Raw genomic sequence first — 55237 nt, forward strand, 5'->3', positions numbered from 1 at the left:
CTTGAGCAATTTGAGGGCTCCGCGCCCGGCGCGCTTGCCCAAAACGAAACCAACGAATATGAAAACCAGACCCGCAGACTCTCGTTATGAATGAGGGAGCCTCGGGGGGCAGGTCAGATCCGATGCCAGATGAAATCCGCAGTCAAATCAGATGGTCATATGCCGACTCACCCTATTGTGGCTTTGGGCAAGACTGCTTTGCCGCAGTTTCGGCTCTATTTGACCAGCGCGGATCGCTTTATGATCACTCAGCCCGAGATGCTGATGATGAGTACCGGTTTCGACTTAACGCCATGGAGAAAGCCATGATGCAATTGGATCGGGAGGGTCTTTTCGGAGAAGGGAAAGCTCGTGAAAGATGCACCATTCACGTGGAGGTGATGCCGCCAGACGAAACCAACACGGATCGCGCAATCAGACTGAACTCTAAAAGCGCCCTATCGACCTGGCTTAGAGAAATGAGCGAATAACCCGGCTGAAAGCGGATATTTTGGTGCATTGCCCATAAGCAGGGCCATTGATAGTGCTGTATTCCTTGCGTCGTAAGATCAACGCGATCCGCCTTTATAAACCCTGCAAAACAGACAATCAGCGCGGCTTGCCAGATAGCAAAGAAACCCACAGGGGCGCCTCAAAATCATAGTCGATTGCGTCGGGGCAGGTATATCTGAAGCCCTGCCAGATACTTTGAAGCCGGCCAAAAAGGTAGAGGTTCACGATGTTCCAGACTTATTCGCCTCGCCACACCTTCGGGATCGTGCGGGCGGTCGTCAGCGCCAGATCGTGGCCCAGTCACCGCGTTTCGCGTCGACCTGTCGTTGGCAAAGGCAAATCCTGAGTGACCTGCAGAACCAGACCTGAACAGGCGGGTATCAGAAATCCAGGTTTTCCACGTTCAGCGCGTTATCCTGAATGAAGGCCCGGCGGGGCTCTACCACATCGCCCATCAGCTTGGTAAAGATCTCGTCCGCTTCGCCGACCTGATCCACCTTGACCTGCAGCAAGGTCCGCGCCTCGGGGTCCAGTGTGGTTTCCCACAGCTGGCCGGGGTTCATCTCCCCCAGACCCTTGTAGCGCTGCAGCGACAGGCCGCGTTCGCCCTCGTCCATGATGGCCTTCAACAGATCCAGCGGACCGGTGATCGGAATCTCGCGATCCTTGCGGACCAGAATGGCGGGCGGGGCATAGATTTCCTGCAGGGTGCCGGTCATTGCGCCCAGACGGCGGGCTTCGGGGCCGCGCAGGATCGGGCCGTCCAGCGTGCGGACCTCTTCGACGCCGCGCAGCACGCGGAACAGACGGATGCCGTGATCCTGTGTTGGACGACCCTGCCAGCCGCGTTCGTATTCCGTGGCGACAAGGTCCAGACGGGCCGCTGCCGCATCGGCTGAGGCTTGCAAATCATCCAGCGCACCGGGTGCCATGATGCCTGCAATCACAGCCTGTTCCAGAATGGGGCGCGGGTAATGCGTCGGAAAGGCGTTCAGGATTGTCCGGGCCTGCCGCGCCTCCGTCACGATACGGGCCAGATCCTGACCTACGATGACAGAGCCATCGCCCAGCTTTAGCGAGGCGTTGTCCAAACCCTGTTCGATCAGATAATCCTCCAAAGCGGTCTGATCTTTCAGATACACCTCGGACTTCCCGCGTGAGACCTTATAGAGCGGCGGTTGCGCGATATAGAGGTATCCGCCTTCGATCAGTTCGGGCATCTGACGGTAAAAGAACGTTAACAACAGGGTGCGAATATGCGCGCCGTCCACGTCAGCATCGGTCATGATCACGACCTTATGGTAGCGCAGCTTCGAGATATCGAACTCATCCCGGCCAATCCCAGTGCCAAGCGCGGTGATCAGCGTCCCGATTTCCTGGCTGCCCAGCATCCGATCAAACCGCGCCCGCTCCACGTTCAGGATTTTCCCGCGCAAGGGCAAAACCGCCTGATTATGGCGCGAACGGCCCTGCTTGGCCGAGCCACCGGCGCTGTCACCCTCCACCAGGAAAATCTCGGAATTTTCCGGGTTCTTTTCCTGACAATCCGCCAGCTTGCCGGGCAAAGAGGCCACCGATAGCGCAGATTTACGCGTCATCTCCCGCGCTTTGCGGGCGGCCTCTCGTGCCTGGGCCGCTTCGACGATCTTGGTGGCGATCGCGCGGGCCTGGCCAGGGTTTTCCTCAAACCATTCGGCCAGCTTTTCGTTCATCATGCTTTCGACCGCGGGCCGAACCTCGGACGACACCAGCTTGTCTTTGGTCTGAGAGCTGAATTTCGGATCAGGCACTTTGACCGACAGCACACAGGTCAGCCCCTCACGCGCGTCATCGCCGGACAGGGTGACCTTCTCCTTTTTGGCGATCCCGGAAGACGCCGCATAGTTGTTGATCGTCCGGGTCAGCGCCCCGCGAAAGCCTGCCAGATGGGTGCCGCCATCGCGCTGTGGGATGTTGTTGGTAAAGGGCAGCACGGTTTCGTGGTAGCTATCATTCCACCACATCGCGACCTCGATCCCGATCTCGTCACGCTCTCCGGTGACAAAGATCGGATCTTCGAACAGGGATGTCTTGGACCGGTCGAGATAGCGCACGAATTCCCGCACGCCGCCTTCATACAGCATCTCAACCTCTTGCGGCTCTGAACTGCGTTCATCGCGCAAGGTGATCCGCACGCCGGAGTTCAGAAAGGCCAGTTCCCGCAACCGGTGTTCCAGCGTCTTGAACGAATAATTCCGGTCAGAGAAGGTGTCGGTGGAGGCAAGAAATGTCACCATCGTTCCCTTCTTGCCCTCGGCATCGCCGGTGACTTTCAGGTGTTCGGTGGTGTGCCCTCCCTCAAACCGGGCTTTATGTTCCTTGCCGTCGCGCCAAATGGTCAGTTCCAGCCAGTTAGACAGGGCGTTGACCACGGATACACCGACGCCGTGCAAGCCGCCTGAAACCTTGTAGGAATTGCTGTCAAACTTCCCGCCAGCGTGCAGTTGGGTCATGATAACCTCGGCCGCGCTGACGCCCTCTTCCTCGTGGATGTCCACAGGAATGCCGCGCCCGTTATCGCTGACCGAGACGCTTTCATCGGCGTGGATGATAACGGTGACCGTATCGGCATGACCGGCCAAAGCCTCATCAATGCCGTTATCTACCACCTCATAAACCATGTGATGCAGGCCCGAGCCGTCATCGGTATCCCCGATATACATGCCAGGCCGTTTGCGCACGGCTTCAAGCCCTTTCAGGACCTTGATGGAACCTGCGCCGTAATCTTCGGAAGACTGCTCTTTGTCGGACATTCTCTGCCATCCTTAAAACCTGTGAGTAATATACTGGGTAAGGTGACGGATGTCACGCTTCCGAAGGGCGGATGCGCACTAAATTTAAAAACGAAAACAATGCTTTGCGTGTTTGTTTGAAGTTTCTTTTACAGCGCGGCGATTGTTGTGGAAAATTCGCGCCCCGACAGCCCCGATTTCAGGCGAAAACTGCGCCCAATCCGATGACAATGCCAACGCCGATCAGCAGGATCCCGGCCCCGATATTCAACCGGGCCAACCCCTGCGGTGACCGGATCAGCGCCCGTGCCCGACCGACGAAAACCCCCAGGATCAGGTTGCCGATCAGGGGCACAATCGCTGAGATGAGGCAGATGACAGTGATGTCCAACGCCGTGACCGCCGACAGATCGAAAAAGCCCGGCAGCACCCCCATATAGAACAGGACCGCCTTTGGATTTCCCAGAATGGCCAGCAGTCCCGCCAGAAACCCCGGCCAGATGCCGGGACGGGTCAGGGCGGAATCCTCGGCCGCCAGTGCCCCGGCTTTGCGTATCAGACCCCAGCCCATGACCAGAAAGATAACAGCAGCAGCCCATCGCAGGACCTGCAGAAAATCGCCATAGACCGTGGCAATCGCCGTGACGCCAAAGATCGCAAGCAGCGGCCACAGGACATCACCAACCACCACACCCATTGCCAAAGGCCACGCCCCGCGAAACCCGTTTGCCAGGGACCGCGCCACCACTGCGACCCAAACCGGCCCTGGCGTCAGGAACAGGATAAAAAGCGCAAGCGCATATAGCGAAAGGCCCGAAGCCGAAAGTGTCATTGATCAGGCCTCATGCTCGCCAGCGTGCCGCGTATAAAGGCGGTGCAGCCGATTGGCTGCCTCAAACCCGTGTTTCTCCGGCTTTGGTGTGGATTTCAGCCATGTCTCGGCTGCGGCCAGCTCACTCGCGATCAGGGCGTCGGTTTCGCTGTGGCTCGCTGTGGCGGTGCCCATCTCTCTGGCCTGTCGTTTGGTGTCGATCAGGTTGCGGATGAAGGTCGTGACCGCCTCTGGCAAATCGCACCCCGCCATCAGATTGGTCATATCCATGGGCGGCACAGCCTGTGCATTCAGCCGCATCCAGCGCAACGCCAATGCGGGCCGCAGGCTGTAAAAGTAACGCTTCAGCTTTATCTTGCCCTCTGCGTCCAGAATCCGGGTTTGGCTTTGGTGTGTCATCGACAGGTAATGCCAGGTGACGTTCTTGCGGGTCAGCACATCGCGGCAAAACGCCAATGTATCGGCGCGAAAGCCAGGGGCCTCAGAATAGCTGATCGGGGATTGCAACCATTCGGCAACAACCGCGTTCGACCGCAGAGCCAGATTCAGGGCCTTCGACAACTCCCAGCCGGATAGGTCCAGCTCGTCCGAGATCGGACGCTCCACAACATCGCGCCGCTTTTCGATCCGCAGGTGCCAGTCGACGGGCCGAGCATATATGAAGCGCACGTCATAATCACTGTCTTCCGAATGGAATCCCCATGCGCGCGAGCCGCTTTCGATGGCCAGCAGAATGGTTATGTCCTCTTCCCGCGCGATCTCGTCCAAACGGGCACGGATCAAAGATTGCATCTGAGGCGATACGGCGGTCATACGAAATCCTTCTTGGGGCAGGGCCAGTGGCGTTTGTCAAAGCTTTGACACCACAAATCAAATCTTATCGTCACCAAATTGAATTATGGCACCCTGACCTTTGATGAAGCCTTTGCCGATCCGCTCCAACGTAAGCGCACGCAGTGCTTTGTATCGGTCCTGCCGGTACTCCCCCTCAATCAGGATCGCCTTGGCAACGATATCGCCTGCCTTGTCGAAGTAGCTGTAAAGCAGCGTATTTTCGTCCAGTCGCTCAACTTTCAATAGCCCGCCATCCAGGCAGCTATCCAGCCCGACAGTCAGCTTTTCAACGGCGACCAACTGGGCCTCGGTTACCCGGATATGGGTCCATGTGCCGCTACAGTTGCCGTCGTCGTAGGAAACCGTGGAGGATATCGGGTCAATGATCAGCCCCATGCTCCATTCCTGACCGTCAATCTGCACGCCAACCCCCTGCCATGTGCCGGCATAGGTTTCAGAGAACCTGTCAAAGGCAAACGCCGCAGGTGCAAGGATGATTGCTATCAGGCAAAGAATGTATCGCACTGGATGTGGCTCCGAATTCAGGGGGTGGTCCTGACAGCAGACTGGCTGTCATCCTCGTCAACTTGCCACATCGTTGATCGTCCTCCAAGCCCATCAAAAAGCTCTGCCCCGGTGCCGGTCAGCCAGGCCTGTGCGCCAAGGGCGCAGATCTCGTCATAAAGTGCTGCGCGGCGGTCAGTATCCAGATGGGCGGCGACCTCATCCAGCAGCAGAATGGGCGGCGCGCCAAAATCCTCAGCCAGGGCGCGGGCATTGGCCAGGATCAGCGAGATCAGCAGGGCCTTTTGTTCTCCAGTGGAACACAGGCGCGCCTCAGCCCCTTTATCGGCATAGATGGCGATCAGATCAGCGCGATGCGGGCCAACCAGCGACCGACCGGCGGCCATGTCACGCGGGCGGCTTTCGGCCAGTGCCGCCCGCAGGTCGTCAGCGGTTTCTGCAGGTGTGTCATCGGCGATATCCAGATCGGCCTGCGGAAATGCCGTTGCCGCACCCGTCTGCGCCGCGGTCAGACGCGAAAGTGCCAGCGCCCGATTGGCCATGATTGCGGCACCATGGGTGGCCATCTGCGTCTCTAGCCCGGCATACCAATGCGGATCGCGGGCTTGATCCTTCAGCAGCCGATTGCGTTCACGCATGGCTTTTTCGTAGGCGAGGGAGGCCTCTGCATGGGCCGGTTCAAAGCTCATTGCGATACGATCCAGAAACCGCCGTCGTTCGCTGGCACCGTCCATCCAAAGACGATCCTGCGCCGGGGTTAGCCACAAGATGCGGGCCAGACGGCCCAGCGCTGTCTGCGGTGCGGCCTTGTCGTCAATGCGGGTCTGGCGGCTGGCCCCCGGCTCCACCCAGGTTTCGATCTGGTGCTGCTGGCCCAGACTGTCCAAATCAGCCGCGATTTTCCAGCCAAGCGCTTCGGGTGCGTGCGCCATGTCGTCGGGGGCTGCCCGGCGCAGGCCGCGGCCCGGCGACAAAAGCGAAACCGCCTCAAGAATATTGGTTTTCCCCGCACCGTTCGGCCCGAAAAGAACAACGGGCCGGGCGTCGACCGTCAGTTGAGTTTGCTTGTGAGAGCGGAAATGGCTCAGCCGCAGGGAGGTCAGCGCAAGCGTGGCCACAGCCTCAGACGCGCATCGGCATCACGACATAGACCGCGCTTTCGTCATTGCCTTCGCGCATCAGGGTCGGATCCCCGGCAGAGTTGAACATGAAGACGGCATTCTCGCGATCCACCTGATCGGCGATTTCCTGCAGGTATTTGGCGTTAAAACCAATCTCCAACGCCTCGTCACCATAAGCCACGGCCAGTTCTTCCTCAGCCGCACCGCTGTCAGGGGCATTGACTGACAGCACTAGACGATCCTCTTCCAGCGCCAGTTTCACGGCGCGCGACCGCTCGGACGAGACGGTGGCCACACGATCCACCGCTTTGGCGAATTCGGCTGCGTCCACCTCAAGCCGCTTGGTGTTGCCTTGCGGGATGACACGCTGATAATCCGGGAATGTGCCGTCGATTACCTTGGAGGTCAGCGTCACCTCGGGCGTGGCAAAGCGGATCTTGGTTTCAGACACGGATACCGCAATCTGCGTGTCGTCTTTGTCCAGCAGTTTGCCCAGTTCCAGCACGGTTTTGCGCGGCACGATCACACCGGGCAGATTGTCTGCGCCCTGCGGCAGCACCGCGTCGATCCGGGCCAACCGGTGACCATCGGTGGCGACACAGCGCAGCACCTTTTCGTCGCCCCCATCAGCGGCGTGCATGTAGACACCGTTGAGGTAATAGCGAGTTTCCTCGGTCGAGATCGCGAATTTGGACTTGTCGAACAAGCGGCGCAGGACGGGCGTGTCGGCGGCGAAATTGCAGTCATATTCCGCGTTTGCCATCACCGGGAAATCCTCGCGCGGCAGGGTGGCCAGTTGGAAATGCGACCGGCCCGCCGTGATATCCAGCCGGCCCGAGGTTCCATCATCGGCCAGTTCCACCATCGCGCCATCTGGCAGTTTGCGCACAATGTCATGCAAGGTGTGCGCGCCAACGGTTGTCGCACCGGCCTGCAGCACCATGGCCGGGGTTTTATCGATCACCTCGATATCCAGGTCGGTGGCCCGGAAACTTATGCTGTCGCCCTCAGCCTCGATCAGAACGTTCGCCAGAATCGGAATGGTATTGCGCCGCTCCACCACGGATTGCGCCCGACCCATCGCCTTCAAAAGCGCGGAACGTTCGATGCTGACTTTCATTTTGAAACCCCCGGGTGGACGCATGTTCTTGGGACGTTGACCCTATCGAAATCAACATCTGGTTCAACAGAAAACTTGCGTTTGAGGGGCAATCAGATGGTGCTTAAAGCGTTTCGGGATAAACCTGAGACAAAAGATTATCCTGAAACGCAGTGATAAGCCTATATGGTGTACGCGTTTCGATTTTATGTGATGTCTCAAGGTAAACTCGAAACGCTTTAGGGCCGTGTATCGCGAAACCAGAGACGGGCTTCCGTGTTTATCAGGTTGTCATAGGGTGGAATATGACACGCTTGAACACTCTTTCTGTTTAGGCCAATGTCTGGTTCTATTCATTCCAAAATGCGGCCAATGTTGGCTTTCAAAAATTTGGTGTCGCCAAATGAACTTAAAGATTGTCAAAAGGAGCTTTTTCGTTAGCGGCGATGACACTGTCGGTGTGGGGCAACACGCTTTCGGCACAGGGTCTGCTTAAGGACTTTGAAAACCTTTTCGACCGTTGTCGCACTCATATCGAAACAAGTTCAGTTTTTGATATCCAAAGCCTTCAAATGCACGAAGTTCCCAAGCGTCATACACGTGATTTGGTCAACTCTTCAGCACAAGAGGCTTGGGCATTGCCTGGGTCAAAGCTCTACGTTCTACGTTCTACTAACGGAGAGGGCTCTTCGAGACGGCACTGTAAGGCACCAATGCTACATCAAACTAGCTGATGAAAAGTATGTATTGCGGCCAACTGAACAAGCACTACTACTGCGAAATTTTCTCGTAGAACAAACCGAGTTGATCGGTGCCCAAACCCATACGGTTGATAAATCTCTTTCGCCCATTCCACCCATCGTTAATGCTGCATACTTACTGTTAGCTAAGAACCCAAATGGGTGCACAGTAACCAACCACTTTGCTTTCTCCCCCGATGGAGAATTCTTCTCAGCAGGATCTGCCAAACAATCCGTAAGCCCCTGTGAGGCAAAATAAGTTAGCAAGTTACATATCTACTTGGAAACTAAAGCCGTCATTACAGAAGCAATAGAGTGGCGTTCGCGTCTACAAAACGGCAGTTTCCGCTTAAGCCTCCAGCATCCGCCTTAGCAGTTCCACATCTTCGCTGATCTGGCTGTCGATGGCCTTTAGCTCCTCGACCTTGCGGACGGCGTGGATCACGGTGGTGTGGTCGCGGCCGCCGAATTTGCGGCCGATCTCGGGAAGGGATTTGGTGGTCAGGGATTTGGACAGGAACATTGCCACCTGACGCGGGCGCGACACGGCGCGAGACCGGCGGGGGCCCAGAAGGTCGGCCATGCGGATGTTGTAGTGGTCCGAGACTTTGCGCATGATCTCGTCAATCGTGACCTTGCGCTCGGACGCGCGCAGCACATCGACCAGACATTCCTGGGCCATATCCAGATCAATACGCCGCCCGACCAGCGAGGCAAAGGCGAACAGGCGGGTCAGGGCACCCTCCAGCACACGGACGTTGGAGCTGATGCGATGGGCGAGGAATTCGAAGACGCCCTCGTCGATCTCAATGCCGGGATGCAGGCGCGACTGGCTTTCGGCCTTTGATTGCAGGATGCCGAGGCGCAACTCGTAATCGGTGGGGTGCAGATCGACGACCAGACCGCATTGCAGGCGGGACTTGATCCGATCCTCAAGCCCGTCAATCTCGCCCGGGGCGCGGTCAGCGGAGATGACGATCTGTTTGTTCTGGTCGATCAGGGCGTTGAAGGTGTGAAAGAACTCTTCCTGCGTCGAATCCTTGCCCGAGATGAACTGAACATCATCCACCATCAGCACATCGACAGAGCGGAACAGCGCCTTGAAACCGTGCATGTCCTTGAAGCGCAAGGCCTGCACGAAGCGATACATGAATTGTTCGGCAGATAGATACAGAACCCGCGCGCCCGGTTGCACCTCGGAAATCTGCCAGGCGATGGCGTGCATCAGGTGGGTTTTACCCAGGCCCACGCCACCATAAAGGAACAGCGGGTTGAAGGTGACCGGCCCACCCTCGGCCACGCGGCGCGCAGCGGCATGGGCCAGTTCGTTGGGCTTGCCGACAACGAAGCTTTCGAAAGTAAAGCGTTTGTCGAGCGGAGATCCCGGTAACTCTCTTGCGTCAGTGGTCTGCAGCTTTTCGGCAGGTATAGCGGCTGGCGTCTCGCGCTGTTTGGGCGCGGCACGGGCAACGCTGAAATCAAGACGCGATACAGTGGTGCCATTCTCAGCCAGCAGGCGGCGGATTCGCTCTCCGTAATGCTGCGATACCCAGTTGCCGATAAAGCTGGTTGGCGCTGACAACTGAGCGACACCGTCGTCACAGCCCAGATATTCCAAAGGCTCGATCCAATTTTGGAAGGCACTCTTTCCGAGTGATGATTGCAACTGCTCTCTTGTCCGCCCCCAACAGTCCATCATCCCCCCACTCGTTTCCGTTTTTCCATTCAACATAGAATACTCTTCACCCATCGGCTTTGACCTGAACAAAGCCCCGTCAGCCCTGTTGCCAGGGCAATCCCGCATGCTTCCAGCCGTTTACAGTCGCGCGATGCCGGTCGGCATCGAGGTCACCCTCAAAGCCCTGATCAACATTGCTGCAGGCTACATCCTCGCCACGTTCGGCCAAAGCGGCGGAGACGGTTTGCGCAGCATCCAGTGATCGCGCGCCCGAGCGGCAGATAAACAGGATCTGCGACGGAGCCTCGGACTGATCCGCAAACATCTGATCTACGAAACCCGCGTTCACCTGCATATCAGGAAACGCCCGCCATTCTGTCAGTACGACGGTTTTTCCCAGCGACGACAAATCAGGCACACCGACAAAGCTCCACTCAGGTCGCGAGCGGACATCAACCAGAATTGCCGATTTATCCTGTTTGAGAATTTCCCAAGCTTCGACGGGACTACAGCTTCCCACCTGGCTTATGACTGAACCCGACATCGAATCTCCACTGGCACCTTTGCCCGACCGCAGCAAACTAGACGTTTCGAATAGCAGGTTTCAACAACAAGAATAGCTTGACGCAAAGAACGGTAGATTTAGGAGATTCGCTGCCGATAAAAAATAAACCAGACACAGTTAAAGAAACGATGGCAAAATTTACTTTACCTACGTCTTTCGTGCGGCAGATTTTGAAAGTGAAACCCAATCGGCGGACTTCTGCTAAGTGCAGTGAACCTACGACCAGTCAGAGATTCGAACAAGCGGACCGAAAAGAGAACATGAAGGAAAAGTCAAACTTGCATGACAATCACAAAAAGAAAGCGCACGCCCCCGGTTCGGGACGCGCGACATCGTTCTCTACCGAACTGGTGATCAGGCGCCGAGCGCGCGAACCCGTGCGTTAAGGCGCGAGATTTTCCGGCCAGCCGTGTTCTTGTGCATGATTCCTTTGGTAACACCGCGCATGATCTCGGACTGCGCCATGCGCAGAGCGTCATTTGCCGCAGACAGATCGCCGGATGCGATTGCCTCTTCGACCTTACGGATGAAACCGCGCACACGGGTGCGGCGGGATTTGTTGATCACGGTCCGGCGTACCGTCTTGCGGGCGCGCTTTTTTGATCCAGGCGTGTTTGCCATCTTTGAGAATTCCGGTTCTTTACATGAGTCACGAAACGAAGCGCGTCTCTAGACTGTGCCAAGACACGAGTCAACGCCTCTGCGACGGTTATTTGCTTAACCGGTTATTTTCCGCGGAATTGTGGGGTGCGCTTTTCGGCAAAGGCTTCCATACCCTCGGTCCGATCTTCGGAGGCAAAAAGGGAATAGAACAGCCGCCGTTCAAACAGCAGACCTTCGTGCAGGCTGGTCTCATAGGACCGGTTCACAGCCTCTTTCGCCGCCATTGCGGTCAGCGTAGATTTCTCGGCGATCTTTTCGGCGGTCTTCATGACATCCGCCATCAGTTCCTTGGCCGGGACAACGCGGGATACCAGGCCAGAGCGTTCCGCCTCTGCCGCATCCATCATGCGGCCGGTCAGGTTCATCTCCATCGCTTTGGACTTACCGACAAAGCGGGTCAGCCGCTGGCTGCCGCCCAAACCAGCAATGACGCCCAGATTGATCTCGGGCTGGCCGAATTTCGCATTGTCGCCAGCAATGATGAAATCACACATCATCGCCAATTCGCAACCACCGCCCAGCGCATAGCCGGATACGGCGGCGATGATCGGCTTGCGGGCGCGCATGATCGATTCGGAATGGCGGGTGAAATAGTCGTCCTTGAACATAAAGACGAAATCTTTCTCGGCCATCTCCTTGATATCTGCCCCGGCGGCAAATGCCTTTTCCGAGCCGGTGATCACCATCACCCGAACCTTGTCATTGGTATCCATGCTGCCGATGGCCTCCGACAGATCCTGCAACATCTGCGAGTTGATCGCATTCAGCGCATCTGGCCGGTTAAGGCGGATAACGCCGATATGATCGGTGATCTCGACAAGAAGTGTCTCATAAGCCATGCGTCTCACCCCGAGTTACTGACACAGCGCCCAGACTTATCATGTCGGTGAAGCGGATCAAGGGCGGAGATGTATAGCGCCTGCGTTCTGACAACGCCCGCAGTGTAAGACATCCGTCTGTCCTTTGGCTACAGATATGCCATTAAGGGGGGCTTATGGCGCATATCATCTTTCTGCATGGGGCATCGAGCAGCGGTAAATCCACCATCGCCCGCGCCCTGCAAGCCCGGCTAAGCCTGCCGTTCTGGCACATTTCCATCGATCATCTTCGCGATGCCGGTGTGTTGCCGTCTGATCGCTTCAAAAGCGGCGAGTTTGACTGGAAGGCTGCGCGTACTGCCTTCTTTGATGGCTTTCACACATCACTGGCGGCGTATGCCCAGGCGGGCAACAACCTGATTCTTGAACATATCCTTGAGGATGAAACCTGGTTGGATCAACTGCGGGATCTTTTCGCACCGTTCGATGTTTACTTCGCCGGGGTCCATTGCCCTGTGGACATCCTTGAGGCCCGCGAAAAAGCCCGCAGCGATCGCCCGGTTGGCAGCGCCCGTAAGGATTTCGAAACCATCCATATCGGCAAGACCTACGATCTGGAGGTGCAGGCCCTTGATGGCGTCGATCACTCTGTCGAGGCGATCATGCGGGGTTGGAAAAGCGGCAAGCGCATTTCCGATTTTTCCCGCAAGACCTGAATGCCATCGGTTTCAGGCGACGCACCTCGCTTTGCGTCTGCGGCATCACCGTGCAAACCAGATTATTGATATCATGGGTGCGCAATCCAGGCTAACGTTGGCACTTCGGACAATAAAACGTCGACCGGCCAGACTGAACGATGCGTTTGATTGTGCCGCCGCATCCCTCGCGCAGGCAGGGTTCCCCCTCGCGTCCGTAGGCACGGAACGCATGCTGGAAGTAGCCCAGCTCTCCGTCTGCCTGACGGTAATCCCTCAGCGATGATCCGCCAGCGGTGATGGCATCGAGCAGCGTTTCGCGGATATGCGGCACAAGCTCTGCTATGCGGGCGGCCGAGATATCGCCAGCCAGCCGTTTGGGGGATATACCGGCGCGCCACAGCGCCTCGCACACATATATATTGCCCAGACCCGCGACATTGCGCTGATCCAGCAAGGCGGACTTGATCGGTGTCCGCCGCCCCTTCAGCCGTTCGGCGAGGGTGGTTTCGTTAAAATCATTGCCCAAAGGTTCCGGGCCAAGGCTGGCCAGCAGGCGGTGCGCCCCGGCCGTTTGTGTCGGCAAAAGGTCCATGGCACCGAAACGGCGCGGATCGTTGAAGACAACGCGCGCGCCGGTCTCGGTCTGCAATTCAACATGATCGTGACGGCCGGTTTCCACCACATCCCTCGGCGCATGCAAAAGCAGCCGACCTGACATGCCAAGATGCACAAGCAACGTCTCGTCACTCGACAGATCGGCGAGGATGTACTTTGACCGGCGCCGCAGACGTAAAACCGTCTGGCCGGTCAAACGTTTTGCCATATTTTCGGGGAACGGCCAGCGCAGGTCTGGCCGTCTTACGATTGCACGCGCAATCACCTTGCCTGTCAGAACAGGGTCAAGACCACGGCGAACGGTTTCTACTTCGGGAAGTTCAGGCAAGTGCCCCCGCGCTTATTCCTCGCGCTCCCGCACCTCTTGCGTGCGCATCTTGCGCGCAGACATAGACGACATAATCGCCCCGGTCAAAAGGGCCAAACCAAAAAATACACCGATTGCAATGCCAAACGCCATTACTCATCCCTCATTCGAACGCTGCCCCCATGACATGTATGCCTAGCGCCCGATTCGGGCAGAACAATGTCGAAGCCGCGACAAGGTATCCGAATTGTAGTTTTTGCATCGCGAACTATGATCACCGGCGAAATGTAAGGACAGGACGTATGAGCGACAGGGAAACCGATTTTGGCTTCCGCCGCGTGGCGGAAGAGGAAAAGGCCAGCATGGTGCGCGGCGTCTTTTCCTCGGTCGCGTCGAAATACGATCTGATGAACGACGCAATGAGCCTGGGCATCCACCGGGTTTGGAAAGACGCGATGATGGACTGGCTGGCCCCGCGCCCCGACACGCATCTGCTGGATGTGGCTGGCGGCACCGGGGACATCTCATTCCGGTATCTCAAACGTGTGTCCGGTCAGGCGAAAGCCACAGTTCTGGACATGACTGCCGACATGCTGGTCGAGGGCCGCCGCCGGGCCGAGGCTGCCAGCTATCCCAATGCGCTGGACTGGGTGGTCGGCGACGCGATGAAGCTGCCGTTTGAGGCGAACAGCTTTGATGTTTACACGATATCCTTCGGGATCAGGAATGTAACCCGCAAGGACGAGGCGCTGGCCGAAGCCTACCGCGTGCTGCGCCCCGGCGGGCGGCTGATGGTGCTGGAGTTCAGCCAGTTGCCCAATCAGGGGCTGCAAAAGCTGTATGACCTGTATTCGTTCAATGTCATCCCGCCCATGGGCAAGCTTTTGGCCAATGACAGCGACAGCTACCAGTATCTGGTGGAATCGATCCGCAACTTCCCCGATCAGGACACATTCGCTGACATGATCCGCTCGGCAGGCTTTGATCAGGTGGCCTATCGCAACCTGTCCATGGGCATCGCTGCCCTGCATTCGGGGTGGAAAATCTAGGTGCGCGGACCACACAACATCTGGCGGTTGATCCGCACCGGGGCAACGTTCGAACGAACCGGCGCGATGAAGATCGCGCTGGAGGCGATGGGCGCACCAAACAGCGTGCGCGTAGCGGCGCGCATTCTGGGCTGGCCGTTTTCCTGGCTGGGGCTGAAAGGCGACCCGAACCTGAAACCGATCAGCCGCGCGCTGACCGCGCTGGGCCCGGCCTACATCAAATTTGGTCAGGTCATGTCAACGCGTCCCGATGTTGTCGGGAACGAACTGGCCGATGAGCTGAAGATCCTGCAGGACAGCCTGCCTGCCTTTGATATGAAAGACGCCAAGGCAGAGGTAGAGCGGGAGTTGGGCGCACTGGTTGACCATTGGTTCTCAAGTTTTTCCGACCCCGTTGCCGCCGCGTCACTGGCGCAGGTTCATAAGGCAACGGTGCGCGATAGCGGGCGCACGGTCGCGGTCAAGGTCCTGCGACCGGGTGTTGAGCGGGCGTTTATGCGCGATGTGGATGCGTTCTACTTCGCCGCCCGAATGATCGAATTTCTGTCGCCATCCTCGCGCCGGTTGCGGCCCATTGCGGTGATCGAACATTTCGAAACCATCGTCGAGGGAGAACTTGACCTGAGGATGGAGGCCGCTGCCGCCGCCGAATTCCGCGCCAATACCGAAACGGACGAGCGGTTCCGCGTCCCCGAGGTTATCTGGCCCCTGTCCGGGCGCCGGGTCATGACGCTGGAATGGGCGGAAGGACACTCGTTCTCGGACACTGGCAGTCTGAAAGCGCGGGGCGTTGATCTGGTCGCGCTGTCCGAGCATGTGATCGAGATATTCCTGAAGGTCGCGCTGCGCGACGGATTTTTCCATGCCGACATGCATCAGGGCAACCTCAAGCTGGCCCCGAATGGCGATCTGATCGCGCTGGATTTCGGGATTATGGGCCGGATAGATGCCTATACCCGCCGCGTCTATGCCGAGATCCTGATCGGCTTTCTGCGGCGTGATTATACGCGCGTTGCCGCTGTGCATTTTGAGGCTGGCTATGTCCCGGCGGATCGCGACAGGGCGGCCTTTGCGCAGGCGCTGCGGTCGGTGGGAGAGCCGATCTTTGGTCAGGATGCGTCCAATATCTCTATGGCGAAACTTCTGGCACATCTCTTTGACGTGACCGAGCGCTTTGGCATGCAAACCCGGACCGAACTGATCCTGCTGCAGCGAACCATGGTGGTGGTCGAAGGCGTGGCGCGATCCTTGAATCCCGAAATAAACATGTGGGAAACCGCCAAACCAATCGTCGAGGCTTATATCCGCGACAACCTTGGCCCCAAGGCCATGCTGCGCGATCTGACCCGGACGGTTGCCGTGCTATCCCGCTTTGGCCCGTTGCTGCCCGAAATGGCCGAAACTGCTCTGGTCAAGGCCAATGCCCCGCAGGACGCAGATCGCAGTTTTGGCGCGCGTCTGCCATGGTGGGGGTGGCTGACCGCAGGTGCCGCGCTGGCGGCTGGGGCGCTGGCGTTATTGGGGTAGGGTCATGACGAAGGTTAAAATCTGCTGCATTCAATCTATGGCCGAGGCTCAACTTGCGCTTAGCGCGGGTGCTGATGCGCTGGGCCTTGTCGGGAACATGCCTTCTGGGCCAGGACCGATCCCCGATGCGAGGATTGCAGAGATTGCCGCTGGGGTTGATGCCCTGACGGTGCTGCTGACCTCCGAAGTTCAGGCCGATGACATCATCGCCCATATGACCCGCTGCCCGACCCGCGCTATACAATTGGTCGATCGTGTGCCTGATCGCGACATCGCGGCGATCCGGGCCGCCTTTCCTGACCGTCAGATCATCCAGGCCATCCATGTGAACGGCCCTTCGGCCCGCGAACAGGCGGCCGAGGCTGCCAGGGTTGTCGACATGTTGCTGCTGGACAGCGGCTCGCCCCATAAAGAGGTCAAGGAACTGGGTGGAACCGGCCAGACCCATGACTGGCGTATCAGCGCAGAGATCGTGCGCGAAAGTGCTGTGCCGGTCTGGCTTGCAGGTGGCTTGCGCCCCGACAATGTGGCCGAGGCGATCCGGCAGGTAAGGCCCCATGGCGTGGATGTCTGTTCGGGCTTGCATCCGGATCATGATCTGGATGCGGACCTTCTGGCGCTGTTCATGGCGGCAATACGCAGCGCATGACGCCGGACTTTTCCCTTGAAGCAGATTGTCCGACACCCGTTTGCGGAATAGATGAGGTCGGGCGCGGCCCGTGGGCCGGGCCGGTGACAGCGGCGGCTGTCATTCTTGACCCGGCGCAGGTGCCGGCGGGCCTAAACGATTCAAAAAAGCTAAGCGCGACCCGGCGCGAGGCGTTGTTTTCAGAGATCATGGCGGTGGCGCAGGTCGGACTTGGCGAAGCATCCGTGCAGGAAATCGACCAGATCAATATCCTGCAGGCTACCTATCTGGCGATGCGCCGGGCGATTGAGGCTTTGCCGCACCCGCCCGCATTTGCGCTGATCGACGGCAACCGCCTGCCATCTGGTCTGCCTTGCCCGGCGCAAACCGTGATCAAGGGCGACAGCAAATCAGTTTCCATTGCGGCGGCGTCTATCGTCGCAAAGGTCACACGTGATCGACAAATGGTTGCATTATCGCAACAATTCCCCGGCTATGGCTGGGAAACCAATGCCGGATATGGGGTGAAGGCGCATGCAGAGGCTCTGGAAAGCCTAGGGGTAACCCCACACCATAGACGTTCGTTCAAACCTATCCACAAGATATTGTGCGGCTAAAATTTCCTAAGCTCTTGATTCAAAAAGAATTTGACGGGGACTCCGCGATGACTCATTTTGGGGCCAACAAACAAGAATACCGTTGGCAGGCAAATGAGTGTGAAAGACAAAAACCGTTCGAAGCGGGTTCTCCCGCTCGACCAGATTCTCGCAGGCGACTGTGTGGAGGTGATGAACTCCCTTCCCGCAGAAAGCGTCGATCTGATCTTTGCGGACCCGCCCTACAACCTGCAGCTGAAGGGTGATCTGCATCGGCCCGACAGCTCCAAGGTTGATGCCGTGGATGATGCATGGGACCAGTTCGCATCTTTCAAGGCCTATGACGATTTCACCCGGGCCTGGCTGAAAGCCGCCCGCCGCATTCTGAAAAAGGACGGCGCGATCTGGGTAATTGGTTCATATCACAACATTTTCCGCGTTGGCGCATCCCTGCAAGATGCCGGGTTCTGGATCCTGAACGACGTGATCTGGCGCAAGACGAACCCAATGCCGAATTTCCGCGGCAAGCGTCTGACAAATGCGCATGAAACGATGATCTGGGCCGGAAAATCTGACGCGTCCAAATACACATTCAACTATGAGGCGCTGAAAGAGCTGAACGAAGGTGTTCAGATGCGCTCTGACTGGATGTTGCCTATTTGTAACGGTGGCGAGCGTCTGAAAGACAAGAACGGCGACAAAGCCCACCCGACGCAAAAGCCCGAGGCATTGCTGCACCGCGTGCTGGTCGGCAGCTCCAAGCCCGGCGATGTGATCCTTGACCCGTTCTTCGGCTCTGGCACCACCGGTGCGGTCGCCAAGCGTCTGGGCCGCCACTACATCGGCATCGAGCGCGAGGAAAAATACCGCGAGGTTGCCGAAAGCCGTATCGCCGATATCCGCACCCTGGATCGCGCCTCGCTTGAGGTGACGACCCCGAAACGCGCAGAGCCGCGTATTCCCTTCGGCCAGCTGGTCGAACGCGGGCTGCTCGCCCCGGGAGAGGTTTTGCATTCACAGCATGGCTGCACCGCCAAGGTTCGCGCCGATGGCACATTGGTTGCCGAAGGCACCAAAGGGTCCATCCATCAGGTCGGAGCTGCGTTGGAGGGCGCACCGTCCTGCAATGGGTGGACCTACTGGTGGTTCAAGCGCGACGGCAAGTCGATCCCGATCGACATACTGCGCCAGCAGCTGAGAGCCGAACTTAAAGAGTAATTCATCGTTTACCGCCGGTGCCTGTTGGCATCCACCTTACCCCCGCTTGGTTCCCCCAACCAGCGGGGTTTTTTTGTGTAGGAAGGTCAATTCTAAGCCCAAATTGACGAGCTATATTTGCCATTTTATTGTCGTTGGATATCTTGCGAGGTGTTGCCGTTGAACGACTTTGCGTCAGAAATTGATGCTGTAAACTGGTCAGAGTTTCGCACGGCCTATGGTGCAGCGGATAACGTCCCCTTCTTGCTTGAACATCTTGCTGGTGCAGACCCCAAGAAATCGGCCGACGCAACGCATGAGCTTTGGTGTGGATTATGCCATCAACATGCATACGTATCGTCCGCAGCGCTGCCGAGTTATCCTATTTTGGTGAAGATTTTGCGTTCGGCAAACCCAGAGCTCGGGACCGAAATCTTGGATATTTTGTGGGGGTTTGCAAAGTGTACCGCCCCACGATTTGGCAGCAATCCTGCTCAAAGATCCGATTGGATGGTGGAGCTACACAATAAAATGGTCGCAGACATAGAAGTTTACGTGGCATTGGCCGCCTCTAAGAACGAGGACAGCAGCGAATTCGCAGGTTTGATTGCCGAAGAACTCAACAAGTCCTGATAGCCTTCTCAGCCTGAACGGCCGCATATGCGACATTTGAGACTGCCGTCTTAACCACACCAATCAAATTGTATCGTCACCCTTTGATACCTTCCCAGAGCCACCTTACTCGGCAAAAGAAATCCTGGCTTTGCAGGCTGTTGTTCCTTGCTTCGGCCTCGAATTCCTGCGGCAATTCTTTCTGGCGGCTGGTCAGGTGACCCGGGTGCGCGGTCAGCGCGGCATTGGCGTGGTGCCCTTGTTATACGGGCCCCAATCATCGATCCCTGGGTAGTGCCGCGCGCGCCAGCGGTCGACGCGAGGGTTCATGCGTTTGCGCCAATAGGGCGGCATCAAGGCCCAAAGGGACATCAACGGGTAGCCGTGGGGCAGTTGGGGTGCATCGTTCTTGTGATAGGTTTGCAGAACGGGAAACCGGCGGCTTGGGCGATAATGGTGGTCAGAGTGGCGCTGCAGGTTGATCAGCAGGAAATTGGTGATCTTGTGGTCAGCATTCCAGGAATGGTGCGGCTTGACCAATTCGTACTTGCCATCGCCCAGATGCTTTCGCGTCAGGCCGTAATGCTCCACGTAGTTCACCAGTTCCAGATAGACGATGGCCACCGCCGCCTGCCCGATCCACAGCATCAGGCCCGGCCAGCCACCAAACAGCAATGCAGCGGTAACAAAGCCCAGCGCGCCAAACCCATAGCGCCAGAACGGGTTCGCACTATGCCAGATCGGGCGACCACGGGCGGCCAGGCGTTCCCGTTCAACCCGGAAGGCCGATGTCAGCTGCCCGGGCACACAGCGGGCGAGAAAGCGGTAAAATCCTTCGTTATACCGTGCGGTCACCGCATCTTTGGGCGTGCCGACATAGCGGTGGTGGATATAGACATGCTCGGACCGGAAATGGCCATAGGCGGTTGAAATCAGCAGGACCTCGCCCAGAAACCGCTCCAACCTGCCGCGTTGGTGGACCAGTTCATGCGCGTAGTTAATGCCGATAGGGCCTGTGATCATGCCGACAACAACGGCAAGGGCCGCAATCTCCCAGCCGGCCAGATGGCCATGCCCTGCTGCCCATATCGCGCCGATAAGCACGCCAACCTGAATTGGGGCCCAGATCAGGGTAATCAGACGGTACCAGAACAGCTGATCATCCTCGGTCGCGGGGTCCATCCCGTCTTCTTCATGGGGGACCACGGTGTCGATCAGGGTGATCAAGGGATACGCAACAATCGGCACCAGCAACAGGTACCATCCGCCATAAGCCGCAGCCAGCGCGACCAGTGGCACCAGCAGCAGCGAAATCCAGAAGGGCAGCGCGCGGCTGATGCTGGGGGTAAGTTTGTAGAGTGTGTTTTCGGGCATTTGAAGCTCCGCTCAATCGGCGGTTACAGAAGAGTGTAGACCCTTCATCCCGGCGAGGAAAGCCTTGCGCATCACCGTGGGCAGATCGGCGGGGTCCGGGTTCTGATAAAACGTGCCGCGGTCAGGTTGAACGGCGCTATCGCTCTGTGTCAGCCAAAGATCAAGGATCAGGTGAAAATGGGTGAAGGTATGGCGCACCGCCTGCGGCAGGATCTGCCAGTCTGCGCGTATCGGTGGCGCAGCCGCGGGATCGTCAGACCAGTCGGTTCCGGGCAGGCCGAGCATTCCGCCCAGCAGGCCGGTTTCGGGACGGGTTTCCAACAGCACAGCGCCATCCGAACGCTGCACGAAATAAGCAATACCCCGCCGCACCGGCTTGGCCTTTTTCGGCGCTTTGCGTGGCAGTTCGGCTGCGTTTCCGACAGCGCGTGCCTTGCATGGGTCGCGCAGGCAGCAGATGCCGCAGGCCGGATTGCGCGGCGTGCAGATCGTCGCGCCTAGGTCCATCAATGCCTGTGCATGATCACCGGGCCGCTGATCCGGGGTCAGCGAGGCCGCGTGGTCACGCAGGCAAGGTTTGGCGGCCGGAAGGGGTGTATCCAAAGCGAATAGTCGCGCCATGACCCGTTCGATATTGCCATCCATCACAACGGCCGGCCTGTCAAAAGCGATGGCCGCAATGGCAGCCGCCGTGTAGGGGCCGATGCCGGGTAGGGTCAAAAGTGCCTCTTCGGTATCGGGAAAGGCGCCGCCATACGCCTCTGTCACCACGCGGGCACATTTCAGAAGGTTGCGGGCGCGGGCGTAATAGCCCAGCCCAGCCCAGGCTGCCATGACGTCAGCATCCTCAGCTGCAGCCAGATCCCGGACGGTCGGCCAGCGTGTGGTGAAGGTCTCAAAGTAACTTTTGACCGCCGCAACTGTAGTTTGTTGTAACATCACCTCGGACAGCCAGATGAGATATGGGTCCGGTTTGATGTCAGTGCCCGGCGGCACACGCCAAGGCAGAACACGGGCATGCGCATCATACCAGGTCAGCAGATCATCGCCGATTTTTGCCGTCTCACACAAGATTTATACATCTACCTGCGTTTGGGGCTGGCAGCGCCCGTTTGTAAAGGTATGTTCAGGGACATGGCGCAGATGACCGAAAAATCCAAGCGGCATTCGACCGCATCCCGGCGCAAAGGTTTTACGCAAACCGGCGCACTGGTGGCGACAGGCATTCGTAGCGTGGCCGAAAAGCGGGGCTTTGCGCAGACCCGGATGCTGACCCATTGGGCTGAGGTTGCTGGTCCAGAGGTTGCGGCCATCGCCACCCCGGTCAAGGTCAGCTACCGACAGGAGGGGCTGGGCGCCACGCTGACCCTGGCCTGTGCCGGATCGCGCGCGCCAGAGCTAAGCCTGCAACTTGAGGTGATCCGCGAACGGGTCAATGCCTGCTATGGCTACAACGCAATTTCGCGCATCCGGCTGACCCATGATGCCGCGCTTGCACCCTCGCCGGGGCTGGCCGAAGCGCCCGCACCGTTTCGCCCTGCGCCCAAACCCGTGCCCGAAGTCGCCGGTATCCGCGATGGCGGCTTGCGCGATGCATTGGAACAGCTATCAACCAACCTGCAATCCCGGGCGAAGCCCGCGGCCAGTAAGGAATCCTGACATGACATACCGATCTTTCACACGCCGTCAGGCGCTTTGGACAGCTGCAGCCGCCGGTCTTGCTGCCAGCAGCGGCAGCGCGGTCTTTGCGCAGTCGCGCGAGGCTGTGGATATGGTCAAGGGGAACGCGGATGCGCCCGTGACGGTTGTGGAATACGCCTCTTTCACCTGTCCGCATTGCCGGACATTCCATACGCAAACCTTCCCAAAAATCCGGGAGAACTTTATCGAAACTGGTAAGGTGAAGTTTATCCTGCGCGAGGTTTATTTTGATCGGTTCGGTCTATGGGCCGGTATGATCGCCCGTTGCGCCGGGCCAGAGCGGTATTTCGGTGTCGTCGATATGATCTTCGACAAACAGGCAGAGTGGTTGTCTGGCGGCGACCCGTCTGTGATCGTCGAGAACCTTAAGAGCCTGGGCCGGCAGGCAGGTCTGACCAATGCCGAGATGGATGCCTGCCTGCAGGATGAAGATTTTGCCAAAGCGCTGGTGGAGGCCTACCAGAAGAACGCAACCGCAGATCAGATCGAGGCGACACCGACCTTGCTGATCAATGGCGAAAAGCAGCCAAACCTGCCCTATGGGCAGTTGGAAACATTGCTGAACGCAGCCCTAAGCGCCTCTGACGCTGCACCCGATAACTAAGGGTGTAGGGTGGGTTTTAACCCACCCTACCAGACGCGATACGGCTGAGGTGATGGTCTAGCTTTTCAGGGTTATTCAGTTCCAGCCGCACCGGGAAAGGCAAAATGCCGGACCGTTGATCGGCCGGAAGCCGCACAAGATCCTTTTCGGTCGTAACCAGTTGTGCCTTGGCCTCCGTAGCCTCCCGTCGAAGGCGGTCCATGATCCGCCGGTCATAGGCTGCATGATCAGCAAAACTACGCGTGGCAGCAATATCGGCGCCAGTGGCAGCAAGCGTCGCAAAGAACTTTTCCGGTCGACCGATCCCAGCAAAGGCGAATAGCCGCAGCGCGGTCCAGTCCATCCCCGTAGAAAGCGGGCGCAATTGGCCCGTGATCAGCTCTTTCTGTCCAAGCTGCGGCCAATCCGACAAAAGCTTCTTTGCTGCCTGATCAGGTCCCACGGCCACAACGAGATCGGCACGCTTCAGCCCTTCAGACACAGGTTCACGCAACGGGCCAGCCGGGATCACGCACCCGTTGCCGAAACCGGCTTCGGCATCGACCACCAAGATCGACAGATCCTTCACCAGACCCGGGTTCTGAAACCCATCATCCATCACCAACAGATCGGCCCCGGCCTCGCGCGCTGCCTCAGCCCCGGCAACGCGGTCCCGTGACACCCAAACCGGCGCATAATTGGCCAATAGCAGAGGCTCATCTCCCACATGCGCTGCGTCATGCTGCTGCGGATCGACCCTGAGTGGCCCGACCGCCTTTCCACCATAGCCCCGGCTTAGAATATGTACGTTTTGGCCCGATGCCTGCAGCCGCTGCACAAGCTCACACACCAAAGGGGTCTTGCCGGTGCCACCTGCCGTCAGGTTGCCGACACAGATCACCTTCAGGCCCGCAACTCGCGTACTCTGTCCCGACACGCGCCGACGTGTGGCCATTGCCCAAACAGCACTAAGCGGGCTTAGGCAGCGGGCTGCAATACCCGGCTGATCGGGTGGGTTCTGCCAGAATTTCGGTGCCTGCATCACGATCGGGATGCGGGCAGATGGGTCTCGATAAGCTCGCAGATCGTGTTCACCAGAACCGCCCCTTCGGATGCGACCTGCCAGGCAGCCCTTGCTAATGCCGCCGCCCGGTCCGGGGCAAGCGTCTCGATCAGATGCACACCCAGATCGGCCGTGGTGGCAACATTCACCGCCGCGCCAGCCGCATCAAAACGCTCATACGCCCCGGCAAAGTTGCTGATATAGGGGCCATGCAAGATCGCCGATCCCAGATGCGCCGGTTCAAACGGATTATGCCCCCCGACATCCACAAGCGACCCCCCGACGAAACTGACCGGGCACAACCGATACCAAAGCCCCAATTCGCCCAGCGTGTCGGCCAGATAAATCTCTGTGTCACGCGCCAGCGGCTCTTCGGCGCTGCGCACCGCCATACGCCAGCCTTCGGTGCGCAGCTTTTCAGCAATACCGGGACCACGATGCGGGTGCCGGGGCACCAGAACCAGAACCAGCCCATGCAAAGAGCGTTGGGCACGCTCATGCGCCAGAGCGACAGCAACCTCTTCGCCCTCATGGGTCGATGCTGCAAGCCAGCAGGGGCGCCCGGCCAGATCTTTGGTGATCTCTTTCAGCGCAGCATCATCATAAGGCAGCGCCGATGCGGTATCTTTCAACGACCCTGTCACCTCGATCCGGTCCGTCGGCATACCAAGGGACCGGAAGCGGTCGGCTTGTGTGGCATCCTGTGCCATGATCAACTTAAAGCGCTGTAGCAAGGCAGACGCCATCCCGCGCACCTTGCGCATGCGGCGGGCCGAGCTTTCGGACATGCGGGCGTTGATCAGAAACATCGGGCAGTCGCGCGCATGGGTCTCGGTGATCAGCCGGGGCCACAACTCGCTTTCTGTCCAGATTGCGACGTCAGGCTTCCAGTGATCCAGAAACCGGGACACCGCAGCTGCGGTATCGACCGGTGCAAACTGGTGCAGCGCCCGCTCTGGCAAGCGCTCTCCCATTAGTTCGGCCGAGGTAACCGTGCCGGTTGTCAGCAGGATATGCGCCTGCGGCTGCCGATCCAGCAAAGCGGTGATCAGATCCAACAAAGAGACCGATTCCCCGACACTGGCCGCATGCATCCAGATCAACGGGCCGTCCGGGCGTGGCAACAAGCCCTCGCCCAGTTTTTCGCGCCAGCGCTCCGGGTCTTCCTTGCCCTGATCCAGTCGCCGCTTCAACACATGCTCAACCGGACGCCGGGCCAGCCGGGTCAGACCGAGATATGTGTTCAGAAGCAGCGACTTGCGCATCTAGTGCAACGCGCGATCAGGCAGGGGTATCGGCGCTGCTGTCAGGCTGTTCTTCGTCCATCAGCCGATGCAGATGAGCGATGAAATAACGCATATGCGCATTGTCGACGGTCCGCTGTGCCGCACCTTTCCAGGCGTGATACGCCTCTTCGTAGTTCGGGAATACACCGACCATGTCGATTTCGCCGCAATCGCGAAACTCGGTGGATTGCGGTTCTGTCAGTTCGCCGCCATAGACGAAATGCAAAAGTTGGGACATCGGAAACTGGCCTCCGGGTTCAGCTGGGTTTGCCTGAGCCTTACCAGTTCGCCGTGCGGGGTCAAGCCAACGGGCGACTAAGCCGCTGCATCAGCGCTTTATGCAAGCTGGGACCTGCGGTCAGAATACCGGGCTGCCGGGTATCGACAGGGGTATAGTGTGGCACCTTTCCCAATGATGTGGTGATCTTAGCACCCGCCTCGCGGCAGATAAGATCACCAGCGGCGATATCCCAATCCCAGGCCGGATGCAGGGTCAGCGCGGCATCAAAGCGCCCCTCGGCGACCAGACAAAGCCTATACGCCAGCGAGGGGCGAAAATGCCGGGTCAGTGGCGGCACGCCGCCCGGCCAGAGATCAGGTTTCAGGCTGGCCTTGTTACAGACCACGGTCGCATCCGCTTCCACCTCGGCCTGACTGACGGTGATCGGTGCACCATTTTTTGTCGCACCACCGCCAAGCGATGCCGCGTAGGTTCGCCCGGCCGCAGGCATATGGACGACAGCGGCAACCGGGATACCATCCTCCACCACCGCCAGCGCATGCGCGAAGCTTTTCTCGCCATTGATATAGGCACGTGTGCCGTCAATCGGATCAATGACAAAACTACGGCGGGTGGTGGCACGGTCCGGCCCGGCGGTGCTTTCCTCCGACAACCAGCCATAATCCGGGCGAGCCTCACGCAAGATTTCGCGCAATGCCGCATCTACGGCCAGATCGGCATTGGTCACCGGACCCTGATTGTCACCTTTGTCGCGGATATCCAAATCCGTCCGGAAATGCCGCATGGCGATTTCGCCTGCCACCTCTGCAGCTTGCGCCAGAAGGTCGAGATCAGGTTCCTGCAATGGTCATACCTTCGACCAGCAGACTGGGCACCACACGGGACAAATGCTGGCGCGCGTCATTTGCAGGCGTCAGCGCCATCAGCATTTGGCGCAGGTTACCCGCGATGGTACATTCATTCACCGGTTCGGCGATTTCACCGTTGCGCACCCAAAAGCCAGAGGCACCTCTGGAATAATCCCCGGTATTCGGGTTGACCGTGCTGCCCATCAGCGAGGTCACCAGCAGCCCTTCCCCCATGTCTGCAATCAGACCAGCGCGATCTTTCTCGCCCGCTGTCAGTGCCAGATTGCTCAGGCCCGGCGACGGCGGAGCGGACAACCCACGTGTCGCGTCCCCTGTACTTTGCAGACCCAGTTTGCGGGCATTTGCCAGATCCAGCGTCCAGCCGGTCAGCACGCCTGCATCAACCACGGCGCGGCTAGCAGCCGGCAACCCCTCCCCGTCAAAGGGACGAGAACCTGAGACGCGCGGGCGCAATGGATCAGCGATCAAGCTAAGACCATCAGGCAGCACCTGCTCGCCCAGCGCATCCTTCAGCCAACTGGTCCCACGCGCAATCGCCGCGCCATTGATCGCAGAGACCAGATGCCCGATCAGGCTTGTGGAGATGCGCTCATCGAACAGCACAGGATAGGCCCCGGTGGGGGGTTGCGTGGCCCCTGCACGTGCCAAAGTCCGTTCTGCCGCCAGCGTGCCGATTGCCTCGGGGCTGGGCAGATCGGCGGCATGGATGCGCGCCTCATGCGCATAATCCCGCTCCATCCCCAGACCTTCGCCGGTGATGGGCATGCAATAGATCGCCATGTTGCTGCGTGCATAGCTTTCGGAAAATCCATTAGTCGCAGCCAGATGCAACCGCTGGCGCGAGGCGTCCGCCCCAGCGCTGCTGACCTGCGAAATACCCCTCTTGGCCAGCGCCGCCGCCTCCGCCCGGCGGGCTGCATCAGCCAGCGCATCAGGCGTGGGCAACGGGGCGGCATCGCCAAGATCAAGTGCTGCGACATCGACATCGCGGGCCAGTTGATCCGGGTCTGCCAAGCCGCAAGACGCATCTTCGGGCGCTTCGCGTGCCATGGCCACGGCACGCTCAGCCATCGCCTCAATCGCCGCGCTGCGCGTGTCCGAAACCGAAACACACGCCTGCCGCTGCCCGATCAGCACCCGCAAGCCGATTTCTACACCCTCGGTCCGCTCTGCCAGTTCCAAAGCGCCGTTGCGGACCTCCATCGAAATGCCGTCACCATCCAGACACAACACATCCGCGGCATCCGCCCCAGCTTGCCTTGCGGCGCTCAGCGCCTGATCTGCGAGTTTGGCCAGATCCCGTACCATGGTCAAAACGCGTTCAGAACGCCGTGGCCAATCAGCCCAACAGCAGCAACAAGGATCACAAGATAGGTCAGCAGCGTCCCCCAGAAGCGCTGCCAGCGCGGGGCGTCATCCGCGCAAAAATGCAAAGCATGCAAAAGTCGCGCAACTACCAGTATTGCACCCAAGGGATGCAACACCCAGACAGGTGTGCCCAACAACGCCATCAGAGTCAGAAAAACCAGCGCCAGCGGCACCGTTTCAACAAAGTTGGCATGGCCCCGCATTGCCCGAACTATCAAAGGGTTGCCGCCATCACCCATGAAAATCTTCAGTTCTTTCCGTTTGCGAACCACATGCATAAACAGCTAGATCAGGATCAACCCGCTCAGACCCGCATAGATGCCAACCGCATATAGACCTTTTAGCGCTTCCATTTGATGCCCTCAGATATTGTCTTCACCCGCCATGTCCTCAACCTGTTCCGGGCTGATCGGGATGCCCTCGATCTCGCACACACTGGCGGTCAGCGCAGCGCTGAACACCTGGCCTTTCTCTGGCTCTGTCAAACGGAAAAGCTGATAACGCACTGTATTGTCATGCACCGGGCCTTCGACCCGAAGGGTGCCGCGCAAACGCTCCAGATAGACAAACCCACGCTCCTGCGCCCAGCCCGCCGCAACACAGGCGGCAAACCGGTTGGCGTCGATTTTCCGCGTCGCGTTGCGCATGACCACGCTGACCTCCAACACCTCAGGCTTCGTACGATCCACACGTGCGGCCGTATAGGATAAAGGATCACCGGTATCGGATACCGCAAAACCTCCATCGCACCCACACAGGGTCAGAAGGGCCGGGACGGCAAGACGCTGCAAAAACTGCATTTTCTCCCCACTGCTCGTTTGGGCGTAGCCTACTGTGCGACAAGCGCGGCTTCAATCGCGGAAAACACCTTGTCGGACGCAATTATATCAAATATTCATGAATTATGGATGAGTCAGACGCCCTGCAGGCCTTCGCCGCCCTTGCCCAACCCACTCGGCTGGATGTGTTCCGATTGCTGGTGACCGCTGGCGACACCGGCCTTCTGTCGGGCGAGATTGGCGCGAAGCTGGATGTGCGCCAGAACACCATGTCCGCCAATTTGACCCTGCTGCTGAATGCCGGACTGGTCCGCAACCAGCGCGAGGGGCGGTCCGTCCGCTATTTCGCCGATTTTGACGGTATCGCGGGGCTGCTGGCTTTTCTGATGGAAGATTGCGGCGGCGGTGACCACGCCCGCTGTCAGCCCGTAATAGACGCTGTGACCTGCAAGGGGGAATTATGAACGCACTGTTTCTCTGTACCGGCAATTCCGCCCGGTCCATCCTGGGCGAGGGGCTGCTAAACGACCTTAGCCCGGACTGGACCGCCTATTCCGCCGGATCGCAGCCCACCGGGATGCCCAATCCGCTCGCCCTGCAAACCCTATCGGACCATGGTCATGGCACGGAATTCGCCCGCTCCAAAAGCTGGGAAGAATTCGCCGGGCCAGATGCGCCAAAAATGGATCTGATCTTCACCGTCTGCGATTCGGCCGCTGCAGAAACCTGTCCGGTCTGGCCCGGCCACCCGGCCACGGCCCATTGGGGCATTCCCGACCCGGCCGCCGCAACGGGAACCGAGGACGAGCGCCGCGCCGCCTTCGAAACCGCCTATCAGCGTATGCGCCAACGCATTGTTGTCTTTCTAGCCCTGCCGCCGGGCAGCATTGCTGACCAGCTTCCCGCTATTCGCGCCATCGGACAACAAGATGACCTTTGATTTACCCCGCCGCCTGACGGCAGAGGCACTTGGCACGCTTATCCTCGTTGCCACTGTCGTCGGCTCCGGCATCATGGCCGACCGCCTGACCGAAGACACAGCGCTGGCCCTCATAGGCAACACCCTGCCGACCGGGGCCATTCTGGTGGTACTGATCACCATTCTGGGACCAATCTCGGGCGCGCATTTCAATCCGGCAGTGACATTGGCCTTCATGATCCGCGGTGAAATCCCTCTGCGCGAGGCGGTACCTTTTGCTGCCGCCCAGATCACAGGCGGCATTGCCGGGTCCCTGCTGGCCCACGCCATGTTCGAACTGCCAATCCTGCAAGCCTCACTCACAGAACGCACCGGCAGCGCCCAATGGCTGGCCGAGCTTGTCGCAACCTTCGGCCTTGTCGGCACAATTCTGGCTGGTATCCGCTTCCGACTGGACGCCGTCCCGTGGCTCGTCGGCCTCTATATCACCGCCGCTTACTGGTTCACCGCCTCTACCTCTTTTGCGAACCCGGCGGTCACCATCGCCCGCGCCTTCACCGATACATTCGCCGGCATCCGCCCCATCGACACACCGGGCTTTATCGCGGCTCAGCTGATTGGCGCTGTTCTCGCAGTCCTGCTCTTTGGCTGGTTACTGCGCCCAAATCCGGACCAAAGCTAACCCGCCTTCATTGTTCCAAAAATATCCCCGCCAGCGGCACGGCCCGAAAGGGCCGTTCTTGACTGGACAGCGCGGCCCGTAACCGACAACATCCCGGGCATGACACAACCAAACGGACAACTCGCGCTCCAAACCATCGCGATGCCCGCAGACACCAATGCAAATGGTGATATCTTCGGTGGCTGGCTGATGGCACAAATGGATCTGGGATCCTCGGTTCTTGCCAGATCAAGGGCGTGCGGCAGGGTGGCCACCGTCGCGGTCGAAGCTATGACATTTCACAAACCGGTTCTTGTGGGTGATCTGGTCTCGATCTATGGTCGCCTGATAAAAGAAGGCACAACGTCGATGCATGTCGGCGTAGAGGTCTGGGTCACTCGCCAGCCGGAGAGTATACAGACCAAGGTCACACAAGCCACCTTTGTCTTTGTCGCCGTCGATGAGAACAGCCAGAAGCGCCCCCTTCCGAAGGAGTGAACTGCATGAAACACCTGATTTTCCTATTTATGCTGCTGACCAGCCCTATTGCCGCGCAACAGGTCCCCGGTCTGTACAATGTGACCAATGTTGCCGCTGATGATGTTCTGAACATCCGCGAAAACCCTCGCGCCAGTGCTGGGATCATCGGTGAGCTTGGCCCGTATCAGAATAACGTTGAGGTGGTCGGTCTGTCTGGCGACAAGAAATGGGGATTGGTTAACATAGAAGAACGAAGTGGTTGGGTTGCGATGGCGTTTCTTACGCTGGACGACCGGTTGGAAAGCGGCAGTTATCTGGATAAACCGCTGCGCTGCTTTGGGACCGAACCATTCTGGCAACTGACCGTTCGTGACAATGCGTCGAAACTAGCTTGGCTTGGTGTGGAGGATGAAGAATTCGACATCACGTTCAGTGAAGGACCAGTTAACCGCATGCCGGGCCGGGGTATGATGATCGCACAATCGGGCGGCTCGCGGTTGACCGCCACCGTTATCCCCAACCAGTGCCACGACGGCATGTCTGATCAGACATATGGGTTAAGCATTGATTTGCTCTACGAACAGCCGTCTCAAAGCAAGGTTTTGCAGGGCTGCTGCCAGCTTACACGCTGAGCCTTACGTCACCACTCGCAGGGTCAGATTGATCCGCCCGCCCTGCGCCAGAAGGTCAGAGCGTCCGAAATGAATGCGGTCGATGCCGTGATAGGCCTTGCGCGCCGCGCCGCCCATCACCACCACATCGCCGCTTTCCAGCAGGATCGACTGCGTCTTGCCACCCCGCTCCGGTCCGCCCATCCGAAACGTGGCCGGATCACCAAGGGAGATCGAAACGACCGGACAGGAAAAATCCGCCTCATCCGCATCCTGATGCAGCCCCATCTTTGCCTGCTGGTCATAGAAATTGATCAGGCAGCATTTCGGTTGCCGCAGGCAGTCGGCATAGCTGTTCCATACTTCGCTTATACATTCCGGGATCGGCGGCCAGCCCTGACCATCCGGATGGTGCGGCTGATAGCGATAGCCACCACGATCCGACACCCAACCCAAAGCCCCGGCCGCCGACATCTGCACAGACATCTGCCGACCCCCCGGCGTCTCATAGCGACGCAAAGGAACTGCGCGCACCACCTCTCGGATGTTATCACGCATCTCCTCCTGCACCTTGCGGTCCAGGCAGCCTTTCAGGATTCGAAACCCCAAAACTCTGATCTCTTGCATAACGCACCCCTCCCGCAAAACAGTTGAGCGGGGTTGGCCGCCTATGGCAAGGTTGAACCACATCGCCAGATCCAGCGGCGCAGGCTTGCACAATTTGTCGCCCCGACAAATATCTGGAGCGAGCCCAGATTGACGTTCACGATGATTTTCTCCATTAGCCCGTGCAACAGAGTTTGTTCCCGCAGGTAACCTCGAGAGCGCGTCGATATGGATTCAAAGCACTTAGTTCTGGCCGGAGACTCAGTTTTTGATAACGACGGTTACGTTTTGGGCGAAGCTGGCGTTCTTGAACAATTGCGCTGTACTCTTCCTGCAGCCTGCTCGGCATCCAAAGTCGCAGTCGATGGTGACTGTATTAAGCATGTTAAAGACCAAATCACCGACTTACCTTCGAACGCAACCGACCTAATCGTGAGCGTTGGTGGAAACGACGCGCGTTTCCATTCTGCGCTTCTCTCGAAAGTAAATCACGCCAATGACTTAGGCACAGTTTTGTCCACTCCATTGGCGGAATTCGCGTCGGACTATAGGCTTATGCTCGATGCCGCGAAGGCCACCGGTCTGAAGGTACATGTTTGCACAATCTACACTGCGATACCGTTCGAAGACCCCAGATGGCGACAGTATGCGCCGCTCGCTATCGGTAAGTTCAATAAAGTCATCGTTGCAAAAGCAAGTGTTCATGGAATCCCGGTGCTTCACTTGCAGGAAGTATGCACTGAGACCAGCGACTTCTCGTCGGTATCGCCAATCGAGCCATCTAACCAAGGCGGGCAAAAGATCGTGAATCACATTGTTGAAATGGTCTTATAGAAAAGGTCTGTTTTGTCCTGCGCCCCGAACCTTCGCTCAGGGACCGTGGGTGGCCGTTCTGCCATTCGATCTTGTTTGGACTGATCGGCATCGTGATGAGAAGCCCTTTAATATTTCTTTGTCGGCGCCAAGGGCTTAGTCTGCCCATATGATCCGTGTTCTGAACAGCATCCTGTTGACGATTCTGGCTGGCATCGGCCTGTGGTGGGTATTGCAGGATGAACTGGCGCAGGCTGACCGCAAGATTCTGTTTGTTGGAAACTCGTTTCTGTTTGTCGGCGATGTGCCCGCAATGGTCCGGGACATGGCAGGCTCGGCCACGCCGCCGGTGCGGTATCATATCCGCACCATTGCCAAGCCCAACTATACCCTGATGCAGCATGTCACCGAGGGCGAGGTGCAAAAGGAGTTGGCCAGCGGCGTCTGGGACGTGGTGGTTTTGCAGGATCAAAGCGCACAGGCATTTTCCATCGTCGGTCGCCTTAGTCTTGGTCAGGGACTGTCCAAACTGGGAAATGCGGCAAGCTCTGAGGGGGCCGACGTGCTGGTTTTCGCGCATTGGGCACCGGGGTCAGTATCTTTTGCAAATCGTGACCGCGCGGTTGAACGGATCGCCTCCGTCTATGCAGATAAGTCTGCATCTCTGGACGCGCAGGTCGCCCAGGTCGGGCGGCTTTGGCAAATGGGTCTGTCCGAAAACATGCGGCTGTATTCGAATGATGGTCACCATGCTTCGTTTCTGGGTGCTTACGCTGCTGCGGTCGCTGTCTTGCAGGCATTGGGCGATGTCGATCCGGCGCATGTGACATGGCAGCCAGACGGCCTTGATCCGATTGATGCGGCGCGCTTGCGGGCGCTGGCTGCACAGCGCTAAACGAGAAACTGTAAAATTTGCCTGGCCCGGGCGCTTGCAGCCCCCCGGACCGGTCCCTATATACCCCACGAAACCTGCCGGAGACCTCCGGCATTTCTTAGGGATGAGGCCCGGGGGCTGCCCCGCAGACCCGATGCCTCGCAATCGCCGCGAAGAAGGAAGACTGAACATGTCGAAAGTTATTGGAATCGACCTCGGGACCACAAACTCCTGTGTGGCCATCATGGATGGCTCTCAGGCCAAAGTTGTTGAGAACGCCGAGGGTGCACGCACAACACCATCGATTGTTGCCTTTACAGACGATGAGCGTCTGGTCGGCCAGTCCGCCAAACGCCAGGCCGTCACCAACCCGGAAAACACACTTTTTGCCGTTAAGCGCCTGATTGGACGCACGACGAATGACCCGATGGTCGAGAAGGACAAGGGCATGGTGCCCTATAAGATCGTCGATGGCGGCAATGGCGACGCCTGGGTTGAGGCGAAGGGTGAAAAATACTCCCCAAGCCAGATCTCGGCCTTCATTCTGCAGAAGATGAAGGAGACCGCCGAAAGCTATCTGGGTCAGGACATAAATCAGGCTGTGATCACGGTGCCGGCCTATTTTAACGACGCCCAGCGTCAGGCCACCAAGGATGCGGGCAAAATCGCCGGTCTTGAGGTTCTGCGCATCATCAACGAACCGACAGCGGCAGCGCTGGCCTATGGCCTTGATAAGGAAGGCGACAAAACGATTGTCGTCTATGACCTTGGCGGTGGTACTTTCGATATCTCGGTTCTTGAGATTTCCGATGGCCTGTTCGAAGTGAAATCTACCAATGGGGACACGTTCCTGGGTGGTGAAGACTTCGATATGCGGATTGTTGAATATCTGGCGACAGAGTTCAAGAAAGAGCACGGTGTCGACCTGACCAAGGACAAGATGGCGCTGCAGCGGCTGAAAGAAGCTGCCGAGAAAGCCAAGATCGAGCTGTCCTCCTCGACCCAGACCGAAATCAACCAGCCGTTCATCTCGATGGATCCCGAAACCCGTCAGCCGCTGCACCTGGTGCTGAAACTGACCCGGGCCAAACTGGAATCGTTGGTGGGCGACCTGATCGTTCGCTCTATGAAGCCTTGCAAAGAAGCGATGAAAGACGCAGGGATTTCGACCACAGACATCGACGAGGTGGTTCTGGTTGGCGGGATGACCCGCATGCCCAAAGTCATCGAAGAGGTCACCAAGTTCTTTGGCAAAGAGCCACATAAAGGCGTGAACCCGGATGAGGTTGTCGCGATGGGTGCTGCCATTCAGGCCGGTGTTCTGCAAGGCGACGTCAAGGATGTTGTCCTGCTGGACGTGACCCCACTGAGCCTGGGTATTGAAACACGGGGCGGCGTGTTCACCCGTCTGATCGACCGCAACACCACTATCCCGACCAAGAAAAGCCAGATCTTCTCGACCGCCGAAGACAACCAGAGTGCGGTGACCATCCGCGTCTTCCAGGGCGAGCGCGAGCTTGCTGAGGACAACAAGATCCTTGGCCAGTTCAATCTGGAAGGGATTCCGCCCGCACCGATGGGCATGCCACAGATCGAGGTCACCTTTGACATCGACGCCAACGGCATCGTGTCGGTTTCCGCCAAGGACAAAGGCACCGACAAGGAGCAGAAGATCACCATCCAGGCCTCTGGCGGGCTGTCGGATGAGGATATCGACCGTATGGTGCGCGACGCCGAGGAAAACGCCGAAAGCGACAAAGAGAAGAAGGAGCTGGTCGAGGCAAAGAACTCTGCCGAAAGCCTGATCCACGGCACCAAGAAGTCGATGGAAGAGCATGGCGACAAGGTCGACCCGATCACCATCGAAGCCATCGAAATGTCGCTTAAGAACCTCGAAGAAGCTTTGGCAGGCGATGATGCTGGCAAGATCAAGGCCCGCATTCAGGACGTGACAGAATCGTCCATGAAGCTGGGTGAAGCGATCTACAAAGCACAGGCCGATCAAGCCGAAGCGGCAGAAGCAGGCGAGGAACCTTCGCCCGTTGATGACGACATCGTGGACGCCGATTTCGAAGATATCGACGACGACAAGAAACAGGCCTGAGTTTTGGGCATGACGGACCGGCCTGCCCGACGGGCGGGCCGGTCTGCCGTTTACCGGAGGGCTGTGTCACATGGCCAAAGCTGATTATTACGATCTTCTTGGTGTCTCCAGGGACGCCTCGGATGCAGAACTGAAAAAAGCCTTCCGCAAGAAGGCGATGGAACTGCACCCTGACCGCAACAAAGACAACCCCGAGGCCGAAGCCAAGTTCAAGGAAGTGAACGAGGCGTATGACGTCCTGAAGGATGCTGACAAAAAGGCAGCCTATGACCGCTACGGCCATGCAGCGTTTGAGGGCGGCATGGGCGGTGGTGGACAGGGCGGTTTCCGGGGCGGGCCGGACATGGCCTCGGCCTTTTCGGACATTTTCGAGGATCTGTTCGGCAACTTCAGTGGCGGCGGCGGGGGTGGCTCTCGGGGTCGCACGCAGCGTGCCGCACGCGGGGCAGATCTGCGTTACAATCTGCGGGTCACGCTGGAAGAGGCGTTTGAGGGCAAACAAACCACCCTGACTGTCCCAGGCTCGGTCGCATGTGAAGTCTGCAACGGCACCGGTGCCGAAGGCGGCGCACAGCCCCAGACATGTCCGACCTGCGACGGCGCGGGCAAAGTGCGTGCGCAGCAAGGCTTTTTCACCGTTGAACGCACCTGCCCGACCTGTCAGGGCCGTGGCCAGATCATCAAGAACCCCTGCGGTTCCTGTGCGGGCGCGGGACGTATCAAGAAAGACCGCTCTTTGTCAGTCAACGTGCCCGCAGGCGTAGAAACCGGCACGCGCATCCGCCTGGCCGGTGAAGGCGAAGCCGGGGTCTGCGGTGGCCCCCCGGGCGATCTGTACCTGTTCATAGAAGTCGCAGATCACCAGATCTTTGAACGCGACGGACCAAACCTGTTCTGCCGCATCCCGATTTCAATGACCACCGCAGCCATGGGCGGCGATCTGGAAGCTCCGACGCTGGACGGTGGCCGTACACGGGTCAAGGTGCCTGCAGGCGTGCAAACCGGCAAGCAGCTGCGCCTGCGCGGCAAAGGTATGCCCGCCCTGCGCGGCGGTATGGCGGGGGATCTGTATATCGAACTAATGGTCGAAACCCCGGTCAACCTGACCAGCCGCCAAAAGGAATTGCTGCAGGAGTTCGAAGCCGAAGCAAAAAACAACAGCCCGCAAAGCCAGGATTTCTTTTCCAAGGTGAAGTCGTTTTGGGATGGTATGAAGGGATAAAATTGCTATTTACGCTAGCATGGAAAATGCTCCTTCGAAGGAGCAGAAAACATCTGTCTGCAAACGCGCTGATGCGATCAAGCATTTTCGATGTAAGAATCTGATAGCGGTTATCGAAGATCCGGTTGACATCAAAAATATTGGAACAGTCATCAGAAACGTAAACGCACTCGGTGTGGATAAGGCCTATGTTGTTGATCCACGCAAAGCACTGCCTGACGATTGGCAAGATATGCGAGAAAAAAAGTCCTTATCATCTACATCTGTGTCAGCGGTGAAATGGACATTCGTCAAACGGTTTAACAGTTCTGAAGAATGCATGGATCATCTTGAAAAGAATGGCTTTATATCGGTGGTGACCTCTCCGCATGTAAAAGGAAAAAGAACGTTTATCTTCACGAAGGTGATTTTACTCAACATACAAAACTTGCTGTTTGGTTTGGAAATGAAAAGCGAGGGATTAAAGCGTTTCGGGATAAACCTGAGACAAAAGATTATCCTGAAACGCAGTGATAAGCCTATATGGTGTACGCGTTTCGATTTTATGTGATGTCTCAAGGTAAACTCGAAACGCTTTAATACTACGTAACTTACCTGGTCAGATTTTCCGGGCCAGATCTATACTACCTGACTCACCCCACCTTACAGGCCGACATTACGGCCCTGTTCAGGATGTCGTTCACCGTAGAAGTGCTCGAACATAGCTGGATCGGCTTGTCGACGCCTGACAGGATCGGGCCGATCACTGTGGCCCCGCCCATTTCCTGCATCAGCTTGACCGAGATCGAAGCAGAGTGCCGGGCCGGAACCACCAGGATATTGGCAGGGCCGGTCAGGCGGCAGAAGGGGTAACGCTCCATCACGTCCATGTTCAGCGCAACATCGACGGTCATTTCGCCGTCATACTCGAAATCCACCCCCCGTTCGTCCAGAACCTTGGCGGCTTGCTCCATCTTCTCTGCACGCTCTGACACCGGATAGCCAAAGTTCGAGAAACTGGCGAAGGCGACCCGAGGCACCAGCCCCAAAGCCCGCGCGACCGAGGCGGCGCGTTCGGCGATATCGGCAAGATCGTCTTTTTCCGGCCACTCATGCACCAGTGTATCAGCAATCAGCACCATGCGATTGCGATTCAGCACCGCCGTGATCCCGACCGCGCCGTCACCGGGTTCAGCGTCGAAGACATAGTTGATCAACGACAGCACATGCGCCGATTTGCGGGTGGCCCCGGTTACCATGCCGTCAGCGGCCCCATGCGCGACCATCAGAGAACTGAACACATGCCGGTCGCGGGAGGCCAGGATATGGCAATCGCGCTGGTCAAACCCTTTGCGCTGCAACCGGGCGTAAAGCGTGGCGGTATAGCTGGACAGGTTTTCGACAAGCCCGGCATTGGTGATCTCAATCTCTTCCATCGCTTCGGACATGCCGGCGGCGGTCAGCATGTCCTGGATTTGCTCGGGGCGGCCGACCACGATCGGATGGCCAAGACCCGAGCGTTTGAAGGCCACTGCCGCACGCACCACCCGTTCGTCATCGCCTTCGGCAAAGACGATCCGCGCCTGTTCCTGCCGGGCGCGGGCGTAAAGCGATTGCAGGATAGAGGCCGTCGGATCCAGCCTTTCCTTCAGCGCCTGCTCATACGCCTCCATATCAATGATCGGGCGGCGGGCGACGCCGGTATCCATCCCGGCCTTCGCGACAGCAGGGGGGATGGTGTGGATCAGGCGTGGGTCGAAGGGCGTGGGGATGATGTAATCCGGGCCAAAGGTCAGTTTGCGACCATAGGCCATCCCAACCTCATCCGGGACATCTTCACGCGCCAGCGCGGCCAGCGCCTCGGCACAGGCGATTTTCATCTCGTCGTTGATGGCGCGGGCATGCACATCCAGCGCGCCGCGAAACAGATAGGGAAAGCCCAGAACGTTGTTCACCTGATTGGGATAGTCGGACCGACCGGTCGCCACGATCACATCGTCGCGCACGGCGCGGGCCTCTTCCGGGGTGATTTCCGGGTCGGGATTGGCCATGGCGAATATCACCGGGTTGGGGGCCATACTGGCGACCATATCCGCCGTCACAGCCCCCTTGGCCGACACGCCAAGGAACACATCCGCGCCTTTCATCGCCTCTTCCAGGTCCCGCAGGTCCGTTTCAACTGCATGCGCCGATTTCCACTGGTTCATGCCTTCGGTCCGGCCGCGATAGATCACGCCCTTGGTATCGCAGACGATGCAGTTTTCGTGCTTTGCGCCCATGGATTTCAGTAGCTCGATACAAGCGATCCCCGCCGCCCCCGCGCCGTTCAGCACAATCCTGCAATCGCCGATGTCCTTGCCCGAGATGTGCAGCGCATTGATCAGACCCGCCGCGCAGATCACGGCGGTGCCATGCTGGTCGTCGTGAAAGACAGGGATGTCCATCTGCTCTTTCAGCGTCTGTTCAATGATGAAGCATTCGGGGGCCTTGATATCCTCAAGATTGATGCCGCCAAAGCTTGGACCCATCAGCTTGACCGCCTGAATGATCGCGTCAGGGTCTTCGGTGTCCAGTTCGATATCAATCGCATTCACATCGGCGAAGCGTTTGAACAGGGCGCATTTGCCCTCCATCACCGGCTTGGACGCCAGCGCACCAAGGTTTCCCAACCCCAGAATGGCCGATCCGTTAGAGACCACAGCGACCATGTTGCCCTTGGTCGTGTAATCATAAGCCATGCCGGGATTTTCAGCGATGGCTTCCACCGGCACCGCAACCCCGGGTGAATAGGCCAAAGACAAATCACGCTGCGTCGCCATGGGGACGGAGGCAGACACCTCCAACTTTCCCGGCGTTGGCTTCAGGTGATAGGCCAGCGCCTCATCGGGGGTAAATCTGCGCTTGCCGGTCATCTGTAGGCTCCTTCGTGTGGTCGGCTTACAGAATTGGCCGTGCTGCTGCGGAATGCAAGCACGTCAAAATTGATGATCGTCACTGCCACGACATCAACCTTTGGTAGCATCTTCCGTATTCAGTAATTCTATAAGGGAATTGAAACCATGATCGGCACATCATTCGAAGTCAAAGTTGACCGCGTTGTAGACGGTGATACCGTCCGCGTCTTTTTACCAGGGGATAACAGCCGCAGTGAAAGCCTGCGCATTCTGTCGCTTGATACCGAAGAGGTGAACGCCGGTACCAAGCCGGTGACCCCATTAGGTCGCGCGGCATCTGCGCGTGCAAAAGAACTGATGTCACCGGGTGATACCGTCAAGGTGATCCTGCCCGGAACCGAGCCGCTTGATCAGGCCCTTGTCAAATACCGGGGCAACTTTGGCCGACTTCTGACATATATCGAATTGCCGGACGGCACCGATTTTCAGGAAACCATGATACGCGAGGGCATGAGCCCCTATTTCATGAAATACGGCTATGCCAATTTCGGACCGATGCATGAACGGTACGTTGCAGCCGAAAGAAACGCGCAGAGGGCGTTCAAGGGTATTTGGGATCAGATCGGCAACAACGGTTCGGAAATGCGGAATTATGCCGCGCTTTCGACATGGTGGGATCTTCGGGGCCGGATCATCGAGGGATATCGCGAAATCAAGCGGCGTACGCCTGAAGCGAACCTTTACAATACCCGGCTTGACTATGACAAACTGGTTGAGCTTGCCCGGGCCAGAAAAGAAGCGACGGTATTCATGGAGTTGCGAAGCTTTACCCCAACAAGCGGCGACCATGTTCTGTTCAACACCGGATCGCTTGAGCAGCCCTATCAACTGTTTGTTCCGAATGGAAACACCGGCGGTGGTGAGGAAATCATGCGATTGTTGCTCAGCCGCTATGTTGCGGAGGGCGAGGATAAGCCGCGTCGATCCTATGCTTATGTGACCGGGCCGACAAAGATGTTCCCTGATGATGAAACGGGCCGTCCGGAAATCATTGTCACAGACCCTGAACAGATCAGCGACTGGCCTGATCTTGCAATACAGCGCGCGGTTTCCACCATTTCCGGACCGGTTACGGCCTAAGCCAACGGATCGCGCCCTCGGCGGCCAGGCGACCTGTTGCCAGACATGTGGTGATCAGAAAGCCGCCGGTGGGTGCCTCCCAGTCCAGCATTTCACCGGCAATGAACGTGCCGGGACGGTCTTGCAGCATCAGGTGATCGTCAAGGGTGTCGAACGGCAGGCCACCTGCGGTTGAGATCGCCTCGTCCAGTGGGCGGGGCCGGGTCAGCCGCAGGGGTAGATTTTTGATCCGATGCGCCAGTTCACCGGGCGGCGGCAGAGTCGGGCCGATACCCTCGCGCAGCAGTGCGGCCTTTGCGCCGCTCAGTCCGGCGCGTTTGCGCAGGTGATTGGTGGCCGAGGTTTTGCCGCGCGGGGCGGCCAGTTTCTGCGCCAGCGCGGCTGCATCGGTATCGGGCAACAGATCGAGGGTCAGGGTCGTGCCCTGATCCGTCATTGCCCCGTACAATTCGCGGGACAGGGCATAGATCACGCTGCCCTCCAGACCGTTGCGGCTAATGACAAATTCGCCCAGCAGGCTTGTGGTCCCGGCGGACAGGCGAACTTGTTTGACCGGAGCGCCGAAATGGCGGGCCATGTGGTCGGACCAGTCTACCTCGAACCCCATATTGGCCGGGTGCAAAGGGATGCTGGGCAGATGTGCGGTCCAGGCACCGTCGGACCCCAGTTTGGACCAGCTTGCGCCACCAAGGGCAAGGACAAGGGCCTTGGGCTGGGTGGCAACGATCCCCTCAGGCGTAGAGAACAGACATTCATTGCCCTCCCACCCCTGCCAAGCCCACCGGGTTTTCAGCTCCACACCTTGGGCGTTGAGCCTTTCCAGCCAAGCGCGCAACAGGGGGGAGGCTTTCATCACCTTTGGAAAAACCCGCCGCGACGACCCCGTGAACAGGCTTTGGCCCAGCCCTTCGGCCCATTGGCGCACCTCCGAAGGGCCAAAGGCAGAAAGGGCATTGCGAAGGTGCGGGGATTGCGGCGTGATGGCGGCCTGCGCCCCTGCATGGTCGGTGTCATAGGTCAGGTTCAGGCCCGATTTTCCTGCCATCAGAAACTTGCGCCCGGGGCTGGGCATCTTGTCCGCCAGCAGGACGCGATGACCTGCGGCAGAGATAACCTCAGCCGCCATCAGCCCGGCGGGGCCTGTACCTATGACGATGATTTCCGGGATGTTGGACATGCTGGGTGTTCTATGGGGCCGAATGTGTGTCTGCAACGATGATGCGTGAAGCGGAGCGCGCCGCCTAAGCCGGCTGCCCGGGCGGTGCCGTTTGAAAAGGTCTGGTCAGCCTTCCTAGGCCGACACGATATTTACGCTTGCAAGACGCGCGTCCTGTTCCGCCCAGTGGGTCATGTTCAGCACCCCGCCGTCACGCCGCACCTCGTGCACGGACTCCAGATCGACATCGGCCATGACCCAGCCGGGCGCGTTCAACTCCCCATGCGCGATCACGCCCGTTCCCGGAAACCCCCGGTCCGGCGGGCCATAGATTGCAGCGGCCCCTGTGTTCTGATCCACCGGCGGGCACCATGGCGCAGGGCCAACCGTGGGTGAATGCACGGTGATGCACTGCCCCTCCAACGCGCGGGCCATGGCCCCGATGCGCACGCGGGAATAGCCTGCCATTGCCTCGGTACAGGAGGGGCACAGGATAATTTCGGCCCCTGCATCGACCAGTGCGCGCCCGATCAAGGGGAACTCACTGTCATAGCAGATTGCGATGCCGATCTTGCCCAGCGGGGTATCGAACAAGTTCAAGGCATCCCCCGGGGCAATATCCCAAGGGTCACGTTCATACCGGGTCATGATCAGCTTATCCTGCACCCCGATCAGCCCTTGTGGCCCATAAAATCGCGCCTGATTGGTTGGCCTGCCCTCAAGCCCGGCTGGCACCGAAGCGCCCAGAATATAGACGTCATGCTGCGCGGCCAGTTTCGTATGCAGCGCATCCACATCATCCAGCCGTCGCGCAACAGCCCGCAGGCACCCGTCCAGATCGCCTGCCACCTCGGGCCCGTCCAGCATCGCAAGTTCCAGCGAGCCATATTCTGGAAAGACAAGCAGATCGGCCTCGGCCGCGCGGGCAACCCAGTCAGAAAGCTTGGCTTCATAAGCTGCCCAATCGGGCAAGGGATCCATAGGATAGGCGGCGGTGGCGATTTTCATGTCAGCTCCCTGATCCAGAATTGCAGGTTCTTGGTGGTCTCAGCAGAGTCCCCGACATCGCGCCAGGAAAACTGCGCCGTAACACCGGGTAGCTTTGCATACCCGCGTTTCGTCCAAAAGCCATCAAGCGGCTGATACTCCGCTGGTTTGGCAGGATGCCCAGCGCGGTCGACGGCGCAAAACGTGGAATAGCGAAATCCCAGCTTTCGCGCATGCGCTTCCCTGTGGTCGAAAAAGGCATGACCAAGACCCTGCCCGCGATAGGCAGGTTTCAGCACCGATTCCGCGCAATAGAACACCTGATCCAGCGAATAGTCCCGTTCCAGAAACGGTTTTGCGAAATCATCCGCATGATCGGCCAGAGGGGTGCCGGTGGCCGCACCGATCAGCACATCCCCGTCGAAAGCGCCAACCACCAGCGCCTGCGGACTGTCGAGGTAAGCGCGAAGGTAATCACGCTCATAATCCATGTCGCCGTCATAAAGGTAGGGAAAGGCGCGAAACACCTCGATCCGCAGGCGCGCCACATCCTCCAGCATTGTAGCCAGTGCGTCGCCGGTCAGATCCCGGACGGCTATTGTCATGCACCGACCTGTGCCAGCCAGTCCTGCAGGTTGTAATAGGTAGTAATGCGCGCGATCTGCCCGTCGCGAATGTCGAAGAAACTTCCGGCGGGCAGGGTATAGGTCTGACCGGTCGCGGGCGGCAGCCCTTCATCCGTCGACAGGTATTCACCATGCACCACAAACTCGGCCGAGGCGCGGGCGCCGTCATCCGAGACCATCACGACAATATCCGAAAGCCGTTCTTTGTAGCATGTCGTCATATGCGCATTGAATTCCGCAAAGGCAGCGCGGCCAGTCCGCACCCCGCCCTGATTGACGTGATGCGCGACATCATCCGTTACCAAACCCTCCATCCCCGCAGTATCTGCGGCATTGAAGGCAGCGAAATAGGCGTTGATCAGAGCGTTGGTGTCCATGGCAGGTCCTTAACAGTGCTTTGCCCGCATATCGGAGACGGCCCGCTTAATCAATTCCTCCAAAATGGTCATATCCAACCGGCTGGCCTACCACATGAAAAGCCTTCACTGCGCTGTTCTGCCCAAGACCTGCGGTTCAGCAGCGACGCGTTTCGAAGCATGAAGGAGAATCTTCTGGTGATAAGTCTTTTTCTGTCGTTTTGTTGGTAGCCTTGGTGTTTGATCCCTGATTGAACAGGCTTAGCGAAACATTCTTTGCGGATCACAATGCAGAATCAGGATCGTATCATTGTCGGGTGGCGTGAATGGGTTCAGCTGCCCCAGACCAAAGGCCGGGCCTTCCGGGCCAAGGTTGATACAGGGGCAAAGACGTCAGCACTGCATGCGCATGATCTGCAGATCATCGAGGATGACGAGGGCCAATTGGCCCAGTTCCAAACACGCGGCCGGAAAGGCTGGGTTCCGGCACCACTTTTCCCGGTTTGCGCAATTCGCGACATCCGAAGCTCAAATGGCGGAATGGAACAGCGGCCCGTTATCAAGCTGGACCTGCAGATTGGCCCACATTGCTGGCCAATTGAGGTCACGCTTACCGACCGATCTGACATGCAGTATGATATGCTGATTGGACGTGAGGCATTGTCGGGCCGTGTCCTGGTCCAACCCGAGAAATCCTATCTGATCGGAAAGAGGCCGCAGCCATGAGAATCGCTCTGATGTGCCGCAACGCGGAGCTCTACTCGCACCGCCGTCTGGTGGAGGCGGCAGAAAGCCGCGGCCACGACATTCAGATCATCAATCACATGCGATGCTATATCGACATCGCCTCGGACCGTCCCGCCCTGATCTACGAGGGTGAACGGCTGACCGGTTTCGATGCGGTCATCCCGCGGATCGGTGCTTCGGTCACGCATTTTGGGACCGCAGTTCTGCGGCAGTTCGAGATGATGGGGGTCTATGCCCTGAATGAAAGCGTTGCCATCTCGCGGTCACGGGACAAATTGCGCTCTCTGCAATTGCTGTCGCGCCGAAGTGTCGGGATGCCTGCGACTGTATTTGCGCACCGGTCCTCTGATCCATCCGCACTGCTGGATATCATCGGCGGCGCGCCCGCGATCATCAAACTGCTGGAAGGCACGCAAGGAAAGGGTGTCGTTCTGGGTGAAAGCAAGAAAACGGCGGAAAGCATCATTCAGGCGTTTTCGGCGCTAAACGCTCAGTTCATTGTGCAAAGCTTCGTTAAGGAAGCGAACGGAGAGGATATCCGTTGTATTGTCATTGGCGACAGGGTGGTCGCCTCTATGAAACGCAAAGGGGCGGAAGATGATTTTCGCTCGAACCTGCATCAGGGCGGTTCTGCCGAACCGGTGAAGATCACCCCGAAAGAGCGCGCCACTGCCGTGAAGGCAGCCAAGGTCATGGGGCTGAATTTCTGTGGTGTTGATATGCTGCGCGCCACCGATGGCCCGGCGGTGATGGAAGTGAACTCCTCACCCGGGCTGGAGGGCGTGGAACGCGCAACGCAAACAGATGTAGCCGGACGCGTCATCGCATATCTAGAGAAGGTCGCGCGCCCGCATGGAAACCGGACGCGCGGGAAGGGTTAAAGCGCAGCCAACAGCGACTCGCCCGCAGTCAGATCGCACATGCCGGGATTGTCTTCGATGTTCAGGTGGATGACCTTGTTGCCTTCAACAGCCATCGAAAAACGCTTGGTGCGATGCAGAAGGCCAACCTGCGGTGCCGAGAACTCCATATCAATCGCGCGGGTAAATTCGCTGGCCGCATCGCCCAGCATGTGAATCCCGGCGGCATTGGCGCCAGAGCGTTCGCCCCAGGCATGCATGACGAATGGGTCATTGACCGAGATGCAGCAGATCGAGGTAACACCCTTTTCCGCGAACGCATCCTTTGTGCGGATAAAACTGGGTAGATGCTGCGCATCGCAGGTGCCGGTAAAGGCACCCGGCAGGCCAAAGATGACCGTACGCGGGCTGCCCAGAACGCTGGACAATTGCAGGGCTTCCGGACCCTCTGCACCGAAACGATAAACCGTCGTATCAGGAAGTGTGTCGCCAACTGCGATAACCATGATGTCCTCCACCTCGTGTTGTGATCTCTTCTTTCCTCGATATAGGGTGCGGCTGCGCTTTGACAGGGGGCGCGGTGGATTTTGTGAGGACGGGTATGCGGATTATTGGCGGGACATATAAGGGAACGGCACTGGCTTCGGTCGGCGCTGGCGACGAAGCCGCACGGCTGCGCCCGACCTCTGACCGGGTGCGGGAAAGCCTGTTTAACCTGCTGACGCACGGAGATTACCCACCCATAAAGGGCGCGCGGGTGCTGGATCTGTTTGCAGGCACAGGTGCACTGGGCCTTGAGGCGCTAAGCCGTGGGGCGGAACGGGTGCTCTTCGTCGACGAAGGCACGAAGGCCCGCGCCCTGATCCGCAGCAATATCGACCGGCTACGGGTGATCGGGCAGACAAAGCTGTATCGCCGCGATGCAACCCGGCTGGGCGTGAACAGAGCCGCCCCTTATGACCTGATCTTTCTGGACCCGCCTTATGGCAAAGTGCTGGGCGAACGTGCGCTGACCTCTGCCCAAGATGGCGGCTGGATCGCCGACAACGCACTTGTGGTCTGGGAAGAAGGGGCAGAGGTCTCGCCGCCCGATTGGCTGCACCTGCAAGACCAGCGAAGCTATGGCGATACAACGATATCAGTGCTTACCAGATGATGGCTTGAGACTGCAGCCGCAAAAAACTTTCAAAAAAATTTTTGCCCATGTCGAAAACAGCGGTCGGCTGACGTCCTTGGGGTATAACCACCGCAACAAAGAAGGAGCTTTCCGGTGTTTACTGTTACCCCTATCTACGCACTTGCCGTCGCTGCAATCTATCTGATCCTGTGGTTCCGCGTCAGCGCGGCCCGATCCTCGAACGGTATCTCTATTGGTGATGGCGGCAATCCAGAACTGACCCTGCGTATCCGGCAGCATGGAAATTGCGCGGAATGGTGCAGTTTTGTGCTGATCCTGATGATCCTTGCCGAAGGCATGGGCGCACCGGCGATGTATCTGCATATTTCCGGTGGTCTGCTTTTGCTGGGCCGCATTGCGCATCCGTTCGGCCTTAAGGCGGACAATGCCGGGCACCCGCTGCGCTATGTTGGCAACGGCACTAATATCCTTGCCTCCATTAATGCCATGGTGTGCCTTGGGATCAACATCCTCGGTCTCTGATCTTCCCTAAAACAAAGGAATCCACGACATGAAATATATGCTGCTGATCTACAATGATCCCACCCGTGAACCGGCCTATGGCACGCCTCAGTTCGACGAAATGATGGCCGGTTTCTTTGCCGCCAACGAACAGATGAAGGCGGACGGCGTTCTGTGCGATGGCGAAGGGCTGAAAGGGATTGAAACAGCGACCTCGCTGCGGATCACATCCGGCAAGGTCGAAACCATGGACGGCCCCTTTGCCGAAACGCGCGAACATCTTGGTGGCTACTATGTCGTTGATGTGCCGGACCTGGATGCGGCCCTGAAATATGCCGCTCTGATCCCGTCAGCGAAATACGGAACGATCGAGGTGCGTCCGCTGATGGACTATAACCCGGCCGGTTGATGCAATGACCGGTGCCGCCCCCAGTGCGATTGCGGTTGGCAAGACCGTTGATACGGTGATGCGCCGCGATAGGGGGCGGCTGCTGGCCGGGCTGATTGCCCGGCTGGGCGACTTTCAGATCGCCGAAGATGCCCTGCAGGAGGCGATGGTCTCTGCCCTGGGTCATTGGGGACGGTCCGGTGTGCCGCATTCGCCGACCGGTTGGCTGATGAAAGTGGCATTGAACAAGGGCATTGATCGTTTGCGCTCCGGCAGCCGCAACGCGCGAAAACTAAACGATTTTGCGCCTTTGCAGTCACCGGAGGCGCAGGAAGATGACACCGAAGAGATCGCGGATGAGCGCCTGCGCCTGATCTTTGCCTGTTGCCACCCCGCGCTTGAGGAAAAATCCCGCGTCGCCCTGACCCTGCGCAGCGTCTGCAATCTGACAACGCGAGAAATTGCGGATGCGTTTCTGGATAACGAACCAACGATGGGCCAGCGATTGTCGCGGGCGAAATCCAAGATCAAGGCCAAGGGCATCGGGTTTTCGATCCCTGAGACAGAGCAATGGGGCGACCGGCTGGGCACGGTTCTGTCAACGGTGTATCTGATCTTCACCACAGGCTATGTGACCGATGACAGCGGTCCCCGGGATCTGTGTCAGGAGGCGCTGTTTTTGGCCAGTCTGCTGCAACATCTGCGCCCGGATGACCCCGAGATTGAGGGGTTGCTGGCCCTGCTGCAACTGACCGAGGCCCGGCGGGCTGCCCGGATTGGCCCCGATGGCGCAACCGTACCGATAGAGGAACAAGACCCGGTAACTTGGGATCAGACCCTGCTGCAAAGCGCGCGCGATCTGCTGGAAACCGCGGTCGCACGGCACCAGCCCGGCCCCTATCAAATCAAGGCCGCAATCGCCGATTGCCATATGGCGCAGCCGGAACCGGACTGGCGGCAGATGTCCTTTCTCTATCAATCTCTTTGGCATCACGAACCAACAGCCGTTGTTGCGCTGAACTGGGCTGTCGTGCTGCTTGAAACAGGCCATGCGGAAACTGCGCTTGCCAGGATCAACACCCTTGGCAAGGAATTACAGGACTTTCAGCCCTGGTTTGCCGCAAGGGCCAGCGCGCTGGCCCGGCTGGGCCGCCAGACCGAAGCCGCAGCGGCCTATCAACAAGCCATTGCGAGTGCACCGAATGCTGCGAACCGTGCATTGCTGGAAAAGCGACTGAAAATGATCGAGGTTAGTCAAACATAACCACCTTGGTCTCGTTCAAGCCCAGCGCACGATAAAAGGCAATTCCCTCATCGTTGTCAGCCTCGGTCGCGACCCAAAAGGCACCGTAGCCAAGGTTCGCTCCCCAATCCTTAACGGCGTTCAAAAGCCATGTCGCGATACCCTGCCGCTGCCACGCAGGGCTGGTGCCAAGGTTTTCCAGACATAGATCGGGGGCCTGATCAGGATGATGGGTCAGAATACCGCGCGCTTGTGCAACGACCAGATTATCTGCGAGGGCAACAAACATGACCTGATTGGGCGCTTTCAGATAGTCCGCCAGGCGATCCTGATCGATGGGGTCATCAAAGACATCTTCGGCAATATTGGACAGAAGATGCGCGTTATCCGTTGTCACTTTGATAATCTCAACCATCGTAGATTTCCTTATGACCGATCTTCTGGCGTCTGATCCTGCCTTGAGTTAACAGACTTGTCATGACGCCAACAGAAACCCTTTCCCATGTTTTCGGCTTTGACAGCTTCCGCCCCGGGCAGGAAGAGATTGTCGATGCCGTGATGGACGGGCAGGACGTGCTGGCGATCATGCCGACCGGCGGCGGCAAATCGCTGTGTTTTCAACTGCCCGCGCTTTGTCGGGAGGGGGTAACTCTGGTCGTGTCCCCGCTGATCGCATTGATGCGGGATCAGGTGCGGGCCCTGACCGAAGCCGGTGTAGAGGCCGGGGCGCTGACCTCGGCCAATACGGCGGAAGAAACCGATGCCATTTTCGACCGGTTGCAGCAGGGGCGGCTCAGGCTCTTGTATATGGCGCCGGAGCGGTTGGGCCGCGAGGGTACAGCGCGGATGCTGGCCCGGGCCAATATCACCATGATCGCTGTGGACGAGGCGCATTGTGTCAGTCAATGGGGGCATGACTTCCGGCCCGATTACCTTGAAATTGGCAAGCTGCGCCAGCGTCTGAACTGTCAGATCTCGGCCTTTACCGCGACGGCTGACCCCGAAACGCAGCAGGAAATCATCGCCCGGCTGTTTCCGGCCCCGCCTCAAACCTTTCTGCGCGGCTTTGACCGGCCAAATCTGAAGCTTGCCTTTCAACCAAAGAACAACCCGCGCCGTCAGCTTTTGGCCTTTGCCGAGGCCCATCGCGGCCAATCAGGGATCGTCTATTGCGCCTCGCGCGCACGGACAGAAACACTGGCCAATGCACTGATCGCTGAGGGGCATTCCGCACTGGCATATCACGCCGGGATGGAGCCAGACGCCCGCCGTCTGGCCGAAACCCGCTTCCAGCAAGAGGATGGGTTGATCGTTTGTGCCACCATCGCCTTTGGCATGGGTGTGGATAAACCGGATATCCGCTATGTCCTGCACGCTGATTTGCCCAAATCCATCGAGGCATATTATCAGGAAATCGGACGTGCCGGCCGCGATGGCGACCCTGCCGATACGCTGACGCTTTATGGTGCCGATGACATCCGCCTGCGCCGCGCCCAGATTGACGAGGGGTTGGCCCCTGTCGAACGCAAACAGGCCGATCATGCGCGGCTGAACGCCCTTTTGGGTCTGGCCGAAAGCCCGGTCTGCCGCCGCACCCCTTTGCTGCGCTATTTCGGGGAGGCTGACCCGCCGCCCTGCGGCAATTGCGATATCTGTGAAAATGCGCCGGAAACCTTTGACGCACGCGAGGCTGCACAAAAGGTGTTCTCTGCCGCGCTGCGCACCGGAGAATGGTTTGGTGCGGGGCATCTGATCGACATTCTGCGCGGCACGCATACGGACAAAGTCAAGCAGCGCAGCCATGATCAGTTGCCCACCTTTGGCGTCGGTCAGGAATATTCCAAAGGCGAATGGCAGGCAATCATACGCCAGTTGATGGGCCTCGATCTGCTGCGTCCCGACCCTGAACGCCATGGCGGGTTGCGCCTGACAGAAAACGCCCGGCCCCTGCTGCGGGGAGAGGTGGAACTGACCCTGCGCAAGGATGTGGTGACAAAAGCCGCCACAATGGGACGGCCCGCTGCCCCTGCCATGGTCGGGGAAGAGGATGAACCCCTGCTCGCCGCCTTGAAATCCCGCCGCCGTGCGCTGGCCGAACAGCAAAAGGTCCCGGCCTATGTGATCTTCCCGGACCGCACGCTGATCGAACTGGCCACCCACCGCCCACAAACGCTGGATCAGATGCGCGGCATCTCTGGCATCGGTGACAAAAAGCTGGAGCGATACGGGGCCACCTTTCTTGAGATCATCACCAACGAGGCTCCGGCCCCACAACACCCGGCTCGCCGCAAACTGACCGGCCGCGCCGAAGGCACGCTTTATGACCGGCTGGAGGAAGCGCAAGCGCGTTTGGTGCGCGGCGAAAACGGCCTCGCCCCTTTCCTGAGCTGCAACAAAACCACCCTCGCCCGCATCGCCACCGACCGCCCCACTACCCCTGCAGAGATCGAGCAGATCCCCGGCATGGGCCCACAAAAGGCAGCCCGCTTTGCGGAGGCGTTTCTGAATGTCCTGCAAGAGACGGTGGATTAGGGCCAAGCCTTCGATGCCCACACTCGAAGCCAGGCCTTAGAACAAATCCGAAGGCCGCGGTGCTGCGACAGGACAAGATACGCCATTCTGAGCAACCAAACCCCAGCTATCCCTTGAACCCCCCGCGCGCCAGGTCTATGCCAGTGTCCTGAATGGCGACGGCGTGGGAGCATACCGATGGCTCAGGAAGACCCGCAAATTCTGGTTTCGACCGACTGGCTGGAGGCGCATCTGGGTGCCCCGGATGTCCGGGTGCTGGATGCCAGTTGGTATTTGCCGCAGATGAACCGCAATGCGAAGGCCGAGTATGATGCGGCCCATATCCCCGGCGCGCGGTTCTTTGATATTGATGAGATTTCGGACACCAACTCTACCCTGCCGCATATGGCACCGCCGGTTGAGAAGTTTATCTCGCGCATGCGGGCGATGGGCATCGGCGATGGGCACCGGGTGATTGTCTATGACGGGGCCGGGATCATGTCAGCCCCGCGCGTCTGGTGGTTGTTCCGGCATTTTGGCAAGCGCGACGTTGCCGTGCTGGATGGTGGCCTTCCAAAATGGAAGGCCGAGGGGCGGCCGCTGGAGGATATGGCCCCCGTGCTGCGCGACCGCCATTTCACCGCGCATCGTGACGCCAGTCTGGTCAAAGATGTGACCGAGGTCGCCTCGGCCACCAAGCTGGGCGATTACCAGATTATTGACGCCCGTTCCGCCGCACGGTTCCGCGGCGAGGTTGAGGAACCGCGCGAAGGGTTGCGACGCGGGCGTATTCCGGGCTCAAAAAATGTCGCGTTCACGGATCTTCTGGCCAAGAACGGTACGATGAAACCGGTGGATGATCTGCGCGCCATTTTTGAAGCCGCTGGCGTTGATCTATCGAAACCCGCAATCACCTCCTGCGGGTCGGGCATCACTGCCGCCGTCCTGTCGCTGGCGCTGGAACAGACCGGCCACCGTCAACACGCGCTTTATGACGGGTCCTGGGCGGAATGGGGCATGTATGGTGATCTGAAGGTAGAGACCGGATGACCATGCTGCCCGCAGGATCAGAGATTGACTTCACCACCACCTGGCTGGAGATGGACGCACGCCCGTCTTTTGATCGTCCGTCAATGCCGCCCGGTCCGCCTTCGGCGCTGATCCAGGCGGGGCATCCGCCGGTCTGGTATTTCCTGAGCCTCTATCGTGCGGTCGGGGCCGAATATGAATGGACCGATATGCTGGCCGTGCCCGACGAAGAGCACGCCGCACGCCTGGCCCATCCCGACGTGACCCTTTACACGCTGATGCGGGATGGCTGGCCTGCCGGATTCTTCCTGCTGGATGGCCGGGACAAGGGCATTTGCGATCTGGCCTATTTCGGACTGGTGCCCGACGCAATTGGCCAGGGGCTGGGCAGATACCTGCTGCACACCGCAATTCATCTGGGCTGGGATCGAAACCCGGACAAGATGACCATTAACACCTGCACGCTGGATCATCCGCGCGCGTTGCAGATGTACCAAAAGGCCGGGTTTGTCCCGGTCAGACAAGAAACCCGGAAACGCGTGCTGACCAGCCCGCGCCCGGCCAACGGAGCCTGAGGCCATGCTAAACCGCCTGACACCGCAACCTGCCGACAAAATCGTCGAACTGATGGGCCTGTACCGGGAGGACCCACGGACGGATAAGGTTGATCTTGGCGTCGGTGTCTACAAGGACAGCGAGGGCAAGACCCCGGTGATGCGCGCCGTCAAGGCTGCAGAGGCCCGCCTGCTGCAATCGCAGGACAGCAAGTCCTATGTCGGTTTGCTAGGCGATCTGGGCTATGTCGATGCGATGCGTGATCTGATTCTGGGCGACGCTGTTGACCCCGCGCGCATCGCCGGGGCGCAAACCCCCGGCGGCACCGGTGCGATCCGGCAACTTCTGGAACTGACCAAACTGGCCAACCCAGAGGCGCGCGTCTGGTATTCTGACCCCACATGGCCCAACCATCCGGCCATCGTGAAATACGTTGGTCTGTCCACAGGCACCTATCGCTATCTGGATGAAGCCACCTGCGAAGTGGATTTCGACGCCATGCTTGCTGACCTGCAGGGTGTGGCCAAGGATGATCTGGTGATCCTGCATGGCTGCTGTCACAACCCCACAGGTGCCAACCTGACCCTGGATCAGTGGCAACAGGTGGCCGAGGTTCTGAAAGCCAAAGAGGCAACAGCGCTGATCGACATTGCGTATCAGGGCTTTGGCGAAGGGCTGGACGAAGACGCAGCGCCGACCCGGTTGCTGGCCTCTACCCTGCCGCAGGTGCTGATTGCCGCCAGTTGTTCCAAGAATTTCGGCCTCTATCGTGACCGCGTTGGCGTGGCCTTTGCCATTGCCCCGGATACGGACGCGCAGGCGCTGGCCAAGGGGGCGCTGGCCTCGCTGAACCGGCTGAATTTCTCGTTCCCGCCGGATCATGGTGCCAAGGTGGTTGAGATCATTCTGAAAGACCCAGAGTTGCGCGCCGACTGGCAGGCCGAACTGGAAGAGATGCGTACCCGGATGCTGGCGCTGCGCGATGGTCTGGCCGATGCGTTGAAGCGCGAGACAAACTCTGACCGGTTCGAGTTTTTCCGCCGCCATCGCGGCATGTTCTCTCGTCTTGGGCTGACGCCCGAGCAGGTGCTGAAGCTGCGCAATGAGAACGGCATCTACATGGTCGGGGACAGCCGCCTGAACGTCGCCGGGTTGCCCGATGACGGTCTGGATGCGCTGGCCAAGGCAATCGCTCAGGCCTGAGGATGACGGATATTCCTTTCATCAGCACCGAGGCCGTTGAAAACCGGCTGACCTGGCCGGAGATGGTCGCAGCCCTGGAGCAGGGACATAAAGCGGCCAAGCCGCTGTTGCGCGACCAGTTGTTGCGCCGCGACGGCAACAGCCTGTTGTCGCGCTGCGCCTGGATTGCCGGTCAGGGCATGGCGGTCAAGACGGTCAGCGTGATGCCCGACAATGCGTCGCTGGGTCTGCCTTCGGTGCAGGGTGCTTTGACTTTGTTCGAAGATGCCACCGGCACGGTGCAGGCCGTGATCGACGGCGCACTGGTCACGCGCTGGAAAACTGCCGCTGACAGCCTGCTGGGCGCAAAGCTGCTGGCTCGCCCGGATGCAGCGAAAGTGCTTATCGTGGGCACCGGCACGATTGGGTGCACGATGGCCGAAGGGTACCGGGCGCTTTGGCCGGATTGCGAAATCTCCATCTGGAACCGGACCCCGGCAAAGGCAGCGGATGTGGCCAAAAGCCTGAACGCTGTCCCTGTCAGTGATCTGGAAACTGCGGTGGGTGCTGCAGACATCATCACAGTCGCGACGATGTCCTCTGACCCTGTGGTTCTGGGAAAATGGCTGCGCCCGGGCCAGCATCTGGACCTGATCGGGGCCTTCAAGCCAGACATGCGCGAAGCCGATGATGACGCCTTGCGGCGCGCCCGCATCTTTGTGGATTGCTTTGAAACCACACTGGAAGATATCGGCGAGCTGAAAATCCCCCTTGATGCCGGTGTGATCCGCCGCGAGGATGTTCTGGCCGACTTTTACGATCTGGCGAAAGGGGCCTCAGGCCGCAAATCGCCGGACGATATCACTCTGTTCAAGAATGGCGGCGGGGCGCATCTGGATTTGATGACCGCAAAAGCAATTCTTAAGGCATGGCAAGCAGGCTAGGCTTCGCCGCGCTGGCATCCAGAATAGCCAATTCAGATGGGCTTCATAAGCCCGGACAAAAGAAACCGCCTGCCAATAGG

General features: G+C 58.6%; 60 protein-coding genes. 32 read left to right on the plus strand and 28 right to left on the minus strand.

From position 1 onward, the window contains the following. Window positions 1-122: 122 nt before the first annotated feature. A complete protein-coding gene (locus ACW9UQ_RS03485) occupies window positions 123-470 on the plus strand; it encodes a DUF4303 domain-containing protein (protein WP_458929608.1) in 348 nt (115 codons plus the stop codon). 402 nt (window positions 471-872) lie between these two features. Here the strand turns inward: ACW9UQ_RS03485 and gyrB are convergent, their stop codons facing one another. From gyrB to ACW9UQ_RS03535, 10 genes are all read right to left on the minus strand, one after another. Then, complete coding sequence (gene gyrB, locus ACW9UQ_RS03490) at window positions 873-3284, minus strand: DNA topoisomerase (ATP-hydrolyzing) subunit B (protein WP_458929609.1); 2412 nt, start codon at window positions 3282-3284, stop codon at window positions 873-875. Window positions 3285-3462: 178 nt separating this feature from the next. Beyond that, entirely contained in the window at window positions 3463-4095 is a 633-nt protein-coding gene (locus ACW9UQ_RS03495; protein WP_458929610.1) for a LysE family translocator, read from the minus strand. Between the two features lie 3 nt (window positions 4096-4098). Further along, window positions 4099-4908, minus strand: coding sequence for a nucleotidyltransferase domain-containing protein (locus ACW9UQ_RS03500; protein ID WP_458929611.1), 810 nt, complete (start codon window positions 4906-4908; stop codon window positions 4099-4101). A 57-nt stretch (window positions 4909-4965) separates the two neighbouring features. After that, entirely contained in the window at window positions 4966-5454 is a 489-nt protein-coding gene (locus ACW9UQ_RS03505) for a hypothetical protein (protein ID WP_458929612.1), read from the minus strand. Window positions 5455-5471: 17 nt separating this feature from the next. Continuing rightward, complete coding sequence (gene recF / locus ACW9UQ_RS03510) at window positions 5472-6572, minus strand: DNA replication/repair protein RecF (protein ID WP_458929613.1); 1101 nt, start codon at window positions 6570-6572, stop codon at window positions 5472-5474. A 4-nt stretch (window positions 6573-6576) separates the two neighbouring features. After that, window positions 6577-7695: a DNA polymerase III subunit beta gene (gene dnaN / locus ACW9UQ_RS03515; RefSeq protein ID WP_458929614.1), complete on the minus strand. Its 1119-nt coding sequence runs from the start codon at window positions 7693-7695 to the stop codon at window positions 6577-6579. Window positions 7696-8763: 1068 nt separating this feature from the next. Next, a complete protein-coding gene (gene dnaA, locus ACW9UQ_RS03520) occupies window positions 8764-10113 on the minus strand; it encodes a chromosomal replication initiator protein DnaA (RefSeq protein ID WP_458929615.1) in 1350 nt (449 codons plus the stop codon). Between the two features lie 76 nt (window positions 10114-10189). Then, a complete protein-coding gene (locus ACW9UQ_RS03525) occupies window positions 10190-10636 on the minus strand; it encodes a rhodanese-like domain-containing protein (protein WP_458929616.1) in 447 nt (148 codons plus the stop codon). A 375-nt stretch (window positions 10637-11011) separates the two neighbouring features. Continuing rightward, the gene (gene rpsT / locus ACW9UQ_RS03530) at window positions 11012-11278 is read right to left on the minus strand and encodes a 30S ribosomal protein S20 (RefSeq protein ID WP_458929617.1); all 267 of its coding nucleotides are present in this window, start codon (window positions 11276-11278) and stop codon (window positions 11012-11014) included. 104 nt (window positions 11279-11382) lie between these two features. Next, a complete protein-coding gene (locus ACW9UQ_RS03535; protein ID WP_458929618.1) occupies window positions 11383-12159 on the minus strand; it encodes an enoyl-CoA hydratase in 777 nt (258 codons plus the stop codon). A gap of 155 nt (window positions 12160-12314) precedes the next feature. On the opposite strand from ACW9UQ_RS03535, the gene ACW9UQ_RS03540 reads away from it, so the two are divergent. After that, on the plus strand, window positions 12315-12854 hold the full coding sequence (locus ACW9UQ_RS03540; RefSeq protein WP_458929619.1) for a chloramphenicol phosphotransferase CPT family protein: 540 nt from the start codon (window positions 12315-12317) through the stop codon (window positions 12852-12854). Window positions 12855-12945: 91 nt separating this feature from the next. On the opposite strand, the gene mutM is transcribed toward ACW9UQ_RS03540, so the two are convergent. Continuing rightward, window positions 12946-13779 carry a bifunctional DNA-formamidopyrimidine glycosylase/DNA-(apurinic or apyrimidinic site) lyase gene (mutM, locus tag ACW9UQ_RS03545; RefSeq protein ID WP_458929620.1) on the minus strand — a complete coding sequence of 278 codons (834 nt, stop codon included), beginning with the start codon at window positions 13777-13779 and terminating at the stop codon, window positions 12946-12948. A 281-nt stretch (window positions 13780-14060) separates the two neighbouring features. Here mutM and ubiE point away from each other — a divergent pair, with 281 nt between their 5' ends. The 6 genes from ubiE (at window position 14061) to ACW9UQ_RS03575 (ending at window position 19388) form a co-directional block, all read left to right on the plus strand. Further along, window positions 14061-14807: a bifunctional demethylmenaquinone methyltransferase/2-methoxy-6-polyprenyl-1,4-benzoquinol methylase UbiE gene (gene ubiE, locus ACW9UQ_RS03550; protein WP_458929621.1), complete on the plus strand. Its 747-nt coding sequence runs from the start codon at window positions 14061-14063 to the stop codon at window positions 14805-14807. Further along, entirely contained in the window at window positions 14808-16334 is a 1527-nt protein-coding gene (ubiB, locus tag ACW9UQ_RS03555; protein ID WP_458929622.1) for a 2-polyprenylphenol 6-hydroxylase, read from the plus strand. 4 nt (window positions 16335-16338) lie between these two features. Beyond that, a complete protein-coding gene (locus ACW9UQ_RS03560; RefSeq protein WP_458929623.1) occupies window positions 16339-16983 on the plus strand; it encodes a phosphoribosylanthranilate isomerase in 645 nt (214 codons plus the stop codon). Continuing rightward, window positions 16980-17579 carry a ribonuclease HII gene (locus ACW9UQ_RS03565; protein WP_458929624.1) on the plus strand — a complete coding sequence of 200 codons (600 nt, stop codon included), beginning with the start codon at window positions 16980-16982 and terminating at the stop codon, window positions 17577-17579. Before ACW9UQ_RS03560 ends, ACW9UQ_RS03565 begins: the two co-directional genes overlap by 4 nt. Window positions 17580-17672: 93 nt before the next feature. Then, on the plus strand, window positions 17673-18776 hold the full coding sequence (locus ACW9UQ_RS03570) for a DNA methyltransferase (protein ID WP_458929625.1): 1104 nt from the start codon (window positions 17673-17675) through the stop codon (window positions 18774-18776). A 159-nt stretch (window positions 18777-18935) separates the two neighbouring features. Then, a complete protein-coding gene (locus tag ACW9UQ_RS03575) occupies window positions 18936-19388 on the plus strand; it encodes a hypothetical protein (RefSeq protein WP_458929626.1) in 453 nt (150 codons plus the stop codon). A gap of 213 nt (window positions 19389-19601) precedes the next feature. Here ACW9UQ_RS03575 and ACW9UQ_RS03580 read toward each other — a convergent pair whose 3' ends face one another. Then, window positions 19602-20741, minus strand: coding sequence for an alkane 1-monooxygenase (locus ACW9UQ_RS03580; protein ID WP_458929627.1), 1140 nt, complete (start codon window positions 20739-20741; stop codon window positions 19602-19604). Between the two features lie 12 nt (window positions 20742-20753). Then, window positions 20754-21812 carry an A/G-specific adenine glycosylase gene (gene mutY / locus ACW9UQ_RS03585; protein ID WP_458929628.1) on the minus strand — a complete coding sequence of 353 codons (1059 nt, stop codon included), beginning with the start codon at window positions 21810-21812 and terminating at the stop codon, window positions 20754-20756. A 72-nt stretch (window positions 21813-21884) separates the two neighbouring features. On the opposite strand from mutY, the gene ACW9UQ_RS03590 reads away from it, so the two are divergent. Beyond that, window positions 21885-22400, plus strand: a complete 516-nt coding sequence (locus ACW9UQ_RS03590) for a DUF721 domain-containing protein (RefSeq protein ID WP_458929629.1) — start codon at window positions 21885-21887, stop codon at window positions 22398-22400. A gap of 1 nt (window position 22401) precedes the next feature. Continuing rightward, the gene (locus ACW9UQ_RS03595) at window positions 22402-23046 is read left to right on the plus strand and encodes a DsbA family protein (protein WP_458929630.1); all 645 of its coding nucleotides are present in this window, start codon (window positions 22402-22404) and stop codon (window positions 23044-23046) included. Between the two features lie 16 nt (window positions 23047-23062). Here ACW9UQ_RS03595 and lpxK read toward each other — a convergent pair whose 3' ends face one another. The 7 genes from lpxK to ACW9UQ_RS03630 all read right to left on the minus strand — a co-directional run bounded on the left by lpxK (window position 23063) and on the right by ACW9UQ_RS03630 (window position 28652). Further along, window positions 23063-24067 (minus strand): tetraacyldisaccharide 4'-kinase, encoded by a 1005-nt coding sequence (lpxK, locus tag ACW9UQ_RS03600; RefSeq protein WP_458929684.1) that lies wholly within the window; start codon window positions 24065-24067, stop codon window positions 23063-23065. Further along, window positions 24067-25353, minus strand: a complete 1287-nt coding sequence (locus ACW9UQ_RS03605) for a 3-deoxy-D-manno-octulosonic acid transferase (RefSeq protein WP_458929631.1) — start codon at window positions 25351-25353, stop codon at window positions 24067-24069. Before ACW9UQ_RS03605 ends, lpxK begins: the two co-directional genes overlap by 1 nt. Window positions 25354-25369: 16 nt before the next feature. Next, window positions 25370-25612 (minus strand): DUF4170 domain-containing protein, encoded by a 243-nt coding sequence (locus ACW9UQ_RS03610; RefSeq protein WP_458929632.1) that lies wholly within the window; start codon window positions 25610-25612, stop codon window positions 25370-25372. A gap of 61 nt (window positions 25613-25673) precedes the next feature. Then, window positions 25674-26459, minus strand: coding sequence for an inositol monophosphatase family protein (locus ACW9UQ_RS03615; RefSeq protein WP_458929633.1), 786 nt, complete (start codon window positions 26457-26459; stop codon window positions 25674-25676). After that, window positions 26446-27792, minus strand: a complete 1347-nt coding sequence (locus ACW9UQ_RS03620; RefSeq protein WP_458929685.1) for a TldD/PmbA family protein — start codon at window positions 27790-27792, stop codon at window positions 26446-26448. The genes ACW9UQ_RS03615 and ACW9UQ_RS03620 overlap by 14 nt, the downstream gene beginning before the upstream one ends. 2 nt (window positions 27793-27794) lie before the next feature. After that, window positions 27795-28130 carry an MAPEG family protein gene (locus ACW9UQ_RS03625; protein ID WP_458929634.1) on the minus strand — a complete coding sequence of 112 codons (336 nt, stop codon included), beginning with the start codon at window positions 28128-28130 and terminating at the stop codon, window positions 27795-27797. Window positions 28131-28214: 84 nt separating this feature from the next. Continuing rightward, complete coding sequence (locus ACW9UQ_RS03630) at window positions 28215-28652, minus strand: hypothetical protein (RefSeq protein WP_458929635.1); 438 nt, start codon at window positions 28650-28652, stop codon at window positions 28215-28217. A gap of 104 nt (window positions 28653-28756) precedes the next feature. On the opposite strand from ACW9UQ_RS03630, the gene ACW9UQ_RS03635 reads away from it, so the two are divergent. From ACW9UQ_RS03635 to ACW9UQ_RS03655, 5 genes are all read left to right on the plus strand, one after another. After that, window positions 28757-29095, plus strand: a complete 339-nt coding sequence (locus tag ACW9UQ_RS03635; protein ID WP_458929636.1) for an ArsR/SmtB family transcription factor — start codon at window positions 28757-28759, stop codon at window positions 29093-29095. After that, entirely contained in the window at window positions 29092-29571 is a 480-nt protein-coding gene (locus ACW9UQ_RS03640; RefSeq protein ID WP_458929637.1) for an arsenate reductase ArsC, read from the plus strand. Before ACW9UQ_RS03635 ends, ACW9UQ_RS03640 begins: the two co-directional genes overlap by 4 nt. Continuing rightward, a complete protein-coding gene (locus ACW9UQ_RS03645) occupies window positions 29561-30232 on the plus strand; it encodes an aquaporin (RefSeq protein WP_458929638.1) in 672 nt (223 codons plus the stop codon). Before ACW9UQ_RS03640 ends, ACW9UQ_RS03645 begins: the two co-directional genes overlap by 11 nt. A 99-nt stretch (window positions 30233-30331) precedes the next feature. Further along, window positions 30332-30709 (plus strand): acyl-CoA thioesterase, encoded by a 378-nt coding sequence (locus tag ACW9UQ_RS03650; protein WP_458929639.1) that lies wholly within the window; start codon window positions 30332-30334, stop codon window positions 30707-30709. Between the two features lie 5 nt (window positions 30710-30714). Then, window positions 30715-31323 (plus strand): SH3 domain-containing protein, encoded by a 609-nt coding sequence (locus tag ACW9UQ_RS03655; protein WP_458929640.1) that lies wholly within the window; start codon window positions 30715-30717, stop codon window positions 31321-31323. Window positions 31324-31326: 3 nt separating this feature from the next. On the opposite strand, the gene ACW9UQ_RS03660 is transcribed toward ACW9UQ_RS03655, so the two are convergent. After that, window positions 31327-31929 carry an alpha-ketoglutarate-dependent dioxygenase AlkB gene (locus ACW9UQ_RS03660; protein ID WP_458929641.1) on the minus strand — a complete coding sequence of 201 codons (603 nt, stop codon included), beginning with the start codon at window positions 31927-31929 and terminating at the stop codon, window positions 31327-31329. Window positions 31930-32136: 207 nt separating this feature from the next. Between ACW9UQ_RS03660 and ACW9UQ_RS03665 the strand changes: the two genes are divergently transcribed. From ACW9UQ_RS03665 to ACW9UQ_RS03685, 5 genes are all read left to right on the plus strand, one after another. Continuing rightward, window positions 32137-32742 carry an SGNH/GDSL hydrolase family protein gene (locus ACW9UQ_RS03665; RefSeq protein WP_458929642.1) on the plus strand — a complete coding sequence of 202 codons (606 nt, stop codon included), beginning with the start codon at window positions 32137-32139 and terminating at the stop codon, window positions 32740-32742. A gap of 148 nt (window positions 32743-32890) precedes the next feature. Then, complete coding sequence (locus tag ACW9UQ_RS03670) at window positions 32891-33616, plus strand: hypothetical protein (protein ID WP_458929643.1); 726 nt, start codon at window positions 32891-32893, stop codon at window positions 33614-33616. Between the two features lie 169 nt (window positions 33617-33785). Beyond that, a complete protein-coding gene (gene dnaK, locus ACW9UQ_RS03675) occupies window positions 33786-35699 on the plus strand; it encodes a molecular chaperone DnaK (protein ID WP_458929644.1) in 1914 nt (637 codons plus the stop codon). A 70-nt stretch (window positions 35700-35769) separates the two neighbouring features. Continuing rightward, window positions 35770-36921, plus strand: coding sequence for a molecular chaperone DnaJ (gene dnaJ, locus ACW9UQ_RS03680; RefSeq protein ID WP_458929645.1), 1152 nt, complete (start codon window positions 35770-35772; stop codon window positions 36919-36921). Between the two features lie 19 nt (window positions 36922-36940). After that, window positions 36941-37471, plus strand: a complete 531-nt coding sequence (locus tag ACW9UQ_RS03685; RefSeq protein ID WP_458929646.1) for a TrmH family RNA methyltransferase — start codon at window positions 36941-36943, stop codon at window positions 37469-37471. 82 nt (window positions 37472-37553) lie between these two features. On the opposite strand, the gene ACW9UQ_RS03690 is transcribed toward ACW9UQ_RS03685, so the two are convergent. After that, window positions 37554-39812, minus strand: coding sequence for an NADP-dependent malic enzyme (locus ACW9UQ_RS03690; RefSeq protein ID WP_458929647.1), 2259 nt, complete (start codon window positions 39810-39812; stop codon window positions 37554-37556). Window positions 39813-39959: 147 nt separating this feature from the next. On the opposite strand from ACW9UQ_RS03690, the gene ACW9UQ_RS03695 reads away from it, so the two are divergent. Next, a complete protein-coding gene (locus ACW9UQ_RS03695) occupies window positions 39960-40934 on the plus strand; it encodes a thermonuclease family protein (protein WP_458929648.1) in 975 nt (324 codons plus the stop codon). Here the strand turns inward: ACW9UQ_RS03695 and ACW9UQ_RS03700 are convergent. The 4 genes from ACW9UQ_RS03700 to ACW9UQ_RS03715 all read right to left on the minus strand — a co-directional run bounded on the left by ACW9UQ_RS03700 (window position 40924) and on the right by ACW9UQ_RS03715 (window position 44080). Further along, window positions 40924-42111 carry a TIGR03862 family flavoprotein gene (locus ACW9UQ_RS03700; protein WP_458929649.1) on the minus strand — a complete coding sequence of 396 codons (1188 nt, stop codon included), beginning with the start codon at window positions 42109-42111 and terminating at the stop codon, window positions 40924-40926. The two genes, ACW9UQ_RS03695 and ACW9UQ_RS03700, sit on opposite strands and share 11 nt — an antisense overlap. 114 nt (window positions 42112-42225) lie before the next feature. After that, window positions 42226-43098 (minus strand): carbon-nitrogen hydrolase family protein, encoded by an 873-nt coding sequence (locus ACW9UQ_RS03705; protein ID WP_458929650.1) that lies wholly within the window; start codon window positions 43096-43098, stop codon window positions 42226-42228. Beyond that, a complete protein-coding gene (locus ACW9UQ_RS03710; protein ID WP_458929651.1) occupies window positions 43095-43682 on the minus strand; it encodes a GNAT family N-acetyltransferase in 588 nt (195 codons plus the stop codon). The genes ACW9UQ_RS03705 and ACW9UQ_RS03710 overlap by 4 nt, the downstream gene beginning before the upstream one ends. Continuing rightward, window positions 43679-44080 (minus strand): ketosteroid isomerase-related protein, encoded by a 402-nt coding sequence (locus ACW9UQ_RS03715; protein WP_458929652.1) that lies wholly within the window; start codon window positions 44078-44080, stop codon window positions 43679-43681. Before ACW9UQ_RS03715 ends, ACW9UQ_RS03710 begins: the two co-directional genes overlap by 4 nt. Window positions 44081-44347: 267 nt before the next feature. On the opposite strand from ACW9UQ_RS03715, the gene ACW9UQ_RS03720 reads away from it, so the two are divergent. Then, window positions 44348-44785, plus strand: a complete 438-nt coding sequence (locus ACW9UQ_RS03720; RefSeq protein ID WP_458929653.1) for an ATP-dependent zinc protease family protein — start codon at window positions 44348-44350, stop codon at window positions 44783-44785. Next, window positions 44782-45687: a 30S ribosomal protein S6--L-glutamate ligase gene (gene rimK, locus ACW9UQ_RS03725; protein WP_458929654.1), complete on the plus strand. Its 906-nt coding sequence runs from the start codon at window positions 44782-44784 to the stop codon at window positions 45685-45687. Before ACW9UQ_RS03720 ends, rimK begins: the two co-directional genes overlap by 4 nt. On the opposite strand, the gene ACW9UQ_RS03730 is transcribed toward rimK, so the two are convergent. Next, window positions 45684-46172: a redoxin family protein gene (locus ACW9UQ_RS03730; protein ID WP_458929655.1), complete on the minus strand. Its 489-nt coding sequence runs from the start codon at window positions 46170-46172 to the stop codon at window positions 45684-45686. The two genes, rimK and ACW9UQ_RS03730, sit on opposite strands and share 4 nt — an antisense overlap. A 95-nt stretch (window positions 46173-46267) precedes the next feature. On the opposite strand from ACW9UQ_RS03730, the gene rsmD reads away from it, so the two are divergent. The 4 genes from rsmD to ACW9UQ_RS03750 all read left to right on the plus strand — a co-directional run bounded on the left by rsmD (window position 46268) and on the right by ACW9UQ_RS03750 (window position 48957). Further along, window positions 46268-46822, plus strand: a complete 555-nt coding sequence (gene rsmD, locus ACW9UQ_RS03735; RefSeq protein ID WP_458929656.1) for a 16S rRNA (guanine(966)-N(2))-methyltransferase RsmD — start codon at window positions 46268-46270, stop codon at window positions 46820-46822. A 114-nt stretch (window positions 46823-46936) separates the two neighbouring features. Next, the gene (locus tag ACW9UQ_RS03740; RefSeq protein ID WP_458929657.1) at window positions 46937-47326 is read left to right on the plus strand and encodes an MAPEG family protein; all 390 of its coding nucleotides are present in this window, start codon (window positions 46937-46939) and stop codon (window positions 47324-47326) included. Window positions 47327-47354: 28 nt separating this feature from the next. Continuing rightward, window positions 47355-47714: a YciI family protein gene (locus tag ACW9UQ_RS03745; RefSeq protein WP_458929658.1), complete on the plus strand. Its 360-nt coding sequence runs from the start codon at window positions 47355-47357 to the stop codon at window positions 47712-47714. A 4-nt stretch (window positions 47715-47718) separates the two neighbouring features. Further along, complete coding sequence (locus ACW9UQ_RS03750) at window positions 47719-48957, plus strand: RNA polymerase sigma factor (protein ID WP_458929659.1); 1239 nt, start codon at window positions 47719-47721, stop codon at window positions 48955-48957. Here the strand turns inward: ACW9UQ_RS03750 and ACW9UQ_RS03755 are convergent. Then, window positions 48944-49351 (minus strand): GNAT family N-acetyltransferase, encoded by a 408-nt coding sequence (locus ACW9UQ_RS03755; RefSeq protein WP_458929660.1) that lies wholly within the window; start codon window positions 49349-49351, stop codon window positions 48944-48946. The genes ACW9UQ_RS03750 and ACW9UQ_RS03755 overlap by 14 nt on opposite strands. A 62-nt stretch (window positions 49352-49413) precedes the next feature. Between ACW9UQ_RS03755 and recQ the strand changes: the two genes are divergently transcribed. From recQ to ACW9UQ_RS03780, 5 genes are all read left to right on the plus strand, one after another. Then, a complete protein-coding gene (recQ, locus tag ACW9UQ_RS03760; protein WP_458929661.1) occupies window positions 49414-51468 on the plus strand; it encodes a DNA helicase RecQ in 2055 nt (684 codons plus the stop codon). A gap of 177 nt (window positions 51469-51645) precedes the next feature. Further along, window positions 51646-52497 (plus strand): 3-mercaptopyruvate sulfurtransferase, encoded by an 852-nt coding sequence (gene sseA, locus ACW9UQ_RS03765; protein WP_458929662.1) that lies wholly within the window; start codon window positions 51646-51648, stop codon window positions 52495-52497. Continuing rightward, window positions 52494-53051, plus strand: coding sequence for a GNAT family N-acetyltransferase (locus tag ACW9UQ_RS03770; RefSeq protein ID WP_458929663.1), 558 nt, complete (start codon window positions 52494-52496; stop codon window positions 53049-53051). The genes sseA and ACW9UQ_RS03770 overlap by 4 nt, the downstream gene beginning before the upstream one ends. A 4-nt stretch (window positions 53052-53055) precedes the next feature. After that, the gene (locus tag ACW9UQ_RS03775; protein WP_458929664.1) at window positions 53056-54234 is read left to right on the plus strand and encodes an amino acid aminotransferase; all 1179 of its coding nucleotides are present in this window, start codon (window positions 53056-53058) and stop codon (window positions 54232-54234) included. 2 nt (window positions 54235-54236) lie between these two features. Further along, complete coding sequence (locus tag ACW9UQ_RS03780; protein ID WP_458929665.1) at window positions 54237-55157, plus strand: ornithine cyclodeaminase family protein; 921 nt, start codon at window positions 54237-54239, stop codon at window positions 55155-55157. Window positions 55158-55237 lie beyond the last annotated feature (80 nt).

The sequence above is a fragment of the Halovulum sp. GXIMD14793 genome (assembly GCF_054457435.1).

Bases quoted from the DNA above. Each gene is read 5' to 3' on its own strand.
- ACW9UQ_RS03485 (WP_458929608.1), top strand. From the start codon at position 123: ATGCCAGATGAAATCCGCAGTCAAATCAGATGGTCATATGCCGACTCA.
- gyrB (WP_458929609.1), bottom strand. From the start codon at position 3,284: ATGTCCGACAAAGAGCAGTCTTCCGAAGATTACGGCGCAGGTTCCATC.
- ACW9UQ_RS03495 (WP_458929610.1), bottom strand. From the start codon at position 4,095: ATGACACTTTCGGCTTCGGGCCTTTCGCTATATGCGCTTGCGCTTTTT.
- ACW9UQ_RS03500 (WP_458929611.1), bottom strand. From the start codon at position 4,908: ATGACCGCCGTATCGCCTCAGATGCAATCTTTGATCCGTGCCCGTTTG.
- dnaN (WP_458929614.1), bottom strand. From the start codon at position 7,695: ATGAAAGTCAGCATCGAACGTTCCGCGCTTTTGAAGGCGATGGGTCGG.
- dnaA (WP_458929615.1), bottom strand. From the start codon at position 10,113: ATGATGGACTGTTGGGGGCGGACAAGAGAGCAGTTGCAATCATCACTC.
- ACW9UQ_RS03525 (WP_458929616.1), bottom strand. From the start codon at position 10,636: ATGTCGGGTTCAGTCATAAGCCAGGTGGGAAGCTGTAGTCCCGTCGAA.
- rpsT (WP_458929617.1), bottom strand. From the start codon at position 11,278: ATGGCAAACACGCCTGGATCAAAAAAGCGCGCCCGCAAGACGGTACGC.
- ACW9UQ_RS03535 (WP_458929618.1), bottom strand. From the start codon at position 12,159: ATGGCTTATGAGACACTTCTTGTCGAGATCACCGATCATATCGGCGTT.
- ACW9UQ_RS03540 (WP_458929619.1), top strand. From the start codon at position 12,315: ATGGCGCATATCATCTTTCTGCATGGGGCATCGAGCAGCGGTAAATCC.
- ubiE (WP_458929621.1), top strand. From the start codon at position 14,061: ATGAGCGACAGGGAAACCGATTTTGGCTTCCGCCGCGTGGCGGAAGAG.
- ACW9UQ_RS03560 (WP_458929623.1), top strand. From the start codon at position 16,339: ATGACGAAGGTTAAAATCTGCTGCATTCAATCTATGGCCGAGGCTCAA.
- ACW9UQ_RS03565 (WP_458929624.1), top strand. From the start codon at position 16,980: ATGACGCCGGACTTTTCCCTTGAAGCAGATTGTCCGACACCCGTTTGC.
- ACW9UQ_RS03570 (WP_458929625.1), top strand. From the start codon at position 17,673: ATGAGTGTGAAAGACAAAAACCGTTCGAAGCGGGTTCTCCCGCTCGAC.
- ACW9UQ_RS03580 (WP_458929627.1), bottom strand. From the start codon at position 20,741: ATGCCCGAAAACACACTCTACAAACTTACCCCCAGCATCAGCCGCGCG.
- ACW9UQ_RS03590 (WP_458929629.1), top strand. From the start codon at position 21,885: ATGACCGAAAAATCCAAGCGGCATTCGACCGCATCCCGGCGCAAAGGT.
- ACW9UQ_RS03595 (WP_458929630.1), top strand. From the start codon at position 22,402: ATGACATACCGATCTTTCACACGCCGTCAGGCGCTTTGGACAGCTGCA.
- lpxK (WP_458929684.1), bottom strand. From the start codon at position 24,067: ATGCAGGCACCGAAATTCTGGCAGAACCCACCCGATCAGCCGGGTATT.
- ACW9UQ_RS03605 (WP_458929631.1), bottom strand. From the start codon at position 25,353: ATGCGCAAGTCGCTGCTTCTGAACACATATCTCGGTCTGACCCGGCTG.
- ACW9UQ_RS03610 (WP_458929632.1), bottom strand. From the start codon at position 25,612: ATGTCCCAACTTTTGCATTTCGTCTATGGCGGCGAACTGACAGAACCG.
- ACW9UQ_RS03620 (WP_458929685.1), bottom strand. From the start codon at position 27,792: ATGGTACGGGATCTGGCCAAACTCGCAGATCAGGCGCTGAGCGCCGCA.
- ACW9UQ_RS03625 (WP_458929634.1), bottom strand. From the start codon at position 28,130: ATGCATGTGGTTCGCAAACGGAAAGAACTGAAGATTTTCATGGGTGAT.
- ACW9UQ_RS03630 (WP_458929635.1), bottom strand. From the start codon at position 28,652: ATGCAGTTTTTGCAGCGTCTTGCCGTCCCGGCCCTTCTGACCCTGTGT.
- ACW9UQ_RS03635 (WP_458929636.1), top strand. From the start codon at position 28,757: ATGGATGAGTCAGACGCCCTGCAGGCCTTCGCCGCCCTTGCCCAACCC.
- ACW9UQ_RS03640 (WP_458929637.1), top strand. From the start codon at position 29,092: ATGAACGCACTGTTTCTCTGTACCGGCAATTCCGCCCGGTCCATCCTG.
- ACW9UQ_RS03645 (WP_458929638.1), top strand. From the start codon at position 29,561: ATGACCTTTGATTTACCCCGCCGCCTGACGGCAGAGGCACTTGGCACG.
- ACW9UQ_RS03650 (WP_458929639.1), top strand. From the start codon at position 30,332: ATGACACAACCAAACGGACAACTCGCGCTCCAAACCATCGCGATGCCC.
- ACW9UQ_RS03655 (WP_458929640.1), top strand. From the start codon at position 30,715: ATGAAACACCTGATTTTCCTATTTATGCTGCTGACCAGCCCTATTGCC.
- ACW9UQ_RS03660 (WP_458929641.1), bottom strand. From the start codon at position 31,929: ATGCAAGAGATCAGAGTTTTGGGGTTTCGAATCCTGAAAGGCTGCCTG.
- ACW9UQ_RS03665 (WP_458929642.1), top strand. From the start codon at position 32,137: ATGGATTCAAAGCACTTAGTTCTGGCCGGAGACTCAGTTTTTGATAAC.
- ACW9UQ_RS03670 (WP_458929643.1), top strand. From the start codon at position 32,891: ATGATCCGTGTTCTGAACAGCATCCTGTTGACGATTCTGGCTGGCATC.
- dnaK (WP_458929644.1), top strand. From the start codon at position 33,786: ATGTCGAAAGTTATTGGAATCGACCTCGGGACCACAAACTCCTGTGTG.
- dnaJ (WP_458929645.1), top strand. From the start codon at position 35,770: ATGGCCAAAGCTGATTATTACGATCTTCTTGGTGTCTCCAGGGACGCC.
- ACW9UQ_RS03685 (WP_458929646.1), top strand. From the start codon at position 36,941: ATGGAAAATGCTCCTTCGAAGGAGCAGAAAACATCTGTCTGCAAACGC.
- ACW9UQ_RS03690 (WP_458929647.1), bottom strand. From the start codon at position 39,812: ATGACCGGCAAGCGCAGATTTACCCCCGATGAGGCGCTGGCCTATCAC.
- ACW9UQ_RS03695 (WP_458929648.1), top strand. From the start codon at position 39,960: ATGATCGGCACATCATTCGAAGTCAAAGTTGACCGCGTTGTAGACGGT.
- ACW9UQ_RS03700 (WP_458929649.1), bottom strand. From the start codon at position 42,111: ATGTCCAACATCCCGGAAATCATCGTCATAGGTACAGGCCCCGCCGGG.
- ACW9UQ_RS03705 (WP_458929650.1), bottom strand. From the start codon at position 43,098: ATGAAAATCGCCACCGCCGCCTATCCTATGGATCCCTTGCCCGATTGG.
- ACW9UQ_RS03710 (WP_458929651.1), bottom strand. From the start codon at position 43,682: ATGACAATAGCCGTCCGGGATCTGACCGGCGACGCACTGGCTACAATG.
- ACW9UQ_RS03715 (WP_458929652.1), bottom strand. From the start codon at position 44,080: ATGGACACCAACGCTCTGATCAACGCCTATTTCGCTGCCTTCAATGCC.
- ACW9UQ_RS03720 (WP_458929653.1), top strand. From the start codon at position 44,348: ATGCAGAATCAGGATCGTATCATTGTCGGGTGGCGTGAATGGGTTCAG.
- rimK (WP_458929654.1), top strand. From the start codon at position 44,782: ATGAGAATCGCTCTGATGTGCCGCAACGCGGAGCTCTACTCGCACCGC.
- ACW9UQ_RS03730 (WP_458929655.1), bottom strand. From the start codon at position 46,172: ATGGTTATCGCAGTTGGCGACACACTTCCTGATACGACGGTTTATCGT.
- rsmD (WP_458929656.1), top strand. From the start codon at position 46,268: ATGCGGATTATTGGCGGGACATATAAGGGAACGGCACTGGCTTCGGTC.
- ACW9UQ_RS03745 (WP_458929658.1), top strand. From the start codon at position 47,355: ATGAAATATATGCTGCTGATCTACAATGATCCCACCCGTGAACCGGCC.
- ACW9UQ_RS03750 (WP_458929659.1), top strand. From the start codon at position 47,719: ATGACCGGTGCCGCCCCCAGTGCGATTGCGGTTGGCAAGACCGTTGAT.
- ACW9UQ_RS03755 (WP_458929660.1), bottom strand. From the start codon at position 49,351: ATGGTTGAGATTATCAAAGTGACAACGGATAACGCGCATCTTCTGTCC.
- recQ (WP_458929661.1), top strand. From the start codon at position 49,414: ATGACGCCAACAGAAACCCTTTCCCATGTTTTCGGCTTTGACAGCTTC.
- sseA (WP_458929662.1), top strand. From the start codon at position 51,646: ATGGCTCAGGAAGACCCGCAAATTCTGGTTTCGACCGACTGGCTGGAG.
- ACW9UQ_RS03770 (WP_458929663.1), top strand. From the start codon at position 52,494: ATGACCATGCTGCCCGCAGGATCAGAGATTGACTTCACCACCACCTGG.
- ACW9UQ_RS03775 (WP_458929664.1), top strand. From the start codon at position 53,056: ATGCTAAACCGCCTGACACCGCAACCTGCCGACAAAATCGTCGAACTG.
- ACW9UQ_RS03780 (WP_458929665.1), top strand. From the start codon at position 54,237: ATGACGGATATTCCTTTCATCAGCACCGAGGCCGTTGAAAACCGGCTG.